The organism is Flavobacterium sp. PLA-DH12 (assembly GCF_059511845.1).
Genome location: NZ_JCAMPD010000004.1, coordinates 288,358 through 346,028 on the forward strand (window position 1 = coordinate 288,358; position 57,671 = coordinate 346,028).

Below are 57,671 nucleotides of genomic sequence, written 5' to 3' on the forward strand. Positions count from 1 at the left end.
TAAAAAATTAATTAGTTAATTGATTTGTGCAACAAAAGTATCTAAAATTATAAAACATACAGAATTTTGTAACCTAAAATTTTGTTATAGTTTTTTTGGTTGTAAAACGCATAAAATCAGCTTGTTTGCTGGCTTAATCTGATTAAAAACTCTTAATGTGGAACATATTTGAGAGATCTCTATTCAAATTTTTAAATTTCGGACATAAAAAAAGCACTCGTTTAACAGAGTGCTTTTTCGTAAAATATAGTGGTATAAACTATTCTTGATTTGTTTTCTTTCTCCAAGTAAAAGCATTTAAAATATGTCTTTTTGCAAATCTTGCAGGAGAATCAGCATTTACCATTTTTACGTAAGTTGCTTTAGGAACACTAATGTATTCGTAAACACTTCCGTTAGAAAAGTCAATGATTAAACGTCCTTCAACAAATTTAAAATCTGTGATTGAACAAGTTGAAATTGTCTCTGTATACTCAGGTAAATTAAGTTTGATAGTATCAGGGTGAATACTTACTAAAAAGTGGTAAGCTTCGATAATCGTTTTACTTTTTTCTTCTGCTTCTTTTAAACCAGCTTCATTTCCCACAAATTTATCAGGATGAGATTCTTTCATCGCATTACGATAAATTGTCTTTAAATCTTTTAACTCTGCAGTTTTTTCTACGTTTAGTAACTTGCGGTATTCAACTATTTTTTTCATAAATAAAAGGTAACTACTTGTCTATTAGTTTGAAATCGTTTTGTTTTAGTTCAAATCGACAAATTTTTTGCAAAGGTACACTTTTTTTTAACTTTTCAGTTTTGATCGAAAAAATATTGAAAAAAGTTAACTGTAAGTTTATTTAACCGTAAAGGGCGCAGGGATTTTTTTTTACCACAAAGTAAGCTAAGATTTACGCAAAGTACACTAAGATTTTTTTAACCGCAATGTGCGCAAAGAATTACGCAAAGAACGCTAAGAATTTCATTTTATAGATTATTTACAAAAGAAAAGTTCGCAAAGCTTTATATAAAAACTTTGCGAACTTTGCGTAATTCTTAGCGTTCTTTGCGGTAAAACTTAACCGTTCCAACAAAACCTGAAATCTGAAACCTGAAACCTGAAACAAAAAAACTATTCCGGCTTATGGTTCGCCTTATCGAAGTTTCTTGATTTTTTAGGATATTTATCGTAGCTCATGTCGCTTGGGTTTTCAATAACAGATTTTATTGTAATCCAATCACCTTCATTAAACTTAGCCTGAACCATTTTGTAGTCTAAAAGATATTCTCCGCAGAAATAATTATTGTTTTCATCTTTTTCGATAATACCGGTAAAAACTCCTTTTTGCGGCATTTTTTGTTCTGAATCTATAGACATGATTTTTTGTTTTGAATTAAAGTACAAAGGTAAGCAATTTAGGTTTGTTTTGGGGAGTTCGCTGTAATCTGAGTATATTTGCACATGCAGAAAAATTTTAAGCCACATCCTAATTCTTTTAAAAATACCTTTTGCGCTTTTAATGAAGTGCTTCCAGAAGCCATTAAAGGATTAAAAAAGCAATTTGAAAGCAAAGCAGGAAGTAGTTATTACTATACAGAAGAAGGAATGTATCGTGTTTCAAATCATTGGGGGAGACTGGCAAACAGTAAATGGCGTCTAATTGCCCGTAATCCAGAAACAGAATCTAAAACTAAAATAGGTTTTGCAAAATGGGAAGAGTTTTATGCTGATAATGCCGAAGAAAAGCTCTACTATATTAAAGCCGATTTTGAAAATAACCTTGCCAATTACGAGCACAAAAATAATCCTGAATATGATGGAAAAGCAGTTTTAAGAACAAGTTTTGAAACCACAAAACGGTTAAAACAGATTCGAAACCTGCAGCAGCTGACCAATTGGGCAAAACATTTTGACTATGACGATATTGATGATTTGCGAAAACAAATTATCAACGAATTGATTTTTACTGAAAAAACGTTAGAACAAATTAAAAGGGAAGTGTAATGGGACGCAATAACGAGAAGAATATTAAAAAACATAACGATAAATTACACAAAGCTCAGGCAAAAGCTAAGCAGGCTGAAATTGCACGTAAAGAAAAATTAAAAGAGATTATAAAGAAATTCAACGAAAGTAAAAGCGAAGAATAAATAAATAGTTTCAAGTTTCAGGTTTCATGTTACAAGTTAGCATAGCAAACCTGAAACTTGAAACCTGAAACAAAAAAAATAATGAATAGTAAATTCGAAACACTAAAAGCAAACGTACAGGAGATCATTGATTTGATAGCTGCGAAAAACGATAGAGAAGCAAACAATAAATTATTGGAAGTAAGCGAAACACTTGACGAAATGATTGATTTTGCTGAGGAAGACGAAGAAGTGAGAGAAATCACTCGTTACCAGGTTTTGTTAAATCAGCTTCATGTAAAAATTAATGGAGAAGAACCAGTTGATGGAGAATAAAAAATGTTTTTGCGACACAGGATTGCTTTTTGAAAATTGTTGTGAATTGTATTTAAGCGGTAATCCAAAAACCCCTTCGGCATTAGCTTTAATGCGATCTAGATATTCGGCTTATGCAACACATAATGCCGATTATTTGATGGGAACCACTTATGTTTCAGAAAGAAAATATTACTCAAAACCTGAAATTTTAAGATGGGCTGTTTCTAATAAATGGCGGAAACTTGAAATATTAAGTTTTACTGAAAATACAGTCGAATTCAAAGCTTATTTTTTAGATTCAAACAATAATCCGCAAGTACATTACGAATTCTCTACTTTTAAATTCGAAAATGGCGCTTGGTATTATGTAGATGGAAAGTTTGAATAATTATTATATCTAACACTGTTAGCTGCGGATTTTGGTTAAATATTTTAACTAAAAATTAATAAACGATTCGTTTTTCATAATTCTAAAAAGATGTAATTTTAGATTTATGAAAAACGAATTTAAAAAAGGCTTTTATTTTAAGACTTACGAAGCTCCTTTTCAGTCTCCGTTTGACAAACTTTTTACGATTTTTAAAGAGTTGATCACCCATACTTCGGGCGATTTTGATGAAGCAATAAACTGGCTTCGGGAACTGGACAAAGAATACAAACTTACCGACGAAAATTATACAATTGACGACTTTATTGAAGATCTGAAAAAGAAAGGATATATTAGAGATGAAGTAAAAGGAGATGGAAGTTCTGGTTTTGGAATTACTGCAAAAACAGAAAGAGCCATCAGACAGCAAGCTCTAGATCAGATTTTTGGAAACTTAAAAAAATCAGGGAGCGGAAATCATAAAACAAAATATGCTGGAAGCGGCGATGAACACACAGGAGAGTTCCGTGAATATAATTTTGGTGACAGCTTAGAAAGAATTTCTTTAACCGAAAGCCTTCGAAATGCTCAAGTTAATAACGGTGTCGAAAGTTTTATGCTCACTGAAAATGATTTGATTGTAGAAGACGCCCAATACAAAGCGCAAATGAGTACGGTTTTGATGATCGATATTAGTCACAGTATGATTTTGTATGGCGAAGATCGAATAACTCCTGCAAAAAAAGTGGCTATGGCGTTGGCTGAATTAATTACAACAAGATACCCAAAAGATACGTTAGATATATTGGTTTTTGGAAATGATGCTTGGACAATTCCGATTAAAGATTTGCCGTATTTGCAAGTTGGACCTTATCATACTAATACGGTTGCTGGTTTGCAATTGGCGATGGATATTCTACGCAGAAAGCGTAATACCAACAAACAGATTTTTATGATTACCGACGGAAAGCCAAGTTGCGTTCGCGAACGTGATGGGTCTTATTATATGAATAGTAATGGTTTGGATGAATATATTGTTGATAAATGCTACACTCAGGCGCAGCAGGCGAGAAAATTGCACATTCCGATTACGACTTTTATGATTGCTAGAGATCCATATTTACAGCGTTTTGTGAATCAGTTTACAGAAGCTAATCAAGGAAAAGCATTTTATACAGGAATAAAAGGTTTGGGTGAAATGATTTTTGAAGATTACGAAGCGAATAGGAAGAAGAGGATTAAGTAGAGTTGCTAAGGTTCTAAGATGCTAAGATACTAAGGTTTCTTTGCATACGCATATAAACGTTGCGTATATTGTAGAGACGCACCGCAGTGCGTCTAAGCACAGTAATGACACAAAGCATTGTCATTAAAAAATAAATAAACAATCTATATTTCAACACAATGGAAATAAATACTATAAAGACATTAGGTCAATTAAAAGCCGCTGGATATAAAAGTACAAGCATAAAGGACGAATTACGAAATAATCTTCGTGAAAAAATCAAATCGGGAAAACTTGTTTTTGAAGGTGTTCATGGGTTTGAAAATACTGTAATTCCAGAATTAGAACGCGCAATTCTATCTCGCCATAATATTAATTTACTAGGACTTCGCGGACAGGCAAAAACTCGTTTGGCGCGCAAAATGGTAGAATTATTAGATGAATATATTCCGTTTGTGGAAGGTTCAGAAATTAATGATGATCCGTTAAATCCAATTTCTCGTTTTGCAAAAGATTTAATTGCAGAGAAAGGAGATGAAACTCCAATTTCATGGTTGCACAGAAGCGAACGTTTCTTCGAAAAACTCGCAACGCCAGATGTAACAGTTGCCGATTTAATTGGAGATGTCGATCCGATAAAAGCGGCAAATTTGAAGTTGTCTTATGCAGACGACCGTGTAATTCACTTCGGAATGATTCCTAGAGCGAATCGTTGTATTTTTGTAATCAACGAATTACCCGATTTACAGGCGAGAATTCAAGTAGCATTATTCAATATTTTGCAGGAAGGAGATATTCAGATTAGAGGTTTTAAATTGAGAATGCCTTTAGATATGCAATTCGTTTTTACCGCAAATCCAGAAGATTATACCAACAGAGGAAGTATTGTAACACCTTTAAAAGATAGAATTGGTTCACAAATTCTAACGCATTATCCGGAAAGTATCGAGATTGCACGAACAATTACAGAACAAGAATCTAAATTAGATCAAAACCAGACCGATGTTGTGTATGTTCCGAGTTTGGCGAGAGATATTTTGGAGCAAATTAGTTTTGAAGCACGCGAAAGCGAATATATTGACAATAAAAGTGGTGTAAGTGCCAGAATGAGCATTACGGCGTTTGAAAATTTAATAAGTACAGCAGAACGTCGCGCATTGATTTCTGGTGTTGATAAAACGACATTACGTTTATCTGATTTTATCGGAATTATTCCTGCCATTACAGGTAAAGTAGAATTGGTTTATGAAGGAGAGCAGGAGGGAGCAGATGTTGTGGCTGAAAGCTTAATTGGTTCTGCAATCAGAACTTTATTTCCTGAATATTTTCCTAAAATCGAAAAATTGGAAAAACCTGATGAAAAAACACCATACTCAGATCTTGTGGAATGGTTTTTTGCCGAAAGTGGTTTTGAATTATTAGATGATGCTTCGGAGAAAGATTATAAAAATATTCTAGATGAAGTGGCTCCATTAGATGAATTACTGAAAAAATACCAACCTCAATTAGCAAAAGAAGATGTTTATTTTATGAAAGAATTTATTCTTTGGGGATTGGTAGAATATAAAAAACTGAGCAAAGACCGTTTTGCAAAAGGAAGTCAGTTTAGAGATATTTACGGAAGTTATATTAGTAAATTTTAAAAACATAAGATTAAAATATAATCTGGTCTAGCTGGTTTTTTAAAACCGGCTGGACTTTTTTATTTTACAATAGCTACTTTTACAATCCAAAAATAAATTTATGTTATTCCTTATATTAAGTATTCTTTGCAGTGTTATTGTAGGTGTTATATTCAAAATTTCTAGAAAATATAATGCTAATTCGTCACAAATTATTTCGTTTAATTATATCGCTGCGATTACGCTTTGTTACTTTACTTTTGTGCCAGATCTAAATGCATTAGACAATAATGCGCCGTTAGAAATCTACACTTCTGTTGGGATTTTACTTCCGATTTTATTTCTGTTTTTAGCACTTTCTATAAAGTATATGGGAATTGCAAAGACAGATGCAGCGCAAAGATTGTCGTTATTTATTCCTATTCTGGCAGCTTGGCTCTTGTTTAATGAAGGATTTAATACTTATAAAGTTGTAGGAGTTTTAGTTGGTTTTGCGGCACTGTTGTTCATCTTAAAAAAGCCATCAGACAACGCAGAAAACAAATGGATTTATCCAGCAACAGTTTTACTTGGTTTTGGAGTTATTGATATTCTTTTTAAGAAAATAGCCTTATATACAGTTGTGCCTTATACAACATCTTTGTTTTTTGTCTTTCTAATTGCTTTTGCTGTTTCTATTCTTATAGTGATTTACAAGTTCTTTATAACAAAAGAAAAATTTGTTTTAAAAAGCATTCCTTTCGGAATATTGGTCGGCGTTTTTAACTTCGGAAATATATTATTCTATTTAAAGGCTCATAAAGCATTTGCAGAAAATCCGTCAACGGTCTTTGCAGGAATGAATATGGGCGTAATCATTTTAGGAACTATTATCGGAGCCTTTTTCTTCAAAGAAAAACTGTCCAAAATCAATATTTTAGGATTGTTTTTGGCTTTAATAGCAGTAATTTTTATAGTTTTTTCGCAATTGCAGTAATTTTTTTTAGTTCATAAACCTTTAATTTACAGTTGCTTTTGTAAGTAAATTAAAAATCTTCTAAATTAACTCTACTAATTCTATAGAATTTATAAATATATTTTTGTAGCTTTGTCTCAACAATGAAAAACTATAGTCAAAATATAAGAACGTCTTTTTCATGCAGCTTTGCGATGTGCTGTATGGTGAATCACGTTTTGAAATGGCGTTAATAGAGAAAGTACTTGTTAGTTATTTTTTTTTTTAGCCTTTCATTGCACCATGAAAGGCTTTTTTTTGAATCGTTAAAAAATCAAGATATGAGAACCAACAGAAATATGAAAATTTTGATGCGCCGCTGCCTGATAAAGATTCCTTGTTGTCACTAATGGCAGCATAAAACAGATAAGATCTTCAGAGAGAAGATTGATAAACATAAAAAATAACCCAAACCTAACACTATATATTATGAGCTCAGAAATTATAAAACATAATCCGTTTCAATCCATGATTGATCGCTTTAATATCGCTGCAGATATTTTAAAATTAGATGATTCTATTAAACAAAAACTGCAACGCCCAGAAAAACAAATCACAGTAAATTTTTCTATCACTTTAGATAACGGGAAGGTTCAGAATTTTGAAGGATACCGCGTAATTCACAATACGGCTTTAGGCCCTTCAAAAGGAGGAATTCGTTATGATACAGCTGTAAATCTAGATGAAGTAAAAGCACTTGCCGCCTGGATGACCTGGAAATCTGCTGTAACTGGAATTCCGTTTGGTGGAGCTAAAGGCGGCATTATTTGCGATCCGAGAAATCATTCTAAAACAGAATTAGAAAAAATTACAAGGGCATATACTAAAGCTTTAGCTGATATTTTCGGACCAGAAAAAGATGTTCCTGCGCCAGACATGGGAACAGGTCCAGACGAAATGGGCTGGCTGATGGATGAGTTTTCATTATTGCACGGAAGACCTATTCATGCCGTTGTTACAGGAAAACATCTTCATTCTGGAGGATCTTTAGGCAGAGTAGAAGCTACTGGAAGAGGAGTAAGCATTATTACGCTTTTGGCGCTTCAAAAACTAAAAATCAGACCTGCAAGAGCTACGTCAGCAATTCAAGGTTTTGGAAATGTTGGATTGCATTCTGCTTTATTCCTTCATGAAAAAGGAGTGAAAATTGTAGCGGTAAGCGACGTTTCCGAAGCATTTTATAATCCGAACGGAATTAATATTCCAGAATTGATCTTGTATTATAATCTGAATAACAAAACCATAAAAGGATATCCTAATTCGGTAGCGATTAAACATGAAGATTTATTGCTTTTAGATGTTGATGTTTTGATTCCGGCTGCGAAAGAAGATGTTATTACGCAGAAGAATGCAGGAGATATTAAAGCTAGAATTATTGTCGAAGGCGCTAATGGACCAGTTGCTTCAGATGCAGATCAAATTTTACATGATAAAAATATATTAGTTGTTCCTGATATTTTAGCCAATGCGGGCGGAGTTACCGTTTCTTATTTCGAATGGCTTCAGAATTCGCTTTTGGAGTCTTGGAGAATTCACCAGATTAACAAACGTCTGGAAGATATTTTAGAGAAAGGTTTTGAAACTGTTTTTAGAGTTGCAGTAAAACACAATGTAACGCCTCGTATTGCTGCTTATATTATTGCTTTGAAAAAAGTGGCCGAAACACAGTCGGTTAAAGAAGTGGCGCTGGAAGCACCTTTATTTAAGCAGAATTAAAATCAGGTTTAGTTCGTAAAAGATCATTTTCGTTGATTACGTTTTTTGTCTGCTAAAAACGTAATTGATGGAAGTGTTTTTTTCGTTTGAACTAGTAATTATAATTTTTAGAATCGAAAAGTATCATACAAAATGAAAAACATCAATTTTCTAGCATTTGCCATGCCGGCCTTTTTTCTTTTTTTGTTTTTGGAATATAAGCTTGCTCAACGCAGAAAAAAGCCTGAAATTTTTAACTATGAAAGTTCTGTTTCCAATATTTCCATCGGAATTGCAGAGCGTTTGATTAACTTATTTGTTGCTGCGAGTTTTTACCAATTGTATTATTTGATTTATGACGATTATAGAATATTTGAGATTCCGAGTAATGCTTTAGTTTGGTTTGCATTAATTCTAGCTACCGATTTTGTCTGGTATTGGTATCATCGATTAGGGCACGAAGTCAATTTTTTCTGGGCTGCGCATATTGTGCATCATCATAGCGAAGAATTTAATTTTACAGCTGCAGCGAGAATTACTACATTTCAAGCCATTATTAGAACAGGATTTTGGTGTGTTTTGCCCTTAATTGGTTTTCATCCTAAAATGGTTATTACAATGTTGATTGTTCATGGCGCTTATTCTTTCTTTACGCATACACAGCTTATCGGAAAAATAAAATGGTTGGAATATGTTTTTGTAACACCTTCTGTTCATGGAGTCCACCATGCTTCTGACGAAAAATATCTAGATAAAAATTACGGCGATATGTTCACTTTTTGGGATCGCCTTTTTGGGACTTTCCAAACCGAAGAAGAAAAACCTAAATACGGATTAACGCATCCGCTGAAAAGCTACAGTTTCTTATGGCAGCATTTTCATTATTACTTCGAAATCTACGAATTATGGAAACGCTCCAGCGGATTCAAAGCGAGATGGAATGCGGTCTTCGGAAGTCCAGCCGATATGGATCAGGATATTCGACCAACTTTAGAAAAGCGTTTTCTTCAGGATAAAACAGCTCCAAACCAACGACTTCGATTTAAAAATTACCTTTATATACAATTAGGAATTTGTACGCTTATTCTAACTGTTTTCACCTACTATTTTGATTATTTAGAAAGTTACGATAAAATATTTGTGCTTTCGCTGGTCATTATAACTTTAATAAATTGCGGTGCTTTGTTAGAACAGCGAAAATGGATTTATTATCTAGAATATGCTCGTCTAGCCTTGATCTCAACTTATTTTCTATATGAAGAAGATTTAATCGCATTTTTCTTTGTTCCGATTGCCGTAATGATTTTTGCCGAGCAATTATTTTCATTAAGTACGATTTACCAGAATACGATTTTGCAGCTGGAGTCTGCAGAATAATTTTTTTTTGCCACGACTCGAGCGATAGCGACTGGCAAAGCAATTCACGAATTATTTTTGAATATCTATTTGTGTAATTATTTAGTACAAATTTCACGTATCATTTTAAATAAAAATTTGTGAATTTGTGGCTAAAAAAACTTAGTCCCAGAGGGACGAAATATTTATAGAAAAGATATTTGCAGATGTAGAAAAGCCCCAGCGGGGTGACATATATTTATGTCACCCCGCTGGGGCTTTTTTGATGGTCGTTTAAATTGCATTCTATAAATATGCCGCTCCTCCGGAGCTGTGATATTAAAACATAATTCGTTAATTGCTTTGCCAGTCCTTATAGCTAGAGCCGTGGCTAAAAAAAACTTAGAACCTTAGCATCTCAGAACCTTAGCAGCTTAGATTGTCTTTATCTCCATAATTTTCTGCTCAAACGTATCTTTAAAATCAGATTTGCTTTTAATTCTGGTTTTGTACGTATAAATTGTAGCCACAGAAAGTTCTAAGAATTCTGCCATCTGACTGCTATCTTGAATTCCCAATCTGTATAGAGCAAAAATTCGCAATTCGGTATTTAAAAGTTCACCTTTTTTGACAATACATTTATGATCGTTTGGGAACAAATTATTGAAATCGGTTACGAATGTTGGAAACAATTTCAAGAAGATTTCGTCAAATTGATGGAACAGATTTTCGCGTTCTTCTTTCACATTATAACGCTTTAAGCTCGCAATAACTTCATCTGTTTTTTTGGTAATGATTTTATGCAGCGTACTTTTCTGTATATGGTCTATTTTATTAATGAAGGCTGATGTTGCTTTGATAAAATAGGTAATATATTCTTCTTTAATGGCATTGGCTTCGCTCAAACTCACATTCATTTCCTGCAACTGCAAGTACGAATCGGCCATAATTTTTCTTGCCTTATTTTTCTCTTTTAATTGTTTGAAAATGATGCCGAGGAAAACGAAAATGATAACCGTTAAGATCGTCAAGAGAATAATAATCTTCTCCAGTTTATCATTTTTATCCTTTACATTGTTAAGCTGTGCTTTTTCTATAATAGGTAAAATAGACGAAATCTCAATTTTTCGATGTCTTGCATTATAAAATGTCGCATCATCCATTGCAATATTGATGTACTCGTTTGCTTTATCCAAATAACCCATTTTAAAAAGTTCATTGGCTAAATTTCGGAGCGCAACGGTTTCTTTTGTAGCATTTTTAACATCGGCAATGGCGGCAAGAGCCAAATATTGAATGGCTTTTTTTGTATAACCCCGCTCAGAATATATATATCCGAGACTGGAAGTCGCAATTCCGTAATAATCTGGAGGCAGATTATAGTTATTAATCCAGTAACTGAAAGCAAACTCGGCACCGCGCCAATCTTGTTGTTTCAAGCGTTTTAGGCTTTCTGCAGCCCAATATTCATTGGTGTTGGTTCCGATTAATTCTAAAGCTTTTTTTAAGAAATGATTTCCCTGCTGTACATAATGAATATTAAAACGCTGATCACGGTTGTAATCGGCTAAATCATAATAAGCACGGGCTTTAATGTTGTAATATTCAAATTTATTTCTTTGATCCAGTTTAGTATCATCTATAACATTTAGGGTATCAATTGCTTCTTTAAAAAGTCCAGAAGATAGAAGCACAAAACCTTCTTTTATTCGGCTTTTAGATAAATACTTTGGATCTTTTAAGATTTTAGCTTTGATTTTGGATTGCTCTAAATAGTAATAAGCTGAGTCGTATTTAAAAGATTTGTATTCATCAAATAAAGACATATAACAATTATACAGTTCTTCATTATTTTGGCTAAGGGTAAACTTAGATACGTTTTTCTTTAAAGCTTCAATTTTTCGATATTTCTGTTTCAGGTAAATCTCTTTTTTTAAGAGGACCTGATCTAATTCTTCTAAATAAGGATTTGTCTCTTTCGCAGTAAGAGAAAAACCTGCCAGGAAGAAAAGCAGCATCAATATTCTTTGCATGATTTTGTTTTGGTTTAGGGAAAAGTTGGTTGATAGATATAGTTAGTTAATTCGTTTTAAAATTAAGAATAAGTTTGAGATTAAGCTAAACCTGTTTTTCAAGAATCTTGTAAAATGTTTAACAACATAGCTTTAAAAGGTGATTTTCGGAGTGAAAATAAGCTGTAAATGTTAAAAACAGGTAATTTATTTGCAATTATACAATAAAAACTAGTTATATATATGCATAGTGAAAAAAATATACTGATTATTTTACATATTGTCATTTTTACCATATAAAAACTGCTTATTTTTATCTAAACAGCGTCTTGATTTTTTAGTAAAATATAAAAAGTTAAACAACTGATTATTAGTTAATTATGTTTTTTATTCTTTGAATTTCATCTTGATTTTTATCAGATTTTTTTTTTAAGATTTATTTAACGGCTAGTTTCGCTGTATCCTTTTGAAGGGGATAACAAACTAACAAAAACCAAAAATTTATGAAATGTAAAAGTCTTTATTGGCTAGCTTTTATGATGTGTTTTTTTGCGATTGGATGCGATAACACAGATGACGGAAGCTACGTAGCACCAATTACTCTTTATGAAAAAGTAAACGGGAATTGGGGTTTAACAAATCTGAAAATGGTTGATGAAGTTGCGAAAGCAAATAATATCGAACCAAACGAAGAAAACTTGAGTACTTATTTTAACTACGAAGATTTTAAAATCAAATTTAACGTAGATGAAAAGAACAATCCAACAAGTTATGAAGTAACTGGAGATGTCCCTCCGTTATTTGCTCCTAAAGGATATTGGGCATTGAGTTCAGATTTTCAGCAGACCAACGGCGTTGGAACAAAAATCTACTTATACAGCGATGCTCAAAAAACGCAGAAAACAGATGAATTGAGATTGGTTTCGGTTCCAGGTAAAACCAAAGAACTGCAGATTCAATTAACACATGCTTCTGGAGGTGTAGATTTTGTGTCTTATGTGTTTAAATTAAATGCTATTAATTAAAAAGTAATATGAAAAAGTTTATATATACAATTTTACTTGCCTTGTTGATGGCTCCTAATTTTATTCAGGCACAAGAAGCCGCTGGAGCTGTAGGGCCAATATCATCATTTCCTGTTATCTACAAATATGATGAAAAAGTTACGTGGTACTTTGATATGTCGGCATCGACATTTGCTGAGACAGAAGATTTGTACATCTGGATCTGGTCTCCATCTGAACCAGATGCAGGAAACTGGGAAAATTCATCAGATTTTGCAAAACTGAAATATGAAGGAAACAAAATCTGGAGTTTTACTTTGACTCCAACCACATATTTTTCTAAGACTCCAGAGGAAATAGCAGCAAGTGCAGGATTCTGGTTTCGTTTGAAAAATAAAAACGGTTCTAAACAAAGTGATGTTGGCAATGTGCCTTATACTGATTTTTCATCTTTCTATACTTCAGGTGAATTATTTAGATCGTACCCATCAAAACCATTAATCGATAAACCGGTAAGTATTATTTTTAATGCAAATCTTAATCCTGCATTTGCTGGCACTCCAAGTGTACATATGCATGGTGGCTTAAATGATTGGGCTATTCAGCAAATGTATGAAGCTGCAAAACCAGAAATTGCCGAAAAAACAAAATTGAAAGATTTAGGTAACGGTTTTTATAAAATGGATTTTGTTCCTAAGCAGTACTTCAATGCACCAGATGATTTTGTAATGGAAAAAATAAACTTTCTGATGGTAGCAGAGAATTGGACAGCAAATTCTGGAGACCAGGTTATTTACGCAGGACAATTTGTTCCGCCACCGCCACCAAGTTTTGCTTTCTTTCCATCACAAATCAGTCAAAAAGATTTTCTTGGAATGTCGAGAAAAAATAACGAGGCAGGTGTAACCAAATTAATCTACACTATTACAGCTGGACCTAAAACAATTTCTGGTGAGTTTACTGGAGGAACTGCGGAAATTAAAGGTTTTGTCAATTTAGTTTCAGAGTTAAACGGAATTCCAAGCTTAAGCGAAATCCATGTTTTGGTAAAAGACAATAAAGACAAAACGATTTCGGATACAACGATTCCGCTTAAAACTTTAGATAAATAATCACTATTAAATTAAAACACCAATTCTAATGAATAGTAAAAATACAAAAAGCGTCCTGCATCAAATGTGGACTGCTAAAGGAGCGGTATTGATGATTTTTATGCTTTTTCTTTCTGCTAGTACTTTCGCGCAGACGAAAAAACAAATCTCAGGAACCGTTTATGACAATACGGGTACGGTATTGCCGGGAGCTTCTATCATTGAAGTAGGAACAAAAAACGGAACTACAACAGATTTTGATGGTAAATTTAGCCTTCAGGTAGCCGTAGGAGGTGCAATCGAAGTTTCGTTTATCGGATCGACAACACAAAAAGTCCAAATTACAGGAAGTACTTCTAATGTTGAGGTGCGTCTGCAAAATGATGGTTATTCTTTAGCAGAAGTACAAGTAGTTTCTGTAGGTTATGGAAAAGTAAAAAAATCAGATTTAACTGGAGCAATTTCGACAGTTGGAGCAGATGATTTAGTAAAAGGAACGATTTCTTCTACAGAGCAGGTTTTACAAGGAAAAGTTGCGGGATTGAATATTATTCGTCCTTCTGGAGATCCTGCAGCGGGTTCTACAATCCGTCTTCGTGGAGGAACTTCTTTAACAGCTAGCAATAGCCCGTTAATTGTGGTTGATGGAATTGCTGGTGTTGATATTAACGTGGTTCAGCCTTCAGATATTAAATCGGTTGACGTTCTTAAAGATGCTTCAGCAACAGCAATTTATGGTTCTCGTGGAGCAAATGGGGTAATCATGATTACAACAAAATCTGGCACAAAAGGTGTTTCGGTTGTGTACAGCGGATTATCTAGTGTTGGATATGTTAATGATAACTTAGATTTATTATCTGCAAATCAATGGAGAGGTTATGTTCGTCAGAACGGAATTGCTGATGCGGTTGATTATGGTGCTAATACAAACTGGCAAAAAGCAATCGAGCAGACAGCAATTTCTCAGTCTCATACTTTAAGCATCAATTCTGGAAAAGCTGACAGCGGTTTTAGAACCTCTCTTTCTTACTTAAACAATGAAGGAGTTATTAAAAAATCTGGTTTAGAAAGATTAAGCGGAAATGTAAGTGCTTACCAATTTTTGGGAGACAACAAAGAAGTAAAATTTGATATGGGATTATTTGCAAACATTGACAAATGGCACCCAATTGATTATAGAATTTTTGAAAGAGCTTACAACTTAAATCCAACAATTCCGGTTTACGATGCAAATGGAAATTTTAGTGTGGTAACAGGAAACCTTTACCAAAATCCAGTCGAGATTTTAACCAATAGAACTTTTGATAACGAAAGACACAGACTTTTAGGTTATTTTAAAACAGATGTGAAATTCTTGAATGACTTTACTGCTACTGCAAATATATCTTTAGAGCACAATGCTTTAAAAGGAGGAACTTACAAACCATCTTATGCGGTTATGGAAGGGCAGACTGAAGGCGGTTTTGCACAAAGAACGTATGCAGAATATACAAATGCACAAGGAGAGCTTTATGTAAATTATAGCAAGATTATAGATAAGCACAATATTAGCGCTTTGGCTGGTTATTCTTATCTTGAAAACATCTACGAAGGTTTTGGAGCGCAAAGAGGAGGATTTGTAACAGATGCTTTCAGCTACAATAATTTAGGAGCTGGTTACAACTATCGTTTAAGTGATGTGTATTCATACAAAGGAAAATCAAATTTAGTTTCTTTTTATGCTCGTGCTAACTACGGTTATGATGGCAAATATTTATTGACAGCAACTGTAAGACGCGACGGATCTAGCCGTTTTGGAGAAAACAATAAATGGGGAACTTTCCCATCTGCTTCTGCTGCTTGGAGAGTTTCTAATGAAGAATTTATGGAATCTTCAAAAGGATGGTTAGACAACTTAAAATTAAGAGTAGGTTGGGGGATCACAGGAAACCAAGATGGAATTGGTGAATACAAATCGCTTTCTATCTTAGGAGTTGGAAATGATAGTTATTACGATCCAGTTACTAAAACTTGGAGTTTGGCTTATTCTCCAAAACAAAACCCAAATCCTGATTTGAAATGGGAGTCTACAGAGCAAATTAACGTTGGTTTCGACTTTGGTCTTTTCAATAGAATTACAGGATCATTCGAATATTATTCTAAAACAACAAAAGATTTATTATACACTTACGAAGTGCCTCAGCCACCATACTTAGTGGGGACAATGCTGGCAAACGTTGGAGAAATGTCAAACAAAGGGGTAGAGTTAACTTTGAATGCTGACATTATCAGAGGAGATAAATTCAATTGGAATGCTAATTTGACTCTTGGACATAACGTTCAGAAAATTGAAAAACTTTCTAACCCAACTTATAAAACAGATGTTATCTACAGCGGATCTCTTCATGGTTTAGCAGGTATGTCTGGACAATATTCTCAAATTATTGCTGAAGGATATCCTGTTGGTACTTTCTGGGGATTCAAAAACGCAGGTTTAGATCCTAACGGAAAAATTCAGTATTACAATGCAGCTGGACAAGTTGTTGATGAAAGCGCTTTGGTTGATGCAGACAAAACAGATTTAGGAAACATTCAGCCAGATTTGACAGTAGGTATAGGAATGAATTTTACATACGGAAATTTTGATCTTGGACTTTCTGGATACGGAATGTTTGGACAAAAAGCTTTGAACGCGACAAACATGATGTTGAACGATCCAACAAGATTGCCTGCGTATAATGTGCCAGATGCTTTCTTAAGCAGTGGCATTACTTCTGCGCCTAAGTATTCTGATTACTGGATCGAAGATGCTTCTTTCTTTAGACTTCAGACCCTAACTTTTGGTTATACTTTACCATTGAAATACAAAAAATCTAAAGTTAGAATGTACGTAATGGGCGAAAACTTATTTGTAATTACAGGTTACAAAGGTGTAGATCCAGAGATTGGTTTAAATGCTCAGGACGGAATTGGCCAGACTGGAGTAATGGATCAAACTGGTTTGGCAGCTCCTGGAATTGACAGATACAACAATTATCCTCGACCAACTACTATTTCTGTTGGATTAAATTTTACGCTGAATAACTAAGCGAATTGATAACCATAAAATATTAACAATGAAAATCAAAATAACAGCAGCAATACTTTTAAGCATGCTTTTTACGGTATCTTGTACTGATTTGAACGAGCAGCTGTATGATCAGGTAGAAGATGGAAATTTCGGAAATACAACCAAAGAAGTTGATGCGCTGGTAGGTGGAGCTTATTCTTCTTTAAGAGGATTCAAAGATGATATCTCAAATAATTACCCAACCTGCGAATATATTTTCTTTTTGAGTGAAGTGGTTTCAGACGAAGCTACAATTCCGACAAGAGGTACAAACTGGTACGATGGAGGACAATACCAAGATGCGCAAAAGCATACTTGGAAATCAGATAATAGAATGATTCTTTCGGCGTGGCGTTACAACTATACCGGAATCGCTAAAATCAATGCAATTATCTATCAAATCAATAAATCGTCTCTTAGCGACAAATCGAAAGAACCGATTTTTGCTGAATTAAAAGCGCTTAGAGCATATTACTATTACAATCTTTTAGATTTATTCGGAAATGTGCCAATTGTAACCAATTTTGAAGATACAGATCTTCCGACAAATTCAACAAGGAAACAAGTTTATGATTTTGTTGAAAAAGAATTGACAGACGCTCTTCCATTTTTAAATCCAAATGTGGTGTATTCTAAGATGACTAGAAATGTCGCGTATTCTATTTTGGCAAGATTGTACCTTAATTCAGAAGCGTTTATCGGTCAGCCACGTTGGCAAGATTGTATCAATATGTGCCAAAAGGTTACAGGATACAGTTTGACACCAGATTTCTTTTCGAATTTCGTGACAGAAAATCAAACTTCGCCAGAAATTATTTTTGCGATTCCTTACGATTCAAAAGCAGGAACAGTTGGAAACTATATGAACTCAATGTCTTGCCATTACAGTCAAAATCTAGCTATTTCTGCAATTCCAAATAATTATCCTTGGAGTGCAAACGGAATGTGCGCGCAGCCAGGAGTTTATTCTTCTTTTGCAGATACAGACAAAAGAAAAAAATGTATGCTAGAAGGCGATCAGATCAATCTTGCAACAGGAAGTGTAATTATTATGAGTAACGGAGAGCCTCTTACTTATACAGAGAACCTAACAAGTCTTGAAGATGCGAAAGAAAATGAAGGTGTTCGTTTGCATAAATACGAAATGAAAGCAGGGGAACAATGGGAACGCGATCACGATTTTGTATTAATTCGTTACTCTGAAATCTTAATGATGCAGGCAGAATGTTACGTTCGTTTAGGATCGCCAGATTTAGCAAGACCATTTGTACAGCAAGTTGCGTCTCGTGCAGGTGAAGAATTGCCAACAACAATTGATCTTAAATTTATTGATCAAGAGTTATTGAAAGAATTCACATTTGAAGGAAGAAGAAGAACAGACAACATTCGTTTTGGAACATTCTTCGAGCCATGGTGGTCAAAAGGCACAACGGAAAAATACAGAGCAATTTTCCCAATTCCGAGCAGCGTTTTAACTACCAATAAAAATCTAAAACAAAATCCTGGGTATCCAAATTAGGTTACTAGAATGTCAGTCTTCCATGTTGGTTAGTCGTGGAAGGCTGACATGTTTTTAAACATTGCATTAGATAGATCTACAGTGCTTAAAATATATTTAACACATAGAAACATAGGTTTTTATGTGTAAAAAGAAGAAAGAAAGAAACTAGTTTCTAACACATAGCTATGTGTTTTTATGTTAGTGAAACGCCTTTTTCTAAGTTTCAAAAGCTATGTTTCTATGTGTTTAAATTATTAAGTATAAACAAAATAGTATCTCAATATGAAAAGATATATCACATCGTTGGTTTTTGGTTTGATGAGTATTGCGATGGTTGCCGGATGCAGCAGCGATGACAAAGGTTCAGACAAACCAGTAGAACCAGAGAAAACAAACCCTGTTGCGATTGAGAAAACCAATAGCACCAAGATTTATATGCACTATATGCCGTGGTTTGAAACCAACGAAAGCAGTGCCGATAAAAAATGGGGATATCACTGGACAATGGCAAACAAAAATCCGAACAACGTAGGAGCAAACGGCCGAAGAGAAATTGCATCGTACTATTATCCGCTGATTGGACCTTATCACTCAGGCGATAAAAATGTGATCGAAAATCATTTATTATTGATGAAATATTCAGGAATTGATGGAATTCTGATTGATTGGTACGGCACTTACGATGTAAATGATTACGGAATGATCAAAGAAAATACAGATCAATTAATCGAAATGCTGGATAAAGTAGGTTTAGAATATGCCATTGTATACGAAGACCGATTTCTAACAAATGTTGTAAACGCAGGAAAAGCTATTTCGGTAACCGGTGCAGCAAAAACAGATTTGGCTTATGTAGAAAAGAATTATTTTTCTGATGCTAATTATATTAAGATTAATGGTAAACCGCTGTTAATGAATTTTGGACCAATTGTACTACAGACCCCAGCTGAATGGACAAATGTCTTTAATACTTTAACAGCAAAACCTACTTTCTTGACACTTTGGGATCACTCTTCAATGGCAGGAGAAAATGCTTCTGGCGAATATGCTTGGGTATACAAAGACAACAGTTATCTCACAAACTTCTATACCAACACCAAACCAAAATTGGGTATGGCAATGGGAAGCGCTTATCCTGGTTTTAAAGATTTTTATGCCGCAGGTGGAGGTGGAGCAGCAATTGGATGGACAATCGAACATAACAATGGAGCGACACTTGACGAAACTTTGACTTTAGCAAAAAACGCCAATGTAAATTACCTGCAGCTGATTACTTGGAACGATTTCGGAGAAGGAACCATGATCGAACCAACAGCAGAATTTGGATATTCTTTTATTGAAAAAATCAAAACCTTTGCCGGAGTAAAAAATACAGAAAGCGTATTTCCAGATATCAGCAAATTGTATGATTTGCGCGTACAGAAAAAAGGAAATGTCGACATCCAGAAAAAACTCGACCAAGCGTTTAATTATTTTGTTTCGATGCAGCCAGCAAAAGCAAAACAAATAATAAGCGAAATAAAATAGAGCTGTAATTAATACAATTTAAATAATGAAAAACAGAAAATATAGATACTGTCTTGTGGCTTTAGCATCAATGCTGGTTATGGCCTGCAGTACTAAAAAAACGTATAAAATCAGTTCTCCAGAAAAAGTCTCTGAATTAACTTTTGAATTAACTCCTTCAGGTCAGCCACAATATAGTTTTTCTTCTAACGGAAAATCGGTGATTGAACCTTCACTTATGGGATTTGAATTTCAAGGTTTAGCTAAAATGACAGATGGTTTTGAAGTCGTTTCTACAGAAGAAAAATCGGCAGATGAAACTTGGGAACAGCCTTGGGGCGAATTCAAAAAAGTAAGAGATCATCATAACGAACTGATTGTTCATTTAAAAGAAGCAAAAGGCGAGGAGCGCTTAGTCGATATTATTTTTAGAGTTTTTGATGATGGTGTTGGATTTCGTTATGAATTTCCAAAACAGCCTCATCTAGGAAAAGTCAAAATTTCTAATGAAGTGACACAATTTACTTTTAAAGATAATAACGAAGTTTGGTGGATTCCAGTTCATCGCGAAAACAGTTATTACGAAAGTGAATACCGTAAGACGTTAATGAGCAAAACGGATACAATCAATACGCCAGCGACTTTTGAAACCAAAGACAAATTGTATGTAGCCATTCACGAAGCCAACCTGACAGATTTTGCTTCAATGACGCTTTTAAAAACTACAGACAAACAATACAAAAGTGATTTGGTGCCATGGGCAGATGGTGTAAAAGTATATGCCGAAACACCATTTAAAACGCCTTGGAGAACTATTGTTGTGGGTAAAACTCCTGGAGATGTAGCAACTTCGACTATTATGCTGAATTTAAATGAACCTTCAAAAATTGAAGACTTATCTTGGATTACTCCTTCAAAATATATTGGAATCTGGTGGGGAATGCATTTAGAAAAATACACTTGGGGACAAGGTCCGAAACATGGCGCAACAACCAAAAACACAAAAGAATACATTGATTTTGCTGCGAAAAATGGTTTTGACGGAGTTTTAGTTGAAGGATGGAATGAAGGCTGGGACGGCGACTGGACTGCTGACGGTTCTGCATTTAGTTTTGTAAAAGCCTACCCAGACTTTAATTTGGAAGAAATTACCAAATATGCAGCTGTGAAAAATGTTCGTTTAATAGGACATCACGAAACGGCTGGCGCAACTAAAAACTATGAAAACCAATTGGAAGATGCTTTTAAACTATATCAGAAAATGGGAGTAAACTCAGTAAAAACGGGTTACGTAAACAAATATTTGGATAAAAAAGAATGGCATGATAGCCAGTACGGAGCGCGTCATTACAGAAAAGTGATCGAAACTGCTGCTAAATATCATATCATGATCGATAACCACGAACCAATGAAAGGAACGGGTTTACAGCGTACATATCCAAACTTTATGTCTCAAGAAGGCGGACGCGGACAAGAATATAATGCATGGTCGGTAGACGGAGGAAATACACCAGAGCATTTAACAACTTTGCCATTTACAAGAATGCTTTCTGGACCATTTGATTACACACCTGGAAACTTCAATTTTGATTACAAAACTCCATCTGGAGCAAAAGTGCAAACTACGTTAGCAAATCAACTGGCATTGTATGTGATTATTTTCAGTCCGTTACAAATGGCATCCGATTTACCTGAAAATTATGAAGGCAAACCAGAATTCCAATTCGTAAAAGATGTGCCATGTACTTGGTCTGATACTAAAGTATTAGATTCTAAAATTGGAGAATACACTACAATTGCCCGTAAAGATTGGGATGAGAAAAATTGGTACTTAGGATCAATCACAAATAGAAATGCAAGAGACTTAAAAGTAGCCTTGTCATTTTTAGATAAAGACAAAGAATACGAAGCAGAAATCTATGCAGACGGACCTGGAGCAAATTATAAAACCAATCCGTATCCAGTTACAATCTCTAAACAAAAAGTAAACAGTAAAACTGTTTTAGATATCAAATTGGCAGCTGGCGGAGGAACAGCAGTAAAATTCTCTCCAATCGAAAAATAAATATTTTGAGTTAAGTTTTATTTTGAGTTAAGTTAAGTAAGTTTAAGTTTGGCAATAAACCCGATAGCTGGAGAGTTATCGGGTTTATTTTTTTTTGTTTCAGGTTTCAAGTTTCAGGTTGGAGATACTTTGAGTATAATTTTACCGCAAAGAGCGCAAAGTTTTTACGCAAAGCACGCAAAGATTTTTTTAATACAGATTTTTTTAAAACGCAAAGTTCGCAAAGCTTTGTATAAAACCTTTGCGAACTTTGCGTAATCCTTAGCGCTCTTTGCGGTTAAAAAAACTTAGAACCTTAGCATCTTAGCACCTCAGAATCTTTATTTAGTTACTTTAACATGCTTTCCAAAAGTATACACAGCTGTTATTGTAGGTCCGTTGTATCCCCATTTTAAGAAACCGTTTAAACGTTCTTGAACCGTGTCTACTCTAAAATTCAAACCGGTATAACCTGCAGTAAGACTAAAGTTGTCTACAACATTATATAGAACCGATAAATTATAGCTTATGATTCGGCCATCGGTGTCATTAATTTTTACAGCAAGATAATTTACGTTGGCATATAAACCCCAGCGTTTTCCGAGAACAAATTCTCCCCAAATTCCAACATCTGGCAGTGGAGCAGTAAAGTCAAACTTATCATGATATTCTAAACTTTGTGTATTGGCATTTAATTTTAGGCCTAAATCTGCAAAAAGAACATGCGCACCAATTAATAAACCAGCTTGATATTTTGGTTTGGATAAAATAGCATAACCATAAGCAATTCTTGCAATCTGAACATTAAAAGTACCACGAACACTTCCATTCAATGGATAAGTATGGTCTCCGAAATTTATATCTCTTTGCAATGTTTTTGTTGCAGTTCTATCTAGTACAAAATATTCAAAACCTAATCGTGATCTTTTAGAAATACGCCAATCAAATGTTCCTAAAAATGATACGGTCGATTTAGAAAATCCTAAATCATTTTCAAGATCAATTTCAGTTCCTATATTTCCGTTATTGCCTTCAACTTGAACTTGAGTATTATTTACAGGAAAAAAACCACCTGCAGAAACTTTAAATTTTCTATTGTGCCAGGGCAGATCTTCTAAAGATGTATCTTGAAAATCATCTTTTTCAGTTTTTACAATTGTTGTTAAGTCTTCGTCTTTACTGGTTTCTGCAACTGTTTGAGCGTTTAGCGGAATCCAAAGGAGCATCATTACCAAAAAAATAAATAATTGTTTCATCAGAGTAATTTTTAAGTTTTTATTAGGCAATATTTAACATTTAAAGTTAGTAAAAATAATCGTTCATTTTTCTTTTTTTCTTCGAATTATTTTTGGAAAAGAATTGTATATCAGTAAAATAAGGAATTGTTTAAAAAAAATAGTTGACATGTCACTCTTTTTTGTAATTTTGTCGAATGGAAATTAAACACACCGATAAAGAGAATTTTTCAAATTTTTGGAAAGAGGAAATATCAGATAGTTTCTTCTTTCAGATTCATCGTATCAAACGAGCAATTTTCAGACGTACAAATGCGTTAATGAATGAAGCTGGAATTACATTGCAGCTGGAACAATTGCCATTATTGATGATTCTGCACCATAAAAGCCTTTCGCAAAGAGAATTGTCAGACAAAACAATGCGCGACAAATCGTCGATTTTAAGAAGCATTACAGCACTCGAAAAAAAGAATCTTGTTGAGGTTGTAAAAGACAAAATGGACAAACGTAAAAATATTGTAAGTCTTACAAACGAAGGAATTACTCTAGCCAAAAGCATTAGATCTTTGATGAAAAGAGCCGAAGAAGAAGTGATGTCTGTTTTTACTCCAAAAGAAAGAGTAGAAGCGCTCGATGCAGTTAGATCGTACGCAGACAGGTTAGAAACGCTTTAATTTTTTTTGAACTTTAAAAGTTGATATGTCAACTGATTTTTAAATAACTATTTGAACTAAATGAAAAAAAACGAATTGTTAGAAGGGCCAATCCTTTCTTCATTATTAAAATTAGCAGTCCCGATTATGATTGCTAATCTTTTACAAGCCGCATATCAGTTGGTAGATGCTTTTTGGGTAGGACGTTTGGGCGGAGATGCCGTTGCGGCAGTTTCGATCAGTACGCCTGTAATATTTTTAACCATTGCTTTAGGAACGGGATTGGCAATTGCGGGTTCTATCTTAATTGCGCAATATTTTGGAGCCGGAAACCAGAAAATGGTCAATCACGTGGCAGCTCAGACTTTATCAATGGTAATTATTGTGTCTGTTTTTCTGTCAATTATAGGTTACATTTTGAGTCCGTATTTTTTATACCTATTAAAGGTCGAGCCTACAGTTTATGTAGATGCTTTAGGTTTTATGAGAGTGGCTTTTGTGGGACTGGTTTTTAGTTTCGGATTTATGATTTTCCAATCGATTATGCGTGGAGTTGGTCGCGTAACGTTGCCCGTCTATATTGTTCTCGGTACTGTTATTTTGAATTTTGCGCTAGATCCGTTATTTATTTACGGATGGAATTTCATTCCGGCATTAGGTGTAAAAGGAGCAGCTTTGGCAACTTTATTTACACAGCTTTTGGCTATTATGATCGGATTTGCAATTTTGTTTAGAGGAAAACACGGAATTCATCTACGCATTTCCGATTTTAAACCAGATTACAAACATATAAAAAGAGCTTTTGAAATTGGATTTCCATCTTCAATCGAGCAGTCAATGCGTGCTTTAGGAATGATGGCGATCACATTTTTGATTGTACGTTTTGGTACTTTAACAGTCGCTTCTTATGGTGCAGGTTCCAACTTGATTCAGCTGATTTTAATTCCGGCTTTGGGTCTATCAATGGCAATTGCAACTCTTGTTGGACAGAATATTGGAGCAGGAAATGTTGATCGTGCCGCTGAAATTTCAAAACTAGGAGCGTATTTAGGTTTCGGGTTATTGACTGGTCTTGGAATTATAGCTTTTATTTTTGCTCCGTATTTAATTGCATTCTTTGTTCCAAATGATCAAGCAGTTATTGAGGGTGGAACAGAATTGCTAAGGATTACTTGCCTTTCTTGGGGATTTCTAGGTTTGCAGCTTTGTTTAACTGGTGTCTTTAGAGCTGTTGGAAATACCAAATTGCCTATGATTCTGACTTTGGTTTCGCAATGGGTAATACAATTTCCGCTTGCTTTTATTTTGTCGCACAATACTTCATTAGGCAAAATTGGAATTTGGTGGGCTTTCCCAATTTCTTCTGTTGTAACGGCCTTAATTACTTTAATTCTTTATGTGAAAGGAGATTGGAAAAAAGAAAGATTAACAGGAAAAACGAATAAATTAATAGATAAGGTCGAAAGTGAAATAGTGAAGGAAGGGTTTGATATTTCTAAATAGAGGTTCTGAGTTGCTAAGATACTAAGGTTCTAAGTTTTTTTAAAGACGCACATGGTGCGTCTTTTTTTTAGAATTTTTCTTATATTTTTTACTATCGAAGAAACAAAATTTCAGTATCTTTCAAACTTTGTAAATAAAAACTTAGAATCTCAAAACCTTAGCACCTTTTAAAAATGACCAAAAATCTAAAACGTTATTTTATAAAATCTTTTATTGTACTAGCCTTAATTCATTTAGCTTATTTTTTATAAGGTTATTTTACTTTTAAAGGAATCGGAAAAATCAATATCTATACAGAATTTTACCGATTTAAGTTTTATGATGACGTTTCGATTTCTCATTTTTTTGTAAGCGGATTGTTTCTGCTTTTCTTTTTGATTTTTCTGGTTCGAAATCATTCGAGAGAAAATTATAAAGGAGGAAATCTTTTTAAATTGGCCGTTTGTCTGCTGCTGATTTCGTTTTTGACTTTTTCGTTTTTCATAAGTTATAGTTTCGGAATGAATGCTAAACTGAAAACGGAATTGTCTGAAAATGATTTTAATAATGACAAAAAACTGCTGAATGTTTTAAATCCGTTTTTGTATGGATATACTTCTTATAGTTCTGAGAAATTATTTAATTATGAGAACATTTTATATCCAAAACCATATCCTGTAATTAAGCAGGAGGATACTATTTCGCCTGGTGAATATCCGATAATAGAAACGAGTTATTATAGTGTTGACACCATAAAAGCCCTAACAAGCAGTTTTGATAAAACAACAAATAAAGCAGATAGCATTTTTGATATTCTTGGTTTTGATAAAGAAGAATTATACAAAAGAGTAATCTCAAAAACAGTTTTGGGAGATAGCACCGAAATTGTTTTTAAAAGCATTCAGGTGCATCCCGAACATGATGAGGACATTTGTATTTTTCTAGAGAATAAATCGTTATTCAATCCAATTAAAGGCGATTCTATTAACAAACAAACGTATCACGCAGCTGTAGATCGTTATAAATTGCTGTACAATTCTAAGAAAGATTCGCTAACGTATACTTTCCAGAAGTTGGATACGCTTTTGAAGAAATACAATATAGAAACAAACGTGATTCCAAAGCTTTTGACTCAAGATGTTTATTATTACAGAAATAATCAAGATGAACCTCTTAACGGAATTAGAAATAATTTTGATAGAAAAGCTTTAACCGAAAAATTCACGACTTTAGACAAACTGTTTTATAATCCTAACTTTCTGCACCCAAATATCAGTGCAATTTATTTTATTGTGATTTTTTCAGTTTGGATTATCTTGTTTCTGTTTTATCTTATTTTCAATAGAAAGAAAGTTTAATAGCAATATTCAATAAGAAAGCTCCATTTTGAAAACTTCAAATGGAGTTTTTTATTTTAATAGCATTGTTATTTTAGACCCTATGGTAATCTGCTTTCCAGTGTACGATTGCTTTTTTGATAGCATCGCCAGTTAAGCTGTTTTTTAAAACATCTTCTACAAGCGGAATCAATTCGTTATCTGGCGCAAATCTAAGAGCAAATATTTGATCGTCTGTAAGTTTGTATTCAAATTCTTCAAATCTTTTGCCAGTTAAAGTAAAATAACGATAACGCATTTCTAATCGTACAATTCTATTTTGAAGCGTCAATGCATAGTGCTGACGAAGCATATAAGCCAGTACAAAAAGAAAGATAAAGGCAACACTTATAAATGCCCATATCAAATGATCTTCTGTTGTAATGCTCAAATAAATGCTTGCAATCAAGAATAAAATTAAAACAGGATAGTATATAAAATGGTGCGGGGTATAAAATCGTATATGATTATAATATGTCTGAATTTTCATGTTTTTATTTTTTAATGGTAGCCTATAAAAACAAAACTACTCTATATTTCTATAGAGTAGCTTTTTCCCAAAAATAAACTAACATAACCAATGTTCTCTTTATAGACTAAACTTTTTACAGTTTGCTTTGTAAATTTTAATAAGAAGAAAGCCTTTTCATTTCGGTAATCAAATCTTCACTATGGCTTATTTTTCTTTGATGTAAAATTAGATTGAGAGTGGCTATATTTTGTTATACTTTAAACGGAAAAAGTTACATGATTTCAATATTCATCTTTTTATTCTATAAAATAGCAGTATCTATAATAAGGTTTTAATGACTTTCCATTCGTTTAATTTGTCTTGAAAAGTCTTGCCAGCATTGGCTGGACTTGTAGACGGAAGTGTAAATGTTTTATACTCTTTGTTTAAATGAACATACTTTTTAAAAAACGCCTCCGCTTTCTGTCCGTTAAAAAGAATGTTCTCTATTTTAGGATGAGTTTCTAAGAAATTTTCAAAATCATTTGCGATTTCATTTTTAATAGCGCTATCCAAGCTTCCAACACGATCGCAAAATTGTAAGACATCCCAAAGCGCGATATTATTTTTAATTAACAGGTTTTTTCGTATTTCATAATCATTGGAAAATTCTTCTCCAAGAATTTGAAACATAAATTTCCAAAAGTTATTCTGGTTATGACCATAATATTGACTTAATTCTAAAGATTTTGTTCCTGGCATTGTGCCTAAAATCAGAATTTTGGAAGTTGGAGAACTTATTGGAGCAAACGAAAAACTTTTCATATTTATTTTTTAATGTAATTCAGGTTTATGTTAAAATAAACATTAATAAGGAATTATAAAACAAAACCGAAAAATTATATAACATTTTTGGTCTGTCTTTAAACGAACTTTGAATTTCAGATTTCTAGAAATAATCTATTTAGCAAATTATAATTTTAAATCCGGCGAACCATGAAAATAGTTACTATAAATACAGAAAAAACTCAAAATATATTTGACGAACTTCAAACTAGTTTTGGCGGGAAGGTGACTTTTGACTTAGATGAATATTCACTTGAAGTAGAAAATAGTTTTGCCGAAGGTGCAATTATTGGTGCTTCTTTTAATGATAATATATCATACGTTCAGTTTGATATGACATTTTCTACAGACGTCAGGTTGGATATTCTTAATGTAAAATCGTCACCAATTTATTTTGCTTATTGTTCTAAAGGAAATCTTTCGCATAGTTTTGGATTAAATGGAGAGGAGCGAAAACTAAAAACTTTTCAAACTGCAATTGTTACCTCAAAACACAATCAGGACAATGTTTTATTCTTTGAAAAAGAAAAAAAAACAAAACTGACTTTAATTATTGTCGGAACTCAGATTGATGCTGCGAGTCAGACGCATTCTTTAAACCAACAGGTAAAAGATACCTTTTTTGAGAATAATCAGGTTGCAGATTTCTTTTATATCGGATCTTATAATTTGCAGATTGCGGAGAAAATTGAACAGCTTAATTCGATTACTCAAACCGGAATTGTTAGAAATTTATTGAAAGAAGGAATCATGAGAATTATCCTTGCCATGGAAATTCAGCAGCATTCTGACGATTTGCATGCTTTTGCAAACGAAGCAAACGGATTGACATTAAGAGAACTAGAAGAGGTTAAAGAACTTTCTGAATTTATAAAATCAAATCCAGAAGAGGCTTTTTCTATAAAATCGCTAAGCAAAAAATCAGGTCTTTCTCCAAATAAACTTCAGGAAGGTTTTAAAATGATTCATAATAGAACCGTAAACGATTATATCACACATATGAGAGTTCTAAAAGCAGAAATATTAATCAGAACCTCAGACTTAAATATTTCAGAAATAGTGTATTGCATTGGTTTTACTAGCAGAAGCTATTTCTCTAAAATTTTCAAGCAAAAATTTAACTGCAGTCCAAAAGAGTATAAGTTTAATTTGAATGCATTGGCTATAACGGCGTAACCGCCGAAGGTACTAAGATTCTAAGATACTAAGCTTTAAGGAGAACTTACAGCCTCAGAACCTTAGCATCTTAGCACCTCAAAAAATAAAGTCGCTAGCTATAAAGCACATTATATACACATTAAGGTTCTAAGATTCTATAGTTTAAAAAAAAACTTAGAATCTTAGAACCTTAGTTTCTTAGTATCTAAAAAATTTACACATTTGCATAACTAGTTATATAATTAATTATTGTTATGGAATTTTTTAATAAAGTTGGAAAAGCGGCCTTAGGAAGTCGTTTACGTTTAATGACTGCTGTTGTTACAGATGATGCTGCGAAAATTTACGAATTGTATGGTGTTGAATTTGTGCCGAAATGGTTTCCTGTATTTTATACATTAGCAGAGGAACGCGAAATTACAATTACTGAAATCGCTAATGAAATTGGGCATTCTCAGCCTTCTGTGAGTAAAATTATTCAGGAAATGATTGGTGCTGGATTGGTTGAAGAAACTGCAAAAACAGAGGATAAAAGAAAGAATAATGTAGTTCTTACTGAAAAAGGAAGTTTGATTTCTAAAAATATCAAACAGCAATTGGAAGATATCGATGTGGCAATTGATGAAATAATTGTAGAAAGCAAACATAATCTATGGGCGGCATTAGAAGAATGGGAATTTTTACTGGAGCAAAAATCTCTGATTAAAAGAGTTCGGGAACAAAAGAAGAAGAGAGAAAGTAAAGACGTAGAAATTGTAGAGTATAAAGCAGAATACCAGCAAGCTTTTAGGGAATTGAATGTAGAATGGATCTCGAAATATTTTGAAATGGAAGAAGCCGATTATAAAGCGTTGGATAATCCTGAAGATTATATTCTGAAAAAAGGCGGAAAAATTCTAGTGGCTTTATATCAAAATGAACCTGTCGGTGTTTGTGCTTTGATTAAAATGAATAATTCAGAATACGATTTTGAAATGGCAAAAATGGCTGTTTCGCCAAAAGCGCAAGGAAAAAGCATTGGCTGGCTTTTAGGAAAAGCAATTGCTGAAAAAGCAAAAGAACTAGGAGCAAAGAAGATATATTTAGAAAGCAATACCATCTTAAAACCTGCGATAAACTTATATTATAAATTAGGTTTCGAGAAAGTTTTCGGTCTTGAAACTCCGTACAAAAGATGTAATATTCAGATGGAGTTAGTACTCTAAGCTGCTAAGGTTCTGAGGTGCTAAGGGACTAAGTTTTTTTTTCAGAATCTAAGACCTTAGAATCTTAGCGCCTTAGCACCTCAGAACCTTATCTCCCAAACCTATAATACTCCAAATCTGTATTTTTTTTGTTATGAAGAGAATCCAGGATTGAGTTTATTCCGAGAACACTGAAGGTGATTCCGTTTCCTCCGAAACCTAGAATATAATGTTCGTTTTTTCTCGGATTTGGTTTGCCAAAGTAGGGAAGACCGTCTTTGGTTTCTCCAAAAGTGCCTGCCCAGGAGTAATCGATTTTAAAATCCAGATCAGGAAATCTTTTGTAAAATTGTTTTAAAAGATATTGCTCTTTTTTAGGCAGCAATTTATCACGTTTATTGGTGTCTTTAAAATCTTCATCTCCGCCACCCATTATGATGCGATTATCTTCGGTTGTTCTTATGTAATGATATGGAGAAGCGGTATCCCAAAATATAGCGTGTTTAAAATTTTCAGGAAGATCAGGCTGACTTTCAGACGCAATAACGTAAGTGCTTTTTAAATCGACTACTTTTTCTTTTAAAGTTTCTGTGCTTTCGTAACCCGTGCAATGAATAATATGATCGGCTGTAATGACGTGTTTGGAACCTGTAGTGGCAATAATTTTGCCTTTTTGATGCTGTATGGAAGCAATATTAGTGCGGTCAAAAATCTGCATTCCTTTTTCATGACAATGAAACAAAAGGTCGGTCGCCAATTTAAACGGATCCATAACTGCTGCGGTTTTAGATTCTATACCCGCAATGGCATTCAGTCCCATTTTTTGAAGTTCTGATCGGCTGAGCCAGCTGATCTCAAAACCATGTTGTTTTCTGGCTTTAAATTCGTTTTTTAAATACGGAACATCTTTTTTTAACGTGGTAAAATAGATGCTTTTTTTGAATTCAAAACCGCAATCACAGCCTACTTCATCAATAATATTTCGAAGATCAAAAATTGCTTTTTTTCCATTTTGATAACTGTCTACCGCACATCTTGCTCCTCGAAGTTTGATGAGCTGATGTAAAGGAACATCAATTTCATATTGCAGTAAAGCCGTACTTCCAGAAGTGCTTCCGCCGCAGACATCCCGACGGTCTACAAGAACAATTTTTTTTCCTTCATTTAATAATTTATAAGCCGTTAAGGCACCTGTAATGCCACCGCCGATAATTAAAATATCGGTATGGATATCAGAATTAATAGAAGGATAACTTTGCTTCTGGGCATTTTTTAATGGCCAATAGGTTTCGGTAGAACTTAGTTTCATTTCTGGTTATTTTTTAGTGCTGTTTTTGGAAGTTCTTTTCGGTTTATTTGGTTTTATTTTTTTCTCCATTTTACGATTATGAAGCTCTTGTGCTTCAGCTATAGAATGTGAGGTTTTAATGTTTTGGTCTTTTTTGGCAAGTTCACTCAATCGATGATAGTATTTCTGAATGATGATCATTTCTTCTTCGGTCATGCTTTCAATATCCACAAGACTATTGCTGGATAATTCATTTGAAGCCACGAGTTCGTTTAATTTTAACTGGATGGCAAGTGAGTCTTTGTTTTGTGCTTTCTGAATTAAAAACACCATTAAAAAAGTAATAATTGTAGTGCCTGTATTAATGACCAGCTGCCAGGTTTCTGAATAATCGAAAACAGGACCCAAAACAGCCCAAAGCACCACAAGAATAAATGCACCAATAAAAGCGGGCGTGCTTCCTGCAGCTTTGGAAACTTTTGTGGCAAACTTTTCGAATGCGCTGCTATTATGATGAGATTTAGAATTCATTATTTTTTTGTTTTGGATTTGCTTACTTTTTCTTCTCGAATAACTTTATTGTTTTTTTCATCATAAACAGCCGGATCAATTTCTTGTCCTGTTTTACTGAATATTTTGATTTTTGGAGCTTCATGCGTTCCAGTAATTACAATTGGAAAACCTATAATTCCGAAAAGCGGAAGACCTAAACGCATTCTTAGATCCAGAAGTCCGTCAAAGCTTGTAGTTCCTTTAATAGTCGGTCTGAAACTGGCGACATTAAAGGTAAATGGCTCAATATGTATAAGATTTTTATCAATAGTCGATTTAATTTCAATTCCTTTCATATCAGGATTATTTAAACCGCTTTGTCCCGTTTTAGAACTGATTCCGTCAAAAAGTTTCAGTCCTTTAATTTTAACATCACGTAAATTAATAGTTCCACCACCTTGCATAGATTCATAAATTGGTCCCATATTTCCGTTTAAATCGCCTTTTACTTTGTAATCAACAGAGATTACTCCATGCGCTTTTTCGGCTGCAGTAACCATATCATGAAACATTGGAATCTCTTTGTAAGCTCTCTGAACATCAAAGTCTTTTGCTGTAAAATGAGCATCAAAATGAGCAGCCGTAGGAGACTCATCTTTGTACAATGCATCAATGCCTAAAACGCACCCAATGATATTAAAGGTAATATTTTCTAAGTAAAATCCTTCTTTTTTTATTCCGATTTTTCCATTAAGTTTGTTAAAAATCAATTTATTGTACTCTATTTTGTCTGCATTTGCATTTAAAGTGACATTTAAGTTTTCTGGAATTATGACAACGCCACTCATTTTCGGATGGTCTTCTTTGGCATATTCTACTTCAATATTTCGATCGTTGTTTTCACCTTCTTTAAGTGCCATAAATTCGTCAACATTAATCAGTTTTGATTTTAGGTTGAAATTACCACTCAAAGTTCCTTTAGATTCTAAGAAATAATTGATGGTATTGAGCAAATAACCGTTAATGTCAAAATCTGATTTTCCGTAGGAAGCATTAAACTTTTCAAACCACATTTTTTCATTCTGAAAACGGAAATGTCCTTCTTTGATAAAGAAAGCTTTCGGGAACAATTCGGAAGTTGCTTTTATGTTTTTTAGCAATAAAGTCCCTTTGTTATCAAGTTTATCATACTGGCCAGTCGTGGCGTAACTTTGTTTTCCTTTTAAAGAAAGATCAGCTTTGGCATAACCTGTTAAATCCAAGCCTTTTTGAGAAAAAACCTGATAGATTCGGCCAACATTCAATTCGCCTTTAATTTTGGCGTTATAAGCCAGATCGCTAAAATCGGATAAAGTCGCATTGACATACACTGGATTTCCTTCAAAAGTGAAAGAAGCAGGTGCTACAGCAACAATCAAATCCTGATAAGTTCCTGCTTTATTTAGCATATTGGCTATAAAAGTGATATTGGTAATAGGATTTGGGTAATATTTCGTTTTCAGCCATCCGTTTCTTAAAGAAATACCGCCAATCGTTTTAGGAAATAATTTTTTAGAAGTGCTAAAAACTCCTCGAGCCTGAATATCGGTTTTTAGAATTCCTTTCAAATCAATATTTTCCAACCCTAATGCGGCGTCAACAACAGCAAGATCCAATGCACCTTTTACACTTGCATTAATCGACATTTCGCTTAAACCTTTGCTGTGCAGATAAGCATTAAAATAATCTTTGTCGCCTACTTTAAATTTCAAAGTTCTCAAATTAACCAGCAATTGTTCGGTGTCGAGAGACGGAAGCATCGCATTCAAATCCATTTGAAAATCGGTTAAAGGAACTGGCGCATTTTTATAATTTACCGAACCTTCATTAATTTTTAAATTGAAAGCCAAGTTTGGTTTTTGCTTTTTAGAAACATTATAATCTCCTTTGAAAGTAAGCAGTAAATCGCTTCTTCCAGAAATTTCAGTTTTCTCAAGCCAGGTTAGATATTCGGGAGGCATTACAGAAAGTAAATCTTTTACAGTTGTATTTTCTGAAGCTGCTTTAATATTGATTTTGTAGCCTTCACGTAAAATGGTAAAAAGGCCAGTGAATTTTAAAGGCAGTTTATTAATATGAAGTTCGTTTTTCTGCAGAATAAAAGTAAGCGCATGCGTATTGATGCGGGTAATTAAATCGGCACTTACTTTTTTTCGTCTTAAATAACCAGTTCGGTCATAATAGAAATCAAGATTATCAATTTTAGCATCGGTTGCAAGATCAAAAATATCATCGCTCAAATTTCCTTTTCCAATATAATTAAAGCCCTTTGCATCGACCAGAATCTTTGCAGAACGATCATTATATTTTACATGACAATTTTGTAAATCTATACGTTCTAGTCTGATTGCAGTTCCTTCTTCTGGAGCGTTCGGATCTTCTTTTTTGTTTCGATCTTCGGGTGCTACGTAAATATTATAATTCGCCTGACCTTTTTCATTGACCATTACATTGATTAAAGCATCTGAAACATATAGTTTATTGATTTTAACTTCATTGTCAAAAAGCAGCCTTTTAATATCAATTCCAAAAGCAACTTGATCGGCTTTTAATAAAGTATCATTGCTGAATGGTTTAGATCCCGTTAAAGACAAATCGTCTAACGAAACGGTCAATGAAGGAAAATGCGTGAAAAATGAAAGTTTAGATTTAGTAAATTCCAATTTGGTATCCAGACGCTCATTGGCAATTTTCTTCACTTCCGAAGCAATTTTTCCAGGAAATAGCAACGGAATAATAAACAGCAAAAACAAAATCACCGCAATCGTAATTCCAGTAATTTTTAAAACTTTTAAGGCGGTATGTTTAAATGTACTAGGCATATACTTTTTAATTGTGAATTGTGAGTTGTGAATTGTGATATGCTGGATTTGGATTTTTCTAATGCTTGTTTTTTGACTTCGCTCAGGAGAACATCAAATGAAAATTGGAATTTGAAATTTGAGATTTAACACCTATTTACTTTTTCTCAGTTTCAGCTTTTTTAGCTTCTTCCTGTTTTTGCTGTTCCTCTTTCTTTTGCTCGTCTTGCTTCTCTTTTTTTGCTTCTTTCTTCTCTTCCTTCTCTTTTTTAGCTTCTTCTTGTTTCTCTTTTCTTTCCTCTTGCTTTTCCTTTTTCTCCTTTTCTTTTTTCTTGAAGTAGCCTCTAAATAAGAAATTGCTTTTTGCGGCTTCCATATTTTCACTGAAACCTTTTGTTCCTGTTTCTAGATTAGAAAGCGTATTGGAAACGCTATTTGCCATTTTATCATCTTTAACCAATCTTGCTAAAGCACCGTTTCCGTTGTTCATGCTGTGGCTGAAAATGGCTATTTCGTCTGAAATCACACCAATATTATCAACGCTTTTTTTCACGCTTTTCATGATATCATGCATTTCAATTCCGTCAACAGAAGCAATCTGTCCGTTGTCTTCGATCTCTTTTTTAGACTTGACGCCTGGCGAAATGGTCAGCACTTTATCTCCCATTAAACCATCTGAACCAATACTAGCTGTTGCATCGGTTTTAATGAATTTTCGAACTTCTTCTTTCATTACCAAAACTACCACGACGGTTGAGTCATTTTTTAGCTGAATTTGTTCGACTGTTCCCACATTAATTCCAGAGAAACGAACATTATTTCCGACTTCTAAACCGCTTACTGTTTTAAACTGAGAAGTAATATGAAACGTTGAACCAAAGAGGTTTTGTTGTTTTCCGATAAAATATACCGCCAGTATAAAAAGCAGTAACCCTATCGTTACAAACATTCCCAATTTCCAAGTATATCCAGATTGCTTTTCCATGATTTCTATTATTTATTTTGCTTTATTCAAAAAATGAGCGAACCCATTCGTCTTCGTCTTTTTCTAATTCTTCGTATGTGCCTTCGGCGTGAATTACACCATCTTTCAAAACTACAATTCGATCGGCCGTCATTTTTGCGCAGGCCATATCGTGCGTGATAATAATCGAAGAGGTTTTTTGTTTGTGTTTAATGTCCAAAATCAATTCGCTGATTTCTCTTGATGTTATCGTGTCCAAACCAGTTGTGGGTTCGTCATAGAGAATAATTTCAGGTTTTAAGATTAGCGTGCGCGCCAGACCAATCCTTTTTTTCATTCCGCCCGAAAGCTCGGAAGGCATTTTGTCTACAGCATCTGCCAAACCAACATTTTCTAATGCTTCCATTACTTCGTTATCAACTTCTTCACGGCTTAAATCGCGTTTGTGTTTGGTCAAGGTAAAAGCGAGATTTTCTCTAACGGACATCGAATCGTAAAGTGCTCCACTTTGGAACAAAAATCCGATTCGGACTCTAATTTCATTCAGCTCGCTTTTTGAAATATTAAGAACGTTTTCATTAAAAACTTTGATTTCGCCTTTGTCTGGTTCAATCAATCCAACGATACATTTTATCGTGACCGATTTTCCAGAGCCTGAACGCCCTAAAACCACTAGATCTTCACCTTTATTCAAAGTGAGATTTACACCTTTTAAAACGGCATTATCTTTTCCAAAAGTTTTGTGCAGATTTTTAATCTCAATAATCGGAGTTAGATCTTTTTCTTTTGTTTTAGGTTCTTTATGTAATTTTTCCTTCATCATTTTAAAAGAATAAATCGGTTATTTGAACAGCGACCATATCAATTATAAAAATGCTTAATGATGCTGTAACTACTGCAGAATTTGCTGCTCGTCCTACACTTTCTGTTCCGTTAGAAGCATTAAAACCTTTAAAACAGCCAATAATCCCGATAAAAAATCCAAAGAAGAAAGTTTTAAGAGTGGCTGGCAGAAGGTCTAAATATTCTAAGGATTGAACAATTTGAGTTAAAAACCTGTAAAAATTGACATCTCCATGAATGTTTATGCCAACGTAGCCGCCAATAATTCCGATAGCATCTGCAAAAAATACTAGAATCGGAACCATCAGAGTGCAGGCTAGAACTCTAGTTACAACCAAGTAGTTATACGGATTTATAGCTGAAACTTCCATGGCATCAATCTGTTCGGTTACTTTCATTGATCCTAATTCGGCACCAATTCCTGAAGAAATTTTTCCTGCACAAATCAATGCAGTGATTACAGGAGCAATTTCTCTAATCAGCGAAAGCGCCACCATTCCCGGAAGCCACGATTCTGCTCCAAATTTTACTAAAGTCGGACGAGATTGAAGCGTAAGCACCAAGCCCATAATAAAACCGGTAATAGCAACCAAAGGCAGAGATTTATATCCTATAACATAACATTGTTTTAGGAACTCTCGAGTTTCGTAAGGCGGAACAAAAACCTCCTTAAAAAACCTTTTGGCGAATAGTGTGGTTTCTCCAATTTCGGCGAATGTATTTTTAATAGCAAGGATCAAAATGTTCTGGTTTTAAGGTGAATGATGTGAATTGAAAATCAATTATTTAACAGTTTTTTCAAATCATTAAATGATATAGGAAAGTTAGCTCAATACTTGTTAAAATATATTACACAACTTTTTATGAGCCTTATATAATTTTCATAAACTCACAATAATTAAAACAGTTTGACGTTAGTGACCGCAAACAAAAAATCCCTTTCATTAAGAAAGGGATTTTCAGGGTTTAAAAAAGTGAAGTATTTGGTTAGCTTCAATAACTTTTCTTATAAATTTATGGCGATACCGCTTCGTGATTTCATTAACGGAATAACGCGTGATTGTGACAGGGCTAGTTTTTCCATTAATAATCTTGCAGTCAAATAACAAACGGTAGATTCTGCACCTTGATTTAAGTTTACATTATGTTTCTCAAGTCCGTCGTAACCACCGCCACTTATTGGATTATACATAATTTGGTTCAAATGATTTTTACCTAAAAACCAGTTAAAAGCAGCTCTCATTTTCTTTTTGTATTCTGGAGTTTTGAATGCATTGTAAAACGCATTTAAACTCTGAATTGTATAGGTAACATCTATTGGCTGTTCGCCGTATTCATGTGGCTCCGAGCCTTTATGATGCCAACTTTGGTTCGAAATGGCTTTGAAAGTTCCTTCTTTGAAAGTTTTAGAAATTAGGAAATCTAGTGAATCTAATGCTACTTTTTTGTAAACAGGTTTATTGGTAATTAAATAAGCATAAAGCATAGATTCTGGCAGAATGCTATTTCCGTAAGTCAGATAATTTTCAAACCATTGCCAGTCTTCTGTTGCCGTATCTTCGTAGTTGGCCAGTAATTTTGCATTTAGTTTATTAATAATCGCGGCAACATACAAATTCGGAATGGTTGAATGGTATAGATACAAACCTTTTGTAGCAAAACCAATTGAACGTGGCGACTGAATATTTTCGGCCCATTTTAGGGAATTCAATAAACATCTTGTGGCTTTTTTGGTAATCGCTTCAGGCAGAATGTCAGACATTGAAACTACAGTTCCTAACGCCCAAATAGCTCTAGCATTAGAATCTTCTAAATTTACTTCGGCATTTTGCTCAATATGTTCGCGGTTTTCCTGATCGACATAATTGATAAAATCTCCTTTTGGTTTCTGGCAGCGCTGAATAAAATCTAAATAGATTAAAATATAAGCTAGATCATCTTTGTCCTGAGTCAGTTTATAATGCATGCAAAATGCAATTAAAGCTCTTGCATTATCATCTAAAGTATATCCTGAATCTAAATCTGGAATAGAAATTTTACTGAACTGAATAATTCCTAATTCGGTAGTTAGTTTTTTGATGTGTTTTAATTGGATAGGAGGATAGCTGTATTTAATTTCGGATGGATTTTTAATCAGTTTCTGATAGGTATTCATTTGAGTAATTCCAACATTTTCCCATGAAGAAGCTCTCATTTTTGTAAAAGAACTAATTCCCATTTCATGTCTTAAATTTTCATCTTCGATTAATTTAATGGCTGCTTCCGCAAATTGATCAGAATTTCCAATATCACACAAAATTCCAGAATCTGAAGTTAATACTTCTCTGGTATGCGGAATTTTAGAAGCCACAATTGGGCACGCACAACTCATAGCATAAGCAAAAGTGCCACTCACTGCCTGATTGGGATCTTTTGAAGTAAACATGTAAATATCTGTCGCTTTCAGATATTCTAAAAGTTCATCGGTATCTAAATATTGATTAATAAAGCGAACATTGTTCTCAAGGTTTAATTCTTTGACGATACCTTGTAATTTGTCACGATAAGCATCAACACCATCTTTGATTAAGTTTGGGTGCGTTTTACCAATAATTAGATATAAAGCATTTGGCGCTTTTTCGATAATTTTTGGCAGAGCCTGTAAGCCTGTCTCTATATTTTTACCTTCGCCCAAAAGTCCGAAAGTAGAAAGCACTAATCGATCTTCAATGTTTAATTTTTCTTTTGCTTGTTTTGGAGTTTCATATATTACAATGTGGGTTCCATGAGGCACGCAAGTAATTATTTCTTCATTGATGTCGTAGTCGTTAATTAGAATTTCTTTGGATTTATTAGTCATTACAAAAACCGAATTGCTGTAGCTTAACAGCAGTCTCACAAAAGTTCTCAATTCGTCATTCGGATTTGGAATTACGCTGTGAAAAGTAAAAGTGACAGGGGCTTTAATAACATTTAAAAAATCTAAAAGATGATCTCCATAATTTCCTGAAAACAAACCAAATTCATGCTGAATATGAACTAATTTCACAGTTTCATCGTTATTGATTTCTTCTGCTACTTTAGCATATTCTGCTCTATTTTTTGTGTTTAAGGTAAAAGCTTGCGTTGGTTCTTCAATAGGTTCTGTAACCAATTCGCATATTTCACATTTTATAGATTTACCATAAACATCTGTAATTCCTTTGATGGTATCTTGCGTATAAGTTGCTATGCCGCATTGCGTTGGCGGAAAAGTTGATAAAAAAACGATTTTTGATTTATTTGATATTGTCTTCATGAGGATTCTTTTTTAGCTCGGTTAATAACTCGCTCAGGTTCAAAGATGCCACCGCAATCTTGTCATCGGCAGCGCCATAATAAATATATAGTTGGCCGTCAAAAATGGCAGTTCCTGTTGGGAAAACTACGTAATTGACATAACCATGTCTTTCATAATATTCGGATGGAGTAATAATGGGTTTTGGCAATCTTCCAATTACTTTTTTTGGGTCTTCTAAATCCAGCAAAACAGCGGCAGCGTGATAAACCAAACCTTTTACTCTTTTTTCGGCAGCATGATAAATTAAAAGCCATCCGTCTGCCGTTTCGATCGGAGGAGCCCCTGGACCAATATGACTAGTTTCATGATCATATTTTGGTTCCATTACAATATGATCTGGAAGATTCTTTAAATACTCTTTCCAAAACTCTTCTGTTAATTCTGATTTCTTTTCAAAAGAAACTATCTGAATAGAGGGAAACAAACGGTGCAGCGCAACAAATTTCCCATTTATTTTCTTCGGAAAAAGAACTACATTTTTATCCCATACATACAAATGCTCTTTCATTGTTTCCGTTAGCGGATAATTTCTTTCTGTATTAAACGCCAATATTCTTGCAATGCTGGGGTTTTGTAAATGCTTTCTAATAAGATTGGTGAATTCGTTTAGAATAAACCTCGGGGTAATAATTCCTTTCTTTTTGAACTTTACCAAATCCTTAGAAACAGCCAAAGCACCGCAGGCATTTAGGCCATCATAAGTAACATAAGTCATATAATACAGATCGTCTATTTTAGTAATTCTGGGATCTTCGACTCCATGAATTTCATAAATATATTCTGGAAGAAAAATCGGATTTGAACGTCTTTCTACCAAAGTTGTCGGTCCTTCAAAACGACAATAACCAATAGTAGAGAAGTTTCCTTTTTTGGTCGCTCTGTAAAACATGTGGACATTATTTCCGTCTTGATAAATCGCTGGATTTAAAACGCCTAATTCCTCAAAAGTTCGATCTGTTTTTTCTAAAATGACGCCATGTTTCTTAGCTTCTTCCATTATGCGTATAAATTTTATTTAAAATTACTTTGAGATAGAAGCGACGATTAATGCAATCCATTAAAAAATTAACTCAAAAGCATAAACATGGTAATTCTGTAAGGCTCTTAAATAATAGTGAAAGAGGCGTGTAGTCTGTATTTTTTTAGGTTTAAAGGTTCAGAGTTACAAAGGCTCAAAGTATTCTAAAAAAAACCTTTGTTACTTTGTTACTCTGTCACTTTTAACCTTTATTTTCAATACCATTTTGCGTAATATTTCCGAGTAATAAATGCTATCGGAATTCCGACACAGCAGATTACAATCAATATGGAAAGCAAAAGCGGAAAATCTAAATTCTTTTCGGGTAAAACTGGAAACACAATCGGTAGGACAACAAGGTTCATTACAACCCAAATAAAGAAACCATAGGAGACTCCGGAGAGCAAAGTGTTTATTTTGAAAAAAGGGATATAAGGGAAAATCTTAAAATAAAACCAAGCAAAAATAAAAGCAATTAAGAAATGAAGTCCCAAACCCGCAAAAGTCATTTCTGCTCCGCCTGTGTATGCTTCTTTTTTAAAAATTCCGCTTGCTATAGACTGCAAAATTTTTTCGGCTGTTGTTTTATGAAGTATTACAGCATAAACCACAATAGCAGCAGTGATGTCTAATGTTCCTGCAACTAAACCCGATGAAACAATGGTCCTAACTTTTGATCTCATAAAAATAGTTTTAATTATACTGATCTATTGTTTTTTCATATACTCGTAAATTGATTGCAGTTGGCGTGTATGTCTCTGTGTATGCACAATGGCAAAATGAAGCCATTCGTAAATGGTAAAATGATCAAATCCTGGTACTTTCGTATCCATGCATACAAGCGTCAAATCGTAAGTTTCTGCGGCTTCAAATAAATCATTTTGTATTTTTTTGACAGAAGCCAGCAGCGTACCTTTTTCATAGTCGATAGCAGGAGGTTTTATGTTTTCAGGTGATTGGTATTTGGTAGTATAATCTAAAAATATAGCGTCGAGTCCTTTTACGTTTTCGTCAGGTTCTCTAGTGGTTTTCTCAGTTTTTCCTGCAAAAAGCATTGTCAAACCTGAGCACGCGAGAATGATATGCTGTACCGTTTGTCCTCCTGTCCAGCTTCCTTCGAAAGGAACAATATTAATTTCTTCTTTTGAAAAAGAAGAAATTAAATCACCTAGTTTACTGTAGGTTTCCAGTATGGTATTTTGAATTGCGCTTTTCATTTTTTTTTAATTTTAAAAATTAAAAATTCGATTGTATACCGATTGGTTTTAAAACCTCAGTACATTAAATCTGTGAAATTAAATTTATAGAATTAGGGGAAAATGATACTCCTTCAAATATACAATAAAAAATATTAAAATGCTATAAATCAAATATTTGTATATTGTTAATTTTTAAGGAAGTGCTTCGCAGAAATAGCCGTGCGAATTTAAAATGGAGATAATTTTTGTATTCGAAATGGAGGGTGCATGAATACGAAGGATTTTGTCGCAATCTTCTAAATCGAAGTTGATCGAACTATTTGGAAAATGCTCAAGAAGATTCTCAATGATAACTTGGCATTGAGATTCTTCCTGAACATTTGTTTTAAAAACTTCAACAATCATAAAGTTTTGATTTTTAGAGTGCTATGTTTTTATAACGCTGTATTCTATGATATGTTACATACGATACAATTAAAACTGCAAAAACGATTAAAGGAAAGAAGCCTTGAAAACCAATTCCGTCAACTGCAAAATGGCTTATTGATGCAAAAATAAAATCGAATGCAAATCCGGCATAAGCCCATTCTTTGATTCGTCCAGGGACTTGCGGAATGATTAGAGCTAAAACGCCAAGGATTTTAAATACAACTAAGGCATTTCCGAAATATTCGGGATAGCCAAGGTGTCTGATTCCTTCTTTGGCTAGTTCACTCTGAGAAGTTAATGCTGGCATAACGCCTTCAAATAAAAAAATAAGAATTGTAGTAATCCAGAAAATGATTTTGGTTGTTTTCATGGGGTATTTGTTTTTAAGTAGTTATTAGTTAATGTATTACAAATATACTATTCTTGTTTTTTTACAAAATACCTATTTATGACTATTTTGGGGGCATTTGGGACAAGATTCTGATTTTAGATTTTAGAATGTAGATTTTAGATTGAAAATAGTTCCCGCAGATTTGGCAGATTGAGCAGATTAGATTTTTAAGCAAGTGATAAATAATCTGCTCAATCTGCCAAATCTGCGGGAAACAAATCCTTTAATACTTTTTTAATCTGTGGCTTAAAAGTAAAATTTTGCGACTTCGCTCCCGATAACTATCGGGATTGCGAGAGAATTAATTAGCTGATTAATTGGAATTTGGATTTTAAAATTTGGAATTTACCTCAGTTGGTAATTCGTAATCGTAAACAAATCCTCAAAACCTAATCTTGTATATATGCCTTTTCCTAAAGCAGAAGCTTGCAGTTGCGCATATTCACAATCGGCGTCAATAGCTTCGTTGATGGCAAATTTCATGATTTCTTCTGCGGAACCTCTTTTTCGCATTTCGGGAATAACGCCAACACCGTGAATTCCCATTGTGTTTTCGGTCTGAAAAAGAGTCAGGGTTCCAATCGCTTTTCCTTCAAAATGAACTAAATAAAATTTAGCATTTTTGTAATTGTTAACTAAAGTTTCCTTACTGATTACATAACTAAAAGACAGCGGATAAATATCTGACCAAGTTTTGGCATCTTCTTCATTTAATACTCTTTTAAAAGTAAGATTGTTTTCAAGTGCGAATTTTTCTCGTAGTTTTAAGGCCATAGCTACAAGCTGAATTCGGATATGAAAGCCGTTTTTTTCGAAAATTTCTTTAGAATTGCTTCCAAAAATATCCCAATACGGAACAACCAATCCTGGTTTTTTCTCCATGATTTCCTGAATCAGCGGAAAATTTTCTTCAGTAATATCTTCTCTAGACCATAATCTATTTGGCCAGCCAGAGTTTTTGATTTGAGAAACCTCAAAAGGATCATTTTTATGATAGGAAAGAAGAGGAGTGGCAACGGTTTTCCAAAGAGTGGTTAGGTTGTCGATATTATCTTTGATGAGGTTTGTATGATCCATTTTTGACGTGTTTTAATTATAAAACAAAGATAATTTGGCTATTTCAAAAAAGCCTTTACATATGTTGATTTACAATTCTTTTTCCAGACTTTTTCTAATTCTGCTTAGCTGAGTTGGTGTAATGCCCAAATGCGAAGCGATATGCAATAATGGAACGCGATCTGCAATTGTAGGATGCCTCTCCAGAAGATTAAGATATCTTTCTGTTGCATTCTGCATGACTAAAGCGACTTCTCTTTGTTCTTTTTCAATAATCCAATTTTTTTCTAAGTATGCTATATAAAATGTTTTGAGATCATCATTTTCGCTAATCAACTTAGTATATTTTTTGTAATCAAGATTGATTAAAATGCAATCTTCTAAAGCTTCAATTGTAAAGTTAGAAGGAGTTTGCAAGATTGATGAAACTTTAGAGCATGCAAGTTTGTTTTCGAGGAAAAGGTTTTTGTTATAAAAATTTCCTTGTTCGTCTGTAATAAAAGTTCGTAAAATTCCTTTGGCAATATAATAAAGATTTTTGCAGACTTCTCCATTTTCTAGGAGTATTTCTCCTTTTTTGATTGTCTGAAAATGTGCCAAGCTTTCAATCAAATTCCAAGACTTTTGAGAAATTGGAGCGTAACTTTCGAAATATAATTTTAGATTGTTGAGGTATGTTTCTTTATTGAAAGTCATAGATTGTTTTGTTTTTGCCACGAAGGCGCTAAGGCACAAAGTTTACTGCCACGAATTTCACGAATTTTTGCGAATTATTTTTACAATTAGAAAGAAAAGAAATTAGTGAAAATTCGTGAGATTCGTGGCAAACAAAAAAACTTCGCGCCTTAGCGCCTTCGTGGCAGAAAATAAAAAACGCCATGAAACCCAAAGGTCTCACAGCGTTTTCATCTCAAAAAATAAATAATTAACGGGTAACGGGTATTATTTCCAGCCTCCGCCTAGTGCGCGATACAAATCTGTATTGGCTGTAAGTTGTTGTCTTTTGATATCAGCAAGTTCTAGTTCGCTTTGCAATAAATTTGCTTGTGCAGTTAAAACTTCAAGATATTCTGCTAAACCGTTTTTGAATAAAAGGTTTGCGTTTTTAATCGCTTGCTGTAATGTTTTTACTTTTTCTTTTAAGAAAGTTTCTTGCTGCTGTAATTTTTCTACTTTAACCAAAGCATCCGAAACTTCACTTACCGCAACCAAAACTTGTTGTCTAAAAGCTAAAACTGCTTTTTCTCTTTCCGCGACAGCGATATTGTATTGCGTTTTAAGTCTTTTGTTGTTTAAAAGCGGTTGTGTTAAACCTCCTGCAACAGTTCCAAACAAAGAAGCCGGAATGTTGAACCAATTGCTAGTTTCGAAAGAGTTTACACCGCCTTGAGCTGTAATTCTTAAAGCTGGATATAAATCAGCTTTTGTGATACCGACATTTGCGTTGGCCACTTTAAGAGCCAATTCAGCACTTTTTACATCAGGTCTTCTGCTTACTAATGAAGACGGAATTCCGATTGCGTTATTGTTTTTAACTTCAATAGCACTTAAACGAATTGTTCTTTCTTTAGAATCAGGAAACGAACCAGTCAATACACTTAAGGCATTTTCCTGAATTGCAATATTTTGTTCTAATAACGGAATCAATTGCGCTGAGTTTAATTTCTGTGCTTCAGATTGTTGAATCGCTAAAGTGGTTACCTGACCAGCGTCGTATTTTAATTTGATAATATTGGTTGTACTATCATTTAAACGAAGATTTTGTCTGGCAATATCCAATTGTGCATCCAACATTAAAAGATTATAATATCCTCTAGAAACATTAGCGACAATATTAGTCTGCAATGCTTTTTTTACTTCTTCAGATTGAAGATATCCTGCGTAAGCCCCTTTCTTTTGGTTTCTGATCTTTCCCCAAATATCAGCTTCCCAAGAAAGAGAAGCTCCAGCAGAATAGTCGTCAATATGTTTAGCGCCAATTGCCTGATTTAAGTTCAATCCCGTAAAACTATTGTCAGACGGATTGCTTGTACTTGCGTTTACAAACAAGTTAACCTGAGGTATATTCCCCCATTTTGATTGTGTAAAACGGTATTGCGCAATTTTGATGTTCTTTTCGGCAATCTGAAGGTCGTTGTTTCTTGCAACGGCACTGTCAATTAATTTTATAATATCTTTTTCTGTAAAGAAATTTTTCCACTCCACATCGGCAATACTAGTTGTATCACTCGAAACCGATGCATTCCTGAAATTCTCAGGAAATGCATCTTTTGGAGTTTCAATATCCTTTGAGACTTTACAGGATATTAAAGTCGTGATCAGAATGGCGAAGGTCACGATTTTGGTTATATGATTTTTCATTAGTCTTTTTATTAAATTTCTGTACAAGTATCTTTTCTGGTTTCTAGATCTCTAGAGATTCTGTACGATATATATCCGATGCCAAATATGATGGCGACAAGGATTGTTGTGATATAGTTTTCCATTTATTATTTTTCTTCGTTATGAATTACAGCAACTGGTTTCCCAGAAACCTTTTCTTGTAAATGTTGGAAGATGATGAATAATACCGGAATGATAAACAAACCTAGAATTACCCCTGAAATCATACCTCCGGCGGCACCAATACTAATAGAGTGGTTACCTTGAGCTGACGGTCCTGTGGCACTCATCATTGGCACTAAACCAACAATAAAAGCAAGAGACGTCATGATAATTGGTCGTAAACGTAATTTGGCAGCATCAATTGAAGCTCTAACTAACGCTTGTCCCGATTTTCTTTTCTGGACGGCAAATTCGACGATCAGAATGGCATTTTTGGCCAGAAGTCCAATAAGCATGACAAGAGCAACTTGTACGTAAATATTGTTTTCAATTCCAGTTAAGCCAATAGCAACGAATACTCCAAAAATACCTGCAGGGATTGACAAGATTACGGCCAAAGGCAAAATGTAACTTTCGTACTGTGCAGCAAGTAGGAAATAAACGAATATCAAACACAGTAAAAATATAGTTGCCGATTGTCCTCCTGACGAAATCTCCTCACGTGTTTGGCCCGAGAATTCAAACCCGTAACCTGCAGGTAATTGTTGTGCTGCTACTTCTTCAATTGCTTTAATGGCATCTCCTGAACTAAATCCTGGTTTCGGAATCGCATTAATCGAAATTGAATTAAACAAATTGTATCTAGAAGCGGTTTCAGAACCATAAATACGAGTCAGTTTTACTAAAGTATTTATTGGCACCATTTCGCCAGTCTTGTTTTTCACAAAAACTCTGTCAATTGCTGTTGGATCTGCTCTGTCTTCGATATCGGCCTGAACAACCACACGGTAATATTTACCAAATCGGTTAAAATCAGATGCTTGTGCACTACCAAAGTACGCTTGCATAGTTTGTAAAATGTCTTTTACATTAACACCCAATTGATTTGCTTTTTCGTCGTTAACCTCTAATTGCAACTGAGGATAATCAGCTTTGAAAGAAGTAAAAGCAACTGCAATTTCCGGACGTTTCATTAATTCGCCGATAAAGTTTTGAGAAATTCCACTGAATTTATCCAGTTTTCCTCCCGTTTTATCTTGAAGAACCAAATCTAAAGCCTCAACGTTGCTAAATCCAGGAACAGTTGGGAAACTGAACACGAAGAAACTTCCTCCAGAAATTCCGCCCAGTTTACCGCGAACCTGATTCATGATTTCGTCAATGTTTTTAATATTGCCTCGTTCTTCGTTTGGTTTAAGCAACACGAAAATTACGGCTGAAGATGGGCTTGTAGAATTCGTCAATAAGTTGAAACCTGAAATCGCTGTAACAAATCTTGAAGCGTCTAATGCTTTTAAAGTATTCTCAGCTTCGGTCATTACTTTTTGAGTTCCGTCCAATGATGTTCCAGATGGAGTATTTACTGCAATCGCAATAAATCCTTGATCTTCTGTTGGAATAAATCCTGCAGGAGTTGTTTTAACCATTACAACAGTTGCTACAACAATTAAAGCTAATCCGCCCATGCTTAACCATTTTCTTCTGATTAAGAATTTAATACCGCCAACATAACGGTTTGTCAACGATTCAAAACTGCTGTTGAAAGCCGTAAAGAATTTCTCTTTAAATCCTTTTTTCTGATAAGGTTCATTGTGATCGTGTGCCCCGTGATTATCTTTTAAGAATAATGCCGCAAGCGCCGGACTCAATGTTAAAGCATTTACTGCCGAAATTACAATTGCAATCGCCATCGTAAAGGCAAACTGACGATAGAAAACTCCTGTTGAGCCTTCCATAAAACCAACCGGCAGGAATACAGCAGCCATTACCAGCGTAATCGAGATAATAGCACCCGTTATTTCGTGCATTGCTTCATGGGTTGCGATTTTTGGAGACAGACGTTTATGCTCCATTTTCGCATGCACCGCTTCGACTACCACAATGGCATCATCGACCACAATACCAATCGCCAGAATTAATGCGAAAAGCGTTAAAAGGTTGATCGAAAATCCGAATAACTGCATGAAGAAGAACGTTCCTAAAATTGCTACAGGTACAGCAATAGCCGGGATTAATGTTGATCTAAAATCTTGCAAGAAGATAAATACCACAATAAATACCAGAATAAAAGCTTCTAATAATGTATGCTCAACTTGTTCGATAGATTGGTCAAGAGATACTTTTGTACTATAGAAAATATTGTGTTTGATACCTTTTGGAAAATCTTTAGAAGCCTTTTCCATCATTTTGTTAATGGCAATCTGAATGTCATTTGAGTTCGATCCAGCCAACTGAATAACCCCAATTACAATTCCTTTTTTACCATTTAAACGAGTTAAACTGTTATAAGAGTAAGCACCAAGTTCGACTCTCGCTACATCTTTTAAGCGAAGTACTGAGCCATCTGCATTAGAACGTATAGCAATATTTTCATAATCTTCTGGTTTGGTTAATTTCCCTTTGTATTTAATAACGTATTCAAAAACTTCTTTGCTTCGCTCTCCAAATTTACCCGGAGCCGCTTCCAAACTTTTGTCTTGAATCGCGCCCATAACTTCGCTTGGAGTTATTTTGTAAGTCGACATTTGCGTTGGATTTAACCAAACACGCATAGAGTAATCTTTTACACCACCAAAAATACTGGCAGAACCTACTCCTGGAATACGTTTTAGTTCCGGAATAATGTTAATCTGTGCATAGTTGGCAACAAATGTCTGATCGTATTTTGATTCATCATCAGTGTACATACCAATTGCCATGATGAAACTGTTTTGCTGTTTTGCCGTAACAATACCTTGCTGTACAACCTCGGCAGGAAGCTGGCTGGTTGCCTGAGCAACACGGTTTTGTACGTTTACCGCGGCCTGATCCGCATCAGTTCCTAGTTTAAAGAAAACTGTAATAGCCAAAGTACCGTCGTTACTAGCTGTAGAACTCATATAGGTCATGTTTTCTACACCATTTATAGATTCTTCTATAGAAGGTGCCACAGAACGTAAAACCGTTTCTGCGTTGGCTCCCGGATATACCGCCGTTACCAAAACCGATGGAGGCGCAATATCAGGAAACTGTTGTAAAGGCAGTTTAGTTAAACCCAATACTCCCAGAATTACCAATAAAATGGAAATTACGGTTGCCAGTACAGGTCTTTGTATAAATATTTTGAACATTGTCTTTTATAATTATTTTTGATTAGTTACTTCGGCAACTTTAGTTGATTTTTCAGGCTGAATCGCTTGTCCGTCCTGAAGTTTGTCAATACCGCTTAACACGATTTGGTCGCCAGTTTTTACACCTTCTTTAATTAAATAATTGGTACCGCTTTTACCTACAACTGTAATAGGCATTTTAGTTACTTTGTTGTCTTTGCCTACGGTGAAAACAAATACTTTGTCCTGCATTTCTACCGTCGCCGCTTGCGGAACTAAGATCGCATCGTCATGCTGTAATCCTAAACGGATTCTTCCTGTGTTTCCAGAACGTAATGTTCCGTTTGCATTTGGGAAAGTTGCTCTAATAGTGATCGCGCCTGTAGTTTTATCAAACTGACCGTCGACCATATCGATTTTTCCGGTTTGAGGATAAGCGTTGTTATCAGCCAAGATCAAAGTAACTGGAGGTAATTTTTTGATTTTATCACCAAGTGAATTTCCTTTGTATTGCTCTTTAAAGTTGATGAAATCGGTTTCACCCAAAGAGAAGTAAGCAAATACTTCGTGAACGTCAGATAAAGTTGTTAAAGCTTCAACATCAGTAGCAGAAACTAAACTTCCTTGTTTTTTTGGCAATCTTCCAATGTATCCGCTCACTGGAGCTGTTACGTTAGTGTATCCTAAATTAATTTTAGCAGAACCTACCATTGCTTTAGCCTGTTCGATGTTAGCAGCAGCAATTTTCTGAGAAGCTTTAGCTGTTTTTAATTGATAGTCAGAAACTACTTTGTTCTGTACTAACGGAGTCAATTTATCAACTTCTAAATTAGCATTGATCAAAGCCGCTTCTGCAGCATGAAGACTTGCTAATGCATTGTTTAACTGCTCACGGTACGGACGCTCATTGATTTTGAATAAAGTCTGTCCTTTACTTACATAAGCACCTTCATCAACATAAATTCTATCTAGGTTTCCGCTTACTTGTGGACGAATCTCAACATCAACAGTTCCTTGTATAGAAGCAGGATATTCAGCATCAGTAGTTGTATTGGCACTTGTGATTGCTAAAACTGGTAAAACCGGTGGTGGTGGAGCAGTAGGCGCCTGATTTTTGTCGGCACAGCTGCTTAATACTAAGGCCAGAATAAAACTGGTTATAATTACATTTTTCATTTTCATAGTGGTTTTAATTGGTTGAACATTTTCTCGGATAAAATTCTTTGGCATTCTGGCATTCTCGGGATTCATATTTAATTGAATTAAATTATCTAACGTTGTTAAGTAAAAGTGCGCAAATTTCCATACAGTAAGCCTTTCCAATTCTATTTCGAATCAGTATTAAATTATCTAACGTTGTTAAGTAAAAGCCTAAAAAAAGAGCTTTTATTACCTTTATTAAATTTTCTAACAGTGTTAAGCGAAAGTTATAAAAAAAAGGATTTTACATTATCCCGTTTAAATCATTTTACACTGTTAAGTAAAATTGAAAATTTTTTTTACTGTATAGATTTGATGATGCCAGTAATAGCATCCTTCAAAATCTGAGCATTTATTGTTTCTAAAATATCACTTTTGTTAATGATGTTGATGGCGATTAAACCATGGATAACAGAAAAGAAAGTAAAATATTTTTGTTTAATGATATCTTCACTAGGATTGCTGTCTTTCATAATTTCAGCAATAACACCAGTAAACAATTTGTAAGGTGCTTCCTGAGCCGAACATCGCTGTGCACAGCAAGTCATTTGAACACCAAACATAAGTTGATACATTTCAGTATTAGTAAAAGCGAAATCCCAATAAGTCATCCACATGGCTTCTAACTGATCTTCGGGTTTCTCAAACTTGTCTTTTGCAGTTTGCAACTCTTTAGCCAGTTTTAAAAAACCTTTGCCTGTCAGTTCTTCTAGTATTGCTTCTTTATTCGAAAAATATTCATAAATAATAGGAGCAGTATATTCGATTCTGTCGGCAATTTTACGCATACTCAAACCATTCCAGCCTTCATCTTTTACGATATCATAAGCAGCGCCAAGGATATTGTTCCTTGTCTCTTCTTTTTGTCTTAAAATTCGATCTTTGCTAGCCATTGTATTCAAGTATTAAATCGTTTAACACTGTTAGGCAAATGTATGGCAGATTTTCGAATTTCAAAATGTTTTTATCATAATATTTTCTTATCGTTCCATAGATGGATTAGGAAGCCTTGAATTTATTGAGGTTTTCGCTTTTAATATTTTTTAGAAGCACGACATTTTTCGTTTTTAAGAGCGTTTTCTCCCGCTCTACATTATATTTTTTGTGGTGAACCCCACCACAAAAAGATGTCATTTCGATCGGGGCTAGGAGAGAACATAAATTTTTTCATTAGAACTTTGTCAAAGTTTACCACAAAGTTTGTCATTTCTCGTTCCTCGAAATGACAAGATTGTGAAAAATCGATGATTTATTGATTACTTCATTCCGCGAACGTTCATTTCTATCGTATAAACACTTTTACCGGCAGTAATAAATAATGTTTTCAATTTTTTTCCTCCAAAACAAACATTAGCTGTCCAAGGTTCAGGAACATCAATATGAGCTATTTTTTCTCCTTGTGGATTGAATATGGTAACTCCTTTTCCGCATAAGTAAATATTTCCCGACTCGTCTATTGTCATTCCATCGGAACCTGATTCAGTAAAAAGCGTTTTTTTACTCAAAGAACCATTACTTTCGATTGTATAAGAGTACGTTTTATTACCTGCTATATCCGCAACGTATAAGGTTTTTCCATCCGATGTTCCAATAATGCCATTTGGTTTTACAAGATCATTCGCAACGTTGATAATTTTGGATTTATCCGCAGATAAATAGTAAACGCATTCTTTCTCAATTTCTTTAGAGGTATGTGTCCAATAATCTCTTTGGTAAAAAGGATCTGTAAAATAAATACCGCCTTTTGGATCAACCCAAAGATCATTAGGACCATTCAGCCTTTTTCCTTCAAAGTTGTTTAGTATTACAGTATAATTTTTGTTTTGGTCTATTTTCCAAAGTTCATTTTTTTCATCGGCGCAAGCCAAAAGATTGCCTGCGTGATCAAAATACATACCGTTGGCTCTTCCTGCATTTTCCATAAAAACAGAAAGTTTACCATTAACCGACCATTTCATGATTCTATTATTAGGCTGATCGGTAAAATAAATATTTCCTTTTTTATCAGCGGCAGGTCCTTCTGTAAAACTGAATTGATCGGATAGTTTTGTGAGAACTGCACCTTTTGCTATTATGGAATGGCTTTTTTCTTTTGATGTCTGAGCGCATATAAAATTTGTAAAAATTAAAGTAATAAGAAATAAAAAGTATGATTTTATTTTAGGTTGGAGTTGGTTCATTATAAAAGGGTTTAAATCTTGCTTTAGAAGCGTTTTTAAAAGTAATTTTTATTTTTGATATTCTGCAAAGGCTGGTTCAAATTTGCTCGTAGTTGAAGACTTTTTTTGCGTAACATTACAAAAAGAAATTACAAAATTTTTGTCAAGCTGAGCAAAGCCGAAGTCTTAATAATGATCGATAATTTTTATTTTAGGGGATATTTTTGTGGATTTTGTGAAGTATGAAAAACAGCATTTAAAAATACTGTCTTTGATAATTCATCAACAATGAAAAATGCCACATATGGAAATTTTTTAAATGGAAGATAGCGATAATTAGTATCGTGAAATTGATAAAAAGGATTTATCTGTAAGGCTTTGTAAACCTTTTTATAATCATTAAGAAAATCAAGGGCAACTTTTTGCTAACTTTTAAAATATAATATTCTAAGGCTTCTTCAATATTTGTTAATGCAATTGGAGAAACTATAATCTTATAATTCATATTTCTTTTTTAAATCGATACAAACAGAGTCAGCATCAGTGTAAAGATTTTTATCTGAAATAACTTGATCATTTAAGATATTTTGTTGTTCTTCAGATAAGTCATATGGTTTTACATTTGCTATCTCAAATTTGATCTTTAGCGCTTTCATAAAAGCTTTTACAGCTTCAATTTGAGAAGCATCTTCTGTATATGCTGTGATGTTAATTGCTTGCATGATATTAATTTACTAAAGTTGATCAACAAAGTTAAGACAAAAGTCTAATTTACATGTTAACTCTATAATTTATTTATTTCTTTGCAATTGCAAATTGCATTTTTTCGTAACATTACAATAAAAAAATGAAAACCCTGACCATCCTAAAAACCACAATTGCAGTTTTGTTCTTCCAGCAAACTTTTTCGCAGGAAACGAAAAAAGAAACTGCATCGCCACAATACACAATCGAAAACTGTGTCAATCATTTTGATATAAACAAAGCCACCAAAACCAAAGTGGGGTATCAATATTGGTTTGCCAATAAAGATTTCACTCAAGAAAATACTTTAAAAATGAGTATTGTCGAACCTGGAAAGTCGACGCACGCGCCACATCATCATCCTGAAGAAGAATTTTTCTATATTTTAGAAGGAACTGCCGAATTTTTTCTAGACGGAAAAACAGTTACAGCGGGTCCAAATACAAGTTTCTATTGTCCGCCTAATGCCGAACATGGAATTAGCAATGCGGGTAAAACAGATTTGAAATATTTGGTTATTAAAAAGGATTTGAGGTAAAAAATCTTTCTTAATGTTCTGTAAGAGCTACGCAAATGTCTCTGACTTTGCGCAGCTGTTCAAGAGGCTATTAAATATCTTGTTTACTTCAAAATGACAACCTCTTCGGGAATCATAAACAAAAGTGTGCAGCCAGTTCTAGAAAACACAGAATGCGTGCTTCCTGGAGGCATGTACAAATAATCGCCAGCTTTTAATTCGTCTTTTCCAGAGCGTACTTCGCCTTCTAGAACATAAATTTCCTCGCCAGCAGGATGCACGTGATTTGGGTACGATGCGCCGGGTTCAAATTTTAAAAGAAAAGTAGGAGGACGGTTAGTAGCGGCATCAAAGCGTAATACTTTGGCATAAATTCCGTCTGTTTTTACACCTTCTTCATGAAGAGGTTTCCATTCTAATTCATTGCTTTTTGTGATTTTAGTTTCCATAGTTATTCAAATTTAATTAGTTAATTTTTCAAAAGATATTCATCCAAACTCCATCGGTACTTGTCAGTGGTGGCTAAGAGAAAAGCGCCCATTGAAAAGACAAATACGGAATAATCAAGAGGGTTTTTTATTCCGAACGAATAAGTCATTGCCAATGCAAATAGGAAAGTTAAGATAGAAACGCCAATAGCCGTTTTTCTGGTCTGATATCCAATCAGCAGTAAAATAGCAAATAAGGTTTCCAGAAAAGTGCTGACAATTGCAATTGACGGAATGAAACTTTTTGGTAAAAAAGAATTTACTTGTTGTGTGTACCCCAGAAAATTTTCCCATCCCGAAGATTGTTTCCCAAGTAAACCCAACCGACTCGAAACGGCAGATAAAAATCCAATTGCCATTGCGATTCGTAAAAGCAAAATGGCATAATCCTGATATCTTTTCATGAACTATTTTATTAGTAATTAATGAGATACAAAGATCAGACAGCAGTGCTTTTTAAAGAATAGAGAATCTTGGAAAAAGCATGTAATTATGCTTGAAGTCAAAAAGTCTTTTGACTAATATAAAGTACTATTTGTCATTTCGACGAAGGAGAAATCTTCACAAGTGGCTCCGTTTCTAAAAGCCAATCTTTGTGGAGCTTCTCACGAAGATTTGCTTTGCCTGTTCGCTATTGCTCGGGTCTCCTTCGTCGAAATGACATAAAATGAGATAAAACTTTGCAAATCTGTGACTTTGTGAGCAATTTTCTGCGTTCAACAAAACAATCGTTACAATTGAACAACTTTCTCCTTGTAAGATTTCGGAGAAATATTTGTGTGTTTTTTAAAGAAGTTCGAAAAATAAAAAGGATCATTAAAGCCCAAAGCATAAGCCGTTTCTTTTACCGATAATTTCTCGTAGGTAAACAAACGTTTTGCTTCAGAAATTATTAGTCCGAAGATGATATTTTGTGCTGTTTTATTGCAATGCAGTTTAGAGAGTTCGTTTAATTTGGCTTCGGTTGTACCGATTAAATTGGCAATTTCATTTACCGAAAGATTTTTGTCAAAATTACCGCGAATGGCTTCCAGAAAATGAAGAAACAAAGCGTCTGGTTTGTAGATTTCTTCTCCTAGTTTTATTTTAGAACGATTGATTTCGACTAAAATTAATTGAATTCTAGAATGAATAGAAATGAGGTATTGATACGGTTTTTGGGCAATTTCCTGCTGAATAAGCTCTAAAGCATCAACAACCAATTTGTCGTCATCTACTTTTATCACTTCATTCATTGCAAAATGACAGAATAAGCTGTTGTGGAAAATCAACTCAATGTCATTATCATTTTTGCAGAAAAAATCATAGGTAAATTCGAGAACAAATCCGACTGCATTTTTGCTGTTTTTTATAAAATGAATTTGACCCGAGGTTATAGTTAAGACTGAATTTCTTGTGATTAGATATTCGTTTTCATCTACCGAAAGGGTTATCTCGCCAGATGTGCAAAATAAAAGCACATATTTTAATACACGTCTAGGATGTTTTAAATCTTCTGCTTGTTCAAACGTCTTTATTTCAATCATTTGTTTTTGAATTTAAACGCAATCCCGATAGCTTTCGGGAGCTCAGATTTTGTAAAGTTATGCATTTAAAGGAATTGTTTTTCTCTCTTTATAACATTAATCAATATGTTTTTCAAAGTAATTAGAAGCCATTTCTAGAATTGACTCTTTTGTAGTAAAATTGTACTTAACTCCATCATTGAGTGTATAAGAATCTCCCATCTTTGGATCATACTGCTTTCCGTCTACATGAAATGATTCTAGAACAGAAAACCAGAGATTGCGATGTTGATCTTTGAAATAAAACTGATCCCGATTTGAAATGACTAGGATTGTCCCATTATCATTGTCAAGAATCGAAAAATTGTTGCTGTCCACATCTCCCAAAATGGTAATATTGGTATTGAATTTTTTGGACAGCAGTGCTGCAAGTTTCTTTGTTGGTGGCATAAGAAGTGGTATTTAATTTGTCTTGAGGACAGTAAATTTAGAACCTCAAATTTGATCAAAACAGCCCCTAAAAGTTTTTTTTGTATTAAAATAAGGTTTTTTAATTTAGCGATTTGAGTGAAGCTTTTAATTCTTATTTCGACTAAAGGCAAATGTTTCAAATTTTTTGTTTTTTATTCGTTCGCTATAATTTTAATGTTATCAAATAAATAATGAAAGCAAGCAGTAGTGATCCAATTCCAACTAGTAATATAGGATCGACTTTATCAAAAAGTTTAGGTTTTTTAGGAAGAGAATATACGATGGCCGTTAAAATTGACAATGAAAACAAAATCAGAAAAATCCTTTTTCCTCCTCCAGTATCTTCTTCATTTCTGCATCTAAGATTGAGGTATTCTTTCTCATTTTTGATCAGCGAATGAATTTCACAAGAATTTTGCGTATTAAAATCATCCAAATCATCTTTTAAAATAGCAATTGAGATGGTATCTCCTGTTTTTATTTCATTTATAACTTCTTTATCATTAACACAACGATAGTCATAACTAGCAATCTCGAAAGTGCTTTGATTATTAATGCAGTTAAATTCTATCCATTTTCTGCTTCTTTTTCCTTTTCTTTCTTTGAATTTTGGAGCGTTCAAAATGATCAGGTTTTCATAAACTTCAAGATCTGACTGTTCTATGGCATAACTTCCACTTATGACTTTGATAAAAAAATAAGTTCCGAAAATGAGACATAATACAGATACAACCAAATAACCTTTTTGCTTTTCTTCCCAATCACTAATGCTGTCAATCATATTAAAGTTTGCGAGATTTTGTATTCAAAAATAGG

At 34.1% G+C, this 57,671-nt stretch carries 52 protein-coding genes; 21 read left to right on the forward strand and 31 right to left on the reverse strand.

Annotated features, from left to right (window positions below):
- Positions 1 to 259 precede the first annotated feature (259 nt).
- The gene (locus tag AC5ZCW_RS09925; RefSeq protein WP_111366992.1) at positions 260 to 700 is read right to left on the reverse strand and encodes a KTSC domain-containing protein; all 441 of its coding nucleotides are present in this window, start codon (positions 698 to 700) and stop codon (positions 260 to 262) included.
- A 414-nt stretch (positions 701 to 1,114) separates the two neighbouring features.
- Positions 1,115 to 1,360, reverse strand: coding sequence for a hypothetical protein (locus AC5ZCW_RS09930; protein WP_281633124.1), 246 nt, complete (start codon positions 1,358 to 1,360; stop codon positions 1,115 to 1,117).
- A gap of 84 nt (positions 1,361 to 1,444) precedes the next feature.
- On the opposite strand from AC5ZCW_RS09930, the gene AC5ZCW_RS09935 reads away from it, so the two are divergent.
- The 9 genes from AC5ZCW_RS09935 to AC5ZCW_RS09975 all read left to right on the forward strand — a co-directional run bounded on the left by AC5ZCW_RS09935 (position 1,445) and on the right by AC5ZCW_RS09975 (position 9,710).
- On the forward strand, positions 1,445 to 1,987 hold the full coding sequence (locus AC5ZCW_RS09935; protein ID WP_496119471.1) for a hypothetical protein: 543 nt from the start codon (positions 1,445 to 1,447) through the stop codon (positions 1,985 to 1,987).
- Positions 1,987 to 2,133, forward strand: coding sequence for a hypothetical protein (locus AC5ZCW_RS09940; protein ID WP_496119473.1), 147 nt, complete (start codon positions 1,987 to 1,989; stop codon positions 2,131 to 2,133). The genes AC5ZCW_RS09935 and AC5ZCW_RS09940 overlap by 1 nt, the downstream gene beginning before the upstream one ends.
- An 81-nt stretch (positions 2,134 to 2,214) precedes the next feature.
- Entirely contained in the window at positions 2,215 to 2,448 is a 234-nt protein-coding gene (locus AC5ZCW_RS09945; protein WP_111289368.1) for a hypothetical protein, read from the forward strand.
- Entirely contained in the window at positions 2,420 to 2,818 is a 399-nt protein-coding gene (locus AC5ZCW_RS09950) for a YchJ family protein (protein ID WP_496119476.1), read from the forward strand. The genes AC5ZCW_RS09945 and AC5ZCW_RS09950 overlap by 29 nt, the downstream gene beginning before the upstream one ends.
- A 106-nt stretch (positions 2,819 to 2,924) precedes the next feature.
- The gene (locus tag AC5ZCW_RS09955; protein ID WP_289057374.1) at positions 2,925 to 4,043 is read left to right on the forward strand and encodes a vWA domain-containing protein; all 1,119 of its coding nucleotides are present in this window, start codon (positions 2,925 to 2,927) and stop codon (positions 4,041 to 4,043) included.
- Positions 4,044 to 4,201: 158 nt separating this feature from the next.
- On the forward strand, positions 4,202 to 5,665 hold the full coding sequence (locus AC5ZCW_RS09960) for a MoxR family ATPase (protein WP_496119478.1): 1,464 nt from the start codon (positions 4,202 to 4,204) through the stop codon (positions 5,663 to 5,665).
- Positions 5,666 to 5,765: 100 nt separating this feature from the next.
- Entirely contained in the window at positions 5,766 to 6,620 is an 855-nt protein-coding gene (locus AC5ZCW_RS09965; protein WP_496119480.1) for an EamA family transporter, read from the forward strand.
- A 447-nt stretch (positions 6,621 to 7,067) separates the two neighbouring features.
- A complete protein-coding gene (locus AC5ZCW_RS09970; RefSeq protein ID WP_496119482.1) occupies positions 7,068 to 8,354 on the forward strand; it encodes a Glu/Leu/Phe/Val family dehydrogenase in 1,287 nt (428 codons plus the stop codon).
- Between the two features lie 132 nt (positions 8,355 to 8,486).
- Entirely contained in the window at positions 8,487 to 9,710 is a 1,224-nt protein-coding gene (locus AC5ZCW_RS09975) for a sterol desaturase family protein (protein WP_496119484.1), read from the forward strand.
- 392 nt (positions 9,711 to 10,102) lie between these two features.
- On the opposite strand, the gene susR is transcribed toward AC5ZCW_RS09975, so the two are convergent.
- Positions 10,103 to 11,701: a SusR family glycan utilization regulator gene (gene susR / locus AC5ZCW_RS09980; RefSeq protein ID WP_281633115.1), complete on the reverse strand. Its 1,599-nt coding sequence runs from the start codon at positions 11,699 to 11,701 to the stop codon at positions 10,103 to 10,105.
- A gap of 482 nt (positions 11,702 to 12,183) precedes the next feature.
- On the opposite strand from susR, the gene AC5ZCW_RS09985 reads away from it, so the two are divergent.
- The 6 genes from AC5ZCW_RS09985 to AC5ZCW_RS10010 all read left to right on the forward strand — a co-directional run bounded on the left by AC5ZCW_RS09985 (position 12,184) and on the right by AC5ZCW_RS10010 (position 21,935).
- Complete coding sequence (locus AC5ZCW_RS09985; RefSeq protein WP_343543646.1) at positions 12,184 to 12,705, forward strand: DUF5004 domain-containing protein; 522 nt, start codon at positions 12,184 to 12,186, stop codon at positions 12,703 to 12,705.
- A gap of 8 nt (positions 12,706 to 12,713) precedes the next feature.
- Entirely contained in the window at positions 12,714 to 13,796 is a 1,083-nt protein-coding gene (locus tag AC5ZCW_RS09990) for a hypothetical protein (RefSeq protein WP_496119487.1), read from the forward strand.
- Between the two features lie 28 nt (positions 13,797 to 13,824).
- Complete coding sequence (locus tag AC5ZCW_RS09995; RefSeq protein WP_496119489.1) at positions 13,825 to 16,842, forward strand: SusC/RagA family TonB-linked outer membrane protein; 3,018 nt, start codon at positions 13,825 to 13,827, stop codon at positions 16,840 to 16,842.
- A 28-nt stretch (positions 16,843 to 16,870) separates the two neighbouring features.
- The gene (locus tag AC5ZCW_RS10000; protein WP_496119491.1) at positions 16,871 to 18,382 is read left to right on the forward strand and encodes a RagB/SusD family nutrient uptake outer membrane protein; all 1,512 of its coding nucleotides are present in this window, start codon (positions 16,871 to 16,873) and stop codon (positions 18,380 to 18,382) included.
- 264 nt (positions 18,383 to 18,646) lie between these two features.
- Positions 18,647 to 19,891: a glycoside hydrolase family 99 protein gene (locus AC5ZCW_RS10005; RefSeq protein ID WP_496119493.1), complete on the forward strand. Its 1,245-nt coding sequence runs from the start codon at positions 18,647 to 18,649 to the stop codon at positions 19,889 to 19,891.
- A 25-nt stretch (positions 19,892 to 19,916) separates the two neighbouring features.
- The gene (locus AC5ZCW_RS10010) at positions 19,917 to 21,935 is read left to right on the forward strand and encodes a glycoside hydrolase family 97 protein (protein ID WP_281633109.1); all 2,019 of its coding nucleotides are present in this window, start codon (positions 19,917 to 19,919) and stop codon (positions 21,933 to 21,935) included.
- A gap of 320 nt (positions 21,936 to 22,255) precedes the next feature.
- Here AC5ZCW_RS10010 and AC5ZCW_RS10015 read toward each other — a convergent pair whose 3' ends face one another.
- Positions 22,256 to 23,170 (reverse strand): hypothetical protein, encoded by a 915-nt coding sequence (locus AC5ZCW_RS10015; RefSeq protein ID WP_496119495.1) that lies wholly within the window; start codon positions 23,168 to 23,170, stop codon positions 22,256 to 22,258.
- A 176-nt stretch (positions 23,171 to 23,346) separates the two neighbouring features.
- Between AC5ZCW_RS10015 and AC5ZCW_RS10020 the strand changes: the two genes are divergently transcribed.
- The 3 genes from AC5ZCW_RS10020 (at position 23,347) to AC5ZCW_RS10030 (ending at position 26,642) form a co-directional block, all read left to right on the forward strand.
- Positions 23,347 to 23,823, forward strand: a complete 477-nt coding sequence (locus tag AC5ZCW_RS10020; protein ID WP_496119497.1) for a MarR family winged helix-turn-helix transcriptional regulator — start codon at positions 23,347 to 23,349, stop codon at positions 23,821 to 23,823.
- A gap of 60 nt (positions 23,824 to 23,883) precedes the next feature.
- On the forward strand, positions 23,884 to 25,305 hold the full coding sequence (locus AC5ZCW_RS10025; protein WP_343543656.1) for an MATE family efflux transporter: 1,422 nt from the start codon (positions 23,884 to 23,886) through the stop codon (positions 25,303 to 25,305).
- Between the two features lie 374 nt (positions 25,306 to 25,679).
- The gene (locus AC5ZCW_RS10030; protein WP_496119499.1) at positions 25,680 to 26,642 is read left to right on the forward strand and encodes a hypothetical protein; all 963 of its coding nucleotides are present in this window, start codon (positions 25,680 to 25,682) and stop codon (positions 26,640 to 26,642) included.
- Positions 26,643 to 26,715: 73 nt separating this feature from the next.
- Here the strand turns inward: AC5ZCW_RS10030 and AC5ZCW_RS10035 are convergent, their stop codons facing one another.
- Positions 26,716 to 27,150 (reverse strand): DUF6526 family protein, encoded by a 435-nt coding sequence (locus tag AC5ZCW_RS10035; RefSeq protein ID WP_343543660.1) that lies wholly within the window; start codon positions 27,148 to 27,150, stop codon positions 26,716 to 26,718.
- Positions 27,151 to 27,450: 300 nt separating this feature from the next.
- Positions 27,451 to 27,936: a DNA-deoxyinosine glycosylase gene (locus tag AC5ZCW_RS10040; protein WP_496119501.1), complete on the reverse strand. Its 486-nt coding sequence runs from the start codon at positions 27,934 to 27,936 to the stop codon at positions 27,451 to 27,453.
- Between the two features lie 171 nt (positions 27,937 to 28,107).
- Between AC5ZCW_RS10040 and AC5ZCW_RS10045 the strand changes: the two genes are divergently transcribed.
- Together AC5ZCW_RS10045 and AC5ZCW_RS10050 are read left to right on the forward strand one after the other, a co-directional pair.
- Positions 28,108 to 29,133 (forward strand): helix-turn-helix domain-containing protein, encoded by a 1,026-nt coding sequence (locus AC5ZCW_RS10045; RefSeq protein ID WP_496119503.1) that lies wholly within the window; start codon positions 28,108 to 28,110, stop codon positions 29,131 to 29,133.
- 236 nt (positions 29,134 to 29,369) lie between these two features.
- Entirely contained in the window at positions 29,370 to 30,320 is a 951-nt protein-coding gene (locus AC5ZCW_RS10050) for a bifunctional helix-turn-helix transcriptional regulator/GNAT family N-acetyltransferase (RefSeq protein ID WP_496119505.1), read from the forward strand.
- A gap of 88 nt (positions 30,321 to 30,408) precedes the next feature.
- Here the strand turns inward: AC5ZCW_RS10050 and AC5ZCW_RS10055 are convergent, their stop codons facing one another.
- The 20 genes from AC5ZCW_RS10055 to AC5ZCW_RS10150 all read right to left on the reverse strand — a co-directional run bounded on the left by AC5ZCW_RS10055 (position 30,409) and on the right by AC5ZCW_RS10150 (position 53,852).
- On the reverse strand, positions 30,409 to 31,608 hold the full coding sequence (locus AC5ZCW_RS10055) for an NAD(P)/FAD-dependent oxidoreductase (RefSeq protein ID WP_496119507.1): 1,200 nt from the start codon (positions 31,606 to 31,608) through the stop codon (positions 30,409 to 30,411).
- Positions 31,609 to 31,614: 6 nt separating this feature from the next.
- Positions 31,615 to 32,118 carry a low affinity iron permease family protein gene (locus AC5ZCW_RS10060; RefSeq protein ID WP_496119509.1) on the reverse strand — a complete coding sequence of 168 codons (504 nt, stop codon included), beginning with the start codon at positions 32,116 to 32,118 and terminating at the stop codon, positions 31,615 to 31,617.
- Complete coding sequence (locus AC5ZCW_RS10065; RefSeq protein ID WP_496119510.1) at positions 32,118 to 34,940, reverse strand: AsmA family protein; 2,823 nt, start codon at positions 34,938 to 34,940, stop codon at positions 32,118 to 32,120. The genes AC5ZCW_RS10060 and AC5ZCW_RS10065 overlap by 1 nt, the downstream gene beginning before the upstream one ends.
- Before the next feature lie 136 nt (positions 34,941 to 35,076).
- Positions 35,077 to 35,904 carry an MlaD family protein gene (locus AC5ZCW_RS10070; protein ID WP_281633098.1) on the reverse strand — a complete coding sequence of 276 codons (828 nt, stop codon included), beginning with the start codon at positions 35,902 to 35,904 and terminating at the stop codon, positions 35,077 to 35,079.
- A gap of 22 nt (positions 35,905 to 35,926) precedes the next feature.
- On the reverse strand, positions 35,927 to 36,703 hold the full coding sequence (locus AC5ZCW_RS10075; RefSeq protein WP_496119732.1) for an ABC transporter ATP-binding protein: 777 nt from the start codon (positions 36,701 to 36,703) through the stop codon (positions 35,927 to 35,929).
- A gap of 4 nt (positions 36,704 to 36,707) precedes the next feature.
- The gene (locus tag AC5ZCW_RS10080) at positions 36,708 to 37,466 is read right to left on the reverse strand and encodes an MlaE family ABC transporter permease (protein WP_496119513.1); all 759 of its coding nucleotides are present in this window, start codon (positions 37,464 to 37,466) and stop codon (positions 36,708 to 36,710) included.
- Positions 37,467 to 37,732: 266 nt separating this feature from the next.
- Positions 37,733 to 40,003, reverse strand: coding sequence for a glycosyltransferase (locus tag AC5ZCW_RS10085; RefSeq protein ID WP_496119515.1), 2,271 nt, complete (start codon positions 40,001 to 40,003; stop codon positions 37,733 to 37,735).
- Positions 39,984 to 41,042, reverse strand: coding sequence for a glycoside hydrolase family 130 protein (locus AC5ZCW_RS10090; RefSeq protein ID WP_496119517.1), 1,059 nt, complete (start codon positions 41,040 to 41,042; stop codon positions 39,984 to 39,986). Before AC5ZCW_RS10090 ends, AC5ZCW_RS10085 begins: the two co-directional genes overlap by 20 nt.
- 236 nt (positions 41,043 to 41,278) lie before the next feature.
- Positions 41,279 to 41,746 carry a DUF1440 domain-containing protein gene (locus AC5ZCW_RS10095; protein WP_496119519.1) on the reverse strand — a complete coding sequence of 156 codons (468 nt, stop codon included), beginning with the start codon at positions 41,744 to 41,746 and terminating at the stop codon, positions 41,279 to 41,281.
- A gap of 24 nt (positions 41,747 to 41,770) precedes the next feature.
- Positions 41,771 to 42,280: a DinB family protein gene (locus AC5ZCW_RS10100; RefSeq protein WP_496119521.1), complete on the reverse strand. Its 510-nt coding sequence runs from the start codon at positions 42,278 to 42,280 to the stop codon at positions 41,771 to 41,773.
- Positions 42,281 to 42,454: 174 nt separating this feature from the next.
- Positions 42,455 to 42,667 (reverse strand): hypothetical protein, encoded by a 213-nt coding sequence (locus AC5ZCW_RS10105; protein WP_496119523.1) that lies wholly within the window; start codon positions 42,665 to 42,667, stop codon positions 42,455 to 42,457.
- 13 nt (positions 42,668 to 42,680) lie between these two features.
- The gene (locus AC5ZCW_RS10110) at positions 42,681 to 43,061 is read right to left on the reverse strand and encodes a DoxX family protein (RefSeq protein WP_281633090.1); all 381 of its coding nucleotides are present in this window, start codon (positions 43,059 to 43,061) and stop codon (positions 42,681 to 42,683) included.
- A 366-nt stretch (positions 43,062 to 43,427) separates the two neighbouring features.
- Positions 43,428 to 44,159 (reverse strand): GNAT family N-acetyltransferase, encoded by a 732-nt coding sequence (locus AC5ZCW_RS10115; RefSeq protein WP_496119525.1) that lies wholly within the window; start codon positions 44,157 to 44,159, stop codon positions 43,428 to 43,430.
- A 69-nt stretch (positions 44,160 to 44,228) separates the two neighbouring features.
- On the reverse strand, positions 44,229 to 44,834 hold the full coding sequence (locus AC5ZCW_RS10120; protein WP_496119527.1) for a Crp/Fnr family transcriptional regulator: 606 nt from the start codon (positions 44,832 to 44,834) through the stop codon (positions 44,229 to 44,231).
- Between the two features lie 246 nt (positions 44,835 to 45,080).
- Complete coding sequence (locus AC5ZCW_RS10125) at positions 45,081 to 46,499, reverse strand: TolC family protein (protein WP_496119529.1); 1,419 nt, start codon at positions 46,497 to 46,499, stop codon at positions 45,081 to 45,083.
- 128 nt (positions 46,500 to 46,627) lie between these two features.
- Complete coding sequence (locus AC5ZCW_RS10130; protein ID WP_496119531.1) at positions 46,628 to 49,792, reverse strand: efflux RND transporter permease subunit; 3,165 nt, start codon at positions 49,790 to 49,792, stop codon at positions 46,628 to 46,630.
- Between the two features lie 12 nt (positions 49,793 to 49,804).
- A complete protein-coding gene (locus AC5ZCW_RS10135) occupies positions 49,805 to 51,022 on the reverse strand; it encodes an efflux RND transporter periplasmic adaptor subunit (protein ID WP_496119533.1) in 1,218 nt (405 codons plus the stop codon).
- A 248-nt stretch (positions 51,023 to 51,270) separates the two neighbouring features.
- On the reverse strand, positions 51,271 to 51,864 hold the full coding sequence (locus AC5ZCW_RS10140; protein ID WP_111377152.1) for a TetR/AcrR family transcriptional regulator: 594 nt from the start codon (positions 51,862 to 51,864) through the stop codon (positions 51,271 to 51,273).
- A 363-nt stretch (positions 51,865 to 52,227) separates the two neighbouring features.
- On the reverse strand, positions 52,228 to 53,151 hold the full coding sequence (locus AC5ZCW_RS10145) for an SMP-30/gluconolactonase/LRE family protein (protein WP_496119535.1): 924 nt from the start codon (positions 53,149 to 53,151) through the stop codon (positions 52,228 to 52,230).
- A 473-nt stretch (positions 53,152 to 53,624) separates the two neighbouring features.
- Positions 53,625 to 53,852 (reverse strand): DUF2683 family protein, encoded by a 228-nt coding sequence (locus AC5ZCW_RS10150; protein ID WP_496119537.1) that lies wholly within the window; start codon positions 53,850 to 53,852, stop codon positions 53,625 to 53,627.
- A gap of 125 nt (positions 53,853 to 53,977) precedes the next feature.
- Here AC5ZCW_RS10150 and AC5ZCW_RS10155 point away from each other — a divergent pair, with 125 nt between their 5' ends.
- Positions 53,978 to 54,412: a cupin domain-containing protein gene (locus tag AC5ZCW_RS10155; protein WP_496119539.1), complete on the forward strand. Its 435-nt coding sequence runs from the start codon at positions 53,978 to 53,980 to the stop codon at positions 54,410 to 54,412.
- Positions 54,413 to 54,495: 83 nt separating this feature from the next.
- Here AC5ZCW_RS10155 and AC5ZCW_RS10160 read toward each other — a convergent pair whose 3' ends face one another.
- The 5 genes from AC5ZCW_RS10160 to AC5ZCW_RS10180 form a co-directional block, all read right to left on the reverse strand.
- Entirely contained in the window at positions 54,496 to 54,840 is a 345-nt protein-coding gene (locus AC5ZCW_RS10160) for a dimethylsulfonioproprionate lyase family protein (protein ID WP_281633078.1), read from the reverse strand.
- A 20-nt stretch (positions 54,841 to 54,860) separates the two neighbouring features.
- Positions 54,861 to 55,283 (reverse strand): DoxX family protein, encoded by a 423-nt coding sequence (locus AC5ZCW_RS10165; RefSeq protein WP_496119541.1) that lies wholly within the window; start codon positions 55,281 to 55,283, stop codon positions 54,861 to 54,863.
- Positions 55,284 to 55,610: 327 nt separating this feature from the next.
- Positions 55,611 to 56,405, reverse strand: coding sequence for a helix-turn-helix domain-containing protein (locus AC5ZCW_RS10170; RefSeq protein WP_343543702.1), 795 nt, complete (start codon positions 56,403 to 56,405; stop codon positions 55,611 to 55,613).
- A 96-nt stretch (positions 56,406 to 56,501) separates the two neighbouring features.
- Positions 56,502 to 56,834, reverse strand: a complete 333-nt coding sequence (locus AC5ZCW_RS10175; protein ID WP_496119543.1) for a hypothetical protein — start codon at positions 56,832 to 56,834, stop codon at positions 56,502 to 56,504.
- A gap of 184 nt (positions 56,835 to 57,018) precedes the next feature.
- Complete coding sequence (locus AC5ZCW_RS10180) at positions 57,019 to 57,636, reverse strand: hypothetical protein (RefSeq protein WP_496119545.1); 618 nt, start codon at positions 57,634 to 57,636, stop codon at positions 57,019 to 57,021.
- Between the last annotated feature and the right edge of the window lie 35 nt (positions 57,637 to 57,671).

What these genes read in the sequence shown, in the direction of transcription:
- AC5ZCW_RS09925 (WP_111366992.1), bottom strand. Translation starts at nt 700, where the DNA reads ATGAAAAAAATAGTTGAATACCGCAAGTTACTAAACGTAGAAAAAACT.
- AC5ZCW_RS09930 (WP_281633124.1), bottom strand. Translation starts at nt 1,360, where the DNA reads ATGTCTATAGATTCAGAACAAAAAATGCCGCAAAAAGGAGTTTTTACC.
- AC5ZCW_RS09935 (WP_496119471.1), top strand. Translation starts at nt 1,445, where the DNA reads ATGCAGAAAAATTTTAAGCCACATCCTAATTCTTTTAAAAATACCTTT.
- AC5ZCW_RS09940 (WP_496119473.1), top strand. Translation starts at nt 1,987, where the DNA reads ATGGGACGCAATAACGAGAAGAATATTAAAAAACATAACGATAAATTA.
- AC5ZCW_RS09945 (WP_111289368.1), top strand. Translation starts at nt 2,215, where the DNA reads ATGAATAGTAAATTCGAAACACTAAAAGCAAACGTACAGGAGATCATT.
- AC5ZCW_RS09950 (WP_496119476.1), top strand. Translation starts at nt 2,420, where the DNA reads ATGGAGAAGAACCAGTTGATGGAGAATAAAAAATGTTTTTGCGACACA.
- AC5ZCW_RS09955 (WP_289057374.1), top strand. Translation starts at nt 2,925, where the DNA reads ATGAAAAACGAATTTAAAAAAGGCTTTTATTTTAAGACTTACGAAGCT.
- AC5ZCW_RS09960 (WP_496119478.1), top strand. Translation starts at nt 4,202, where the DNA reads ATGGAAATAAATACTATAAAGACATTAGGTCAATTAAAAGCCGCTGGA.
- AC5ZCW_RS09965 (WP_496119480.1), top strand. Translation starts at nt 5,766, where the DNA reads ATGTTATTCCTTATATTAAGTATTCTTTGCAGTGTTATTGTAGGTGTT.
- AC5ZCW_RS09970 (WP_496119482.1), top strand. Translation starts at nt 7,068, where the DNA reads ATGAGCTCAGAAATTATAAAACATAATCCGTTTCAATCCATGATTGAT.
- AC5ZCW_RS09975 (WP_496119484.1), top strand. Translation starts at nt 8,487, where the DNA reads ATGAAAAACATCAATTTTCTAGCATTTGCCATGCCGGCCTTTTTTCTT.
- susR (WP_281633115.1), bottom strand. Translation starts at nt 11,701, where the DNA reads ATGCAAAGAATATTGATGCTGCTTTTCTTCCTGGCAGGTTTTTCTCTT.
- AC5ZCW_RS09985 (WP_343543646.1), top strand. Translation starts at nt 12,184, where the DNA reads ATGAAATGTAAAAGTCTTTATTGGCTAGCTTTTATGATGTGTTTTTTT.
- AC5ZCW_RS09990 (WP_496119487.1), top strand. Translation starts at nt 12,714, where the DNA reads ATGAAAAAGTTTATATATACAATTTTACTTGCCTTGTTGATGGCTCCT.
- AC5ZCW_RS09995 (WP_496119489.1), top strand. Translation starts at nt 13,825, where the DNA reads ATGAATAGTAAAAATACAAAAAGCGTCCTGCATCAAATGTGGACTGCT.
- AC5ZCW_RS10000 (WP_496119491.1), top strand. Translation starts at nt 16,871, where the DNA reads ATGAAAATCAAAATAACAGCAGCAATACTTTTAAGCATGCTTTTTACG.
- AC5ZCW_RS10005 (WP_496119493.1), top strand. Translation starts at nt 18,647, where the DNA reads ATGAAAAGATATATCACATCGTTGGTTTTTGGTTTGATGAGTATTGCG.
- AC5ZCW_RS10010 (WP_281633109.1), top strand. Translation starts at nt 19,917, where the DNA reads ATGAAAAACAGAAAATATAGATACTGTCTTGTGGCTTTAGCATCAATG.
- AC5ZCW_RS10015 (WP_496119495.1), bottom strand. Translation starts at nt 23,170, where the DNA reads ATGAAACAATTATTTATTTTTTTGGTAATGATGCTCCTTTGGATTCCG.
- AC5ZCW_RS10020 (WP_496119497.1), top strand. Translation starts at nt 23,347, where the DNA reads ATGGAAATTAAACACACCGATAAAGAGAATTTTTCAAATTTTTGGAAA.
- AC5ZCW_RS10025 (WP_343543656.1), top strand. Translation starts at nt 23,884, where the DNA reads ATGAAAAAAAACGAATTGTTAGAAGGGCCAATCCTTTCTTCATTATTA.
- AC5ZCW_RS10035 (WP_343543660.1), bottom strand. Translation starts at nt 27,150, where the DNA reads ATGAAAATTCAGACATATTATAATCATATACGATTTTATACCCCGCAC.
- AC5ZCW_RS10040 (WP_496119501.1), bottom strand. Translation starts at nt 27,936, where the DNA reads ATGAAAAGTTTTTCGTTTGCTCCAATAAGTTCTCCAACTTCCAAAATT.
- AC5ZCW_RS10045 (WP_496119503.1), top strand. Translation starts at nt 28,108, where the DNA reads ATGAAAATAGTTACTATAAATACAGAAAAAACTCAAAATATATTTGAC.
- AC5ZCW_RS10050 (WP_496119505.1), top strand. Translation starts at nt 29,370, where the DNA reads ATGGAATTTTTTAATAAAGTTGGAAAAGCGGCCTTAGGAAGTCGTTTA.
- AC5ZCW_RS10055 (WP_496119507.1), bottom strand. Translation starts at nt 31,608, where the DNA reads ATGAAACTAAGTTCTACCGAAACCTATTGGCCATTAAAAAATGCCCAG.
- AC5ZCW_RS10060 (WP_496119509.1), bottom strand. Translation starts at nt 32,118, where the DNA reads ATGAATTCTAAATCTCATCATAATAGCAGCGCATTCGAAAAGTTTGCC.
- AC5ZCW_RS10065 (WP_496119510.1), bottom strand. Translation starts at nt 34,940, where the DNA reads ATGCCTAGTACATTTAAACATACCGCCTTAAAAGTTTTAAAAATTACT.
- AC5ZCW_RS10070 (WP_281633098.1), bottom strand. Translation starts at nt 35,904, where the DNA reads ATGGAAAAGCAATCTGGATATACTTGGAAATTGGGAATGTTTGTAACG.
- AC5ZCW_RS10075 (WP_496119732.1), bottom strand. Translation starts at nt 36,703, where the DNA reads ATGAAGGAAAAATTACATAAAGAACCTAAAACAAAAGAAAAAGATCTA.
- AC5ZCW_RS10085 (WP_496119515.1), bottom strand. Translation starts at nt 40,003, where the DNA reads ATGAAGACAATATCAAATAAATCAAAAATCGTTTTTTTATCAACTTTT.
- AC5ZCW_RS10090 (WP_496119517.1), bottom strand. Translation starts at nt 41,042, where the DNA reads ATGGAAGAAGCTAAGAAACATGGCGTCATTTTAGAAAAAACAGATCGA.
- AC5ZCW_RS10095 (WP_496119519.1), bottom strand. Translation starts at nt 41,746, where the DNA reads ATGAGATCAAAAGTTAGGACCATTGTTTCATCGGGTTTAGTTGCAGGA.
- AC5ZCW_RS10100 (WP_496119521.1), bottom strand. Translation starts at nt 42,280, where the DNA reads ATGAAAAGCGCAATTCAAAATACCATACTGGAAACCTACAGTAAACTA.
- AC5ZCW_RS10105 (WP_496119523.1), bottom strand. Translation starts at nt 42,667, where the DNA reads ATGATTGTTGAAGTTTTTAAAACAAATGTTCAGGAAGAATCTCAATGC.
- AC5ZCW_RS10110 (WP_281633090.1), bottom strand. Translation starts at nt 43,061, where the DNA reads ATGAAAACAACCAAAATCATTTTCTGGATTACTACAATTCTTATTTTT.
- AC5ZCW_RS10115 (WP_496119525.1), bottom strand. Translation starts at nt 44,159, where the DNA reads ATGGATCATACAAACCTCATCAAAGATAATATCGACAACCTAACCACT.
- AC5ZCW_RS10120 (WP_496119527.1), bottom strand. Translation starts at nt 44,834, where the DNA reads ATGACTTTCAATAAAGAAACATACCTCAACAATCTAAAATTATATTTC.
- AC5ZCW_RS10125 (WP_496119529.1), bottom strand. Translation starts at nt 46,499, where the DNA reads ATGAAAAATCATATAACCAAAATCGTGACCTTCGCCATTCTGATCACG.
- AC5ZCW_RS10130 (WP_496119531.1), bottom strand. Translation starts at nt 49,792, where the DNA reads ATGTTCAAAATATTTATACAAAGACCTGTACTGGCAACCGTAATTTCC.
- AC5ZCW_RS10135 (WP_496119533.1), bottom strand. Translation starts at nt 51,022, where the DNA reads ATGAATCCCGAGAATGCCAGAATGCCAAAGAATTTTATCCGAGAAAAT.
- AC5ZCW_RS10140 (WP_111377152.1), bottom strand. Translation starts at nt 51,864, where the DNA reads ATGGCTAGCAAAGATCGAATTTTAAGACAAAAAGAAGAGACAAGGAAC.
- AC5ZCW_RS10145 (WP_496119535.1), bottom strand. Translation starts at nt 53,151, where the DNA reads ATGAACCAACTCCAACCTAAAATAAAATCATACTTTTTATTTCTTATT.
- AC5ZCW_RS10150 (WP_496119537.1), bottom strand. Translation starts at nt 53,852, where the DNA reads ATGCAAGCAATTAACATCACAGCATATACAGAAGATGCTTCTCAAATT.
- AC5ZCW_RS10155 (WP_496119539.1), top strand. Translation starts at nt 53,978, where the DNA reads ATGAAAACCCTGACCATCCTAAAAACCACAATTGCAGTTTTGTTCTTC.
- AC5ZCW_RS10160 (WP_281633078.1), bottom strand. Translation starts at nt 54,840, where the DNA reads ATGGAAACTAAAATCACAAAAAGCAATGAATTAGAATGGAAACCTCTT.
- AC5ZCW_RS10165 (WP_496119541.1), bottom strand. Translation starts at nt 55,283, where the DNA reads ATGAAAAGATATCAGGATTATGCCATTTTGCTTTTACGAATCGCAATG.
- AC5ZCW_RS10170 (WP_343543702.1), bottom strand. Translation starts at nt 56,405, where the DNA reads ATGATTGAAATAAAGACGTTTGAACAAGCAGAAGATTTAAAACATCCT.
- AC5ZCW_RS10175 (WP_496119543.1), bottom strand. Translation starts at nt 56,834, where the DNA reads ATGCCACCAACAAAGAAACTTGCAGCACTGCTGTCCAAAAAATTCAAT.
- AC5ZCW_RS10180 (WP_496119545.1), bottom strand. Translation starts at nt 57,636, where the DNA reads ATGATTGACAGCATTAGTGATTGGGAAGAAAAGCAAAAAGGTTATTTG.